Here is a 57671-nt window from a genome sequence, read left to right as displayed (position 1 = left end):
TCAGGATGTTCTGGTCGCCGAAACCAATCGCCGCCAAATGCAGCAGATCATCGCCGGCTTGTCCGACGGCGTGATCCTGCTGGATGCCGATAAAAGCCTACTGTGGGCCAACGATGCGGTGCTGTTGATGCACGGCGTCGAACGTATCAGCGACCTGGGCAGCAATGCCCGCGAGTACGCGAAACGTTTCCGCTTGCGCTATCGCAACAACCACCCGGTGGCGCTGAAAAACTACCCCATCAGTCGCGCGGCCAATGGCGAAACCTTCAGCGATGTGCTGGTGGAAGTCACGCCCACCGCCGACCTCGAACGCACCTGGGTGCACCGCGTGCGCAGCCTGGTCCTGACGGATGCGCAGGGCGCCGTGGATTCCATGGTGCTGATCTTGAGCGACGCCACCGAATGGGCCGGCGCCGAGCAACGCTTCGAAAAAACGTTCAATGCAAACCCGGCGCCTGCGGTGATCTGCCGTCTCAGCGATTTGCGTTACATCAAGGTCAATCAGGGCTTCGTCGATATGACCGGTTTCACCCGTGAGCAGATCATCGGCCGTTCGCTGTATGAACGCGATGTGCTGGAGGATGCCGAGCGCCGCGAGCTGGCGATCGAGCGTCTGAGCCAGGGCATCACCATTCCGCAGATGCAGGCTGATCTGCGGGTCGCCGATGGCAGTCGCAAACTGGTGGTGGTGGCGGGGCAACCGCTGGAGCTCAATGAAGAGCCTTGCATGTTGTTTTCCTTCGTCGACCTGGAGTTGCGACGGCGCGCTGAAACTGCCCTGCGCCATAGCGAGGAGCGCTTCGCCAAGTCGTTTCGCATGAGTCCGGTGCCGACCCTGGTGTGCAGTGCCGACACCCTGGAGATCGCCGAAATCAACGATGCGTTCATCCACACCAGCGGCTATTCGTCGGAGGAGCTGTTGGGCAGGACCCTGGCGGATATCGGCCTGACGGACAGCAAGGACGCCTCCAGCAAACTGTTCAGCGAACTGAAAAAGCACGGCCGGCTCGACAGCCTCGACCTCAAGGTCCACAGAAAAGGCGGTGAGCTGATCGATTGTGCGGTGTGGGCCGACACCGTGAGCATTCACGAGCACAGCTGTTACTTGCTGGTGCTGATGAACATCACTGAGCGCAAGCGCACCGAGACCGAGCTGGTGGTGGCCATTGAGGAAGTGATGCAGGACGCCTCCTGGTTCAGCCAGACCTTGATCGAAAAGCTCGCCAACGCCAAGAACCCGCAGCGGGCTCAGCAACCGGGGGTGACCTTCACCGAACTGACGGCCCGTGAGCGCGACGTGCTGGGGTTGATCTGCGAGGGCTTGGCTGACAAGGAAATCGCCGCGCGCCTGGGGCTGGCGCCCAATACCATCCGCAATCACGTATCCACGGTCTATTCGAAACTGGCGGTACACAGCCGCAGCGAAGCCATCGTCTGGGCGCGTGAACGCGGCTTGTTTGGCTCCGAGCATCGGGCAAAACGCCCGAAATGAAGGTGCAAATGCACTAGTGAAACCAGTGCAATTTCGGCTTCTGGTACAGGGCAGGGCTCCTTAGGCTGTCAGGGTGAGATGACGTCCGGTGGACGTCGGCATATCCCTTCCCAGCACACAGGTGCCTGCCTTGATCAGCCAAGCGCAACTGCGCAGTTACATTGAACGTGCCCTCTCGCCCCTGGCGTGCGAGTTGGCCGTGGACGGCGACGGCTCCCTGACTCTGCGGGTGTTCGAGCCCCTCAGCGGCCAGGTCAATCTGGTGGTGACCGGTATCAAGCCCGGCAAGTTGCACAATGACAGCGACCTGCAGCAAATGGTCGAAGAGTTGCGCTATGAGTTGGGCAGCAGTGGCCTGCGACGACTGTGGTCGGGTGAGTAGAGTAGGTTGAACTATCGCCGGGTGGCGCCGCTCTACTGCTCAGGCGTGCCCGGTATCGAGCCGCTTCCCACTCATCAGAATCGCAGGCCACCTCATGCACCCATTAATGAGATCTGCCCTGGCTGCACTGCTGTTGGCGTTCGCCGCCCTCGGTGGTTGCGCCAGCCCGCCGCCACCGACGGTAGTGGTTCAGGCGCCTCCGGTAAAAACCTGCAACAGCAACGAAGACACCCAAGTGTTGGGCGACGCCCGTGCCGAAGGTGAGGTGACCCGGGTCACCACGACCACCCGTTGCATCACGCAGTAGGCGCCAGCAGGCGTTGCCGGCAATCGAGGGTCAGGCGTGCGCCGCCGCGTTCGCTGACCCCGACGTCGAGGCTGAAACCATGCAACTGAACGATGGCGGCGACAATCGACAGACCGAGGCCAAAGCCGCCGTTCTGCGCGCTGTCGTCGACCCGATAGAAGCGCTGGAACACCGCTGCGCGTTTGTCGGCGGGAATTCCCGGGCCCGAGTCGGCGACCTCGATTCGCGTGCTGCCGGCCTGATCGCTGGCCCGCAGGATCACCTCGCCACCCGCCGGGGTGAACTTGATCGAGTTGCTCAACAGGTTCGACAGCGCCTCGAACAGCAGCGCGCGGTCGCCGGTTACCGGCGGCAAGCTTGAGGGCGCTTGCAGGCACAAGCTCAACTGGCCTTCCTCGGCAAGCGGCAGGTAGAAATCGTGCAGTTCCTGCAGCAGTGACAACGGGTCGAACAACACAAAGCCCGAGCGGCGCTGCTGGTCTTCCAGTTCGGAAATCCGCAGCAAGCCGCGAAAGCGCGCCATCAGGGTGTCGGTTTCGCCGATCACCTGGTCCAGTTGCGCGGCTTCGGTGGAGCCTTCCCCAGCCTGCTGCTGCATCCGGTACAACTGGGCGCGCAGGCGGGTCAGCGGGGTGCGCAGGTCATGGGCGATGTTGTCGCACACGCCCTTGACCTCGTTGACCAGGCGCTCGATGCGTTCGAGCATGGCGTTGACGATGGCGGCGAGCATGTCCAATTCGTCGCGGCGACTGGACAGCGGCAGGCGGTGATTGAGGTTGCCGGCGACTATGGCTTCGGCGCTGGCTTGCAGGGCGTGAATCCGTTGCAACGGCCGGCGGCGCAGCAGGTACCAGCCGGCGACTCCCGGAATGATGGTCAGCGATACCCCCCACAACAGCGCGTGGAGGATGATCCGCGTCACCGCAAACAGCGAGCCGTTGTCGCGCACCAGCACCAACCAGCGTCCGTCGAGGGTCGGGGTGGCCACAGCGTCGCAACTGGCATGGGCCAGCAGGCTGTCATCCGGGTCACCGCAGTTGTCGAGTTCATGCACCTGGCCGTCCAGCGGCAGGCCTTCGGGAATCTGCCGGATCAGCCCGTGCAGCGGTCGTTGCAGCGCATCGAACAGGCCATAGGCATCGACTCCGCGCTGGTCGAAGGTGCGGCTGGCGAGCAGGGCTTCATCCAGTTGTCCGCCGTGAAAGCGCGAGAACAGGTGCTGACGTTGCATCATCGAATGCCGCGCCAGGTTGTCCAGGTAGCTCGACACTTCGTAGTACATCACGCCCAGCAACAGGCAGCTCCAGACCACGAACAGCGAGCTGTACAGCGCCAACAGGCGGCTGCTGGACGAGCGCCAGCCTTTAGACGGGTTCAGCAATGACATAACCCGAGCCTCGCACGGTGCGGATCAGCGGCAGCAGGCCCGGTGGGTCGACCTTCTTGCGCAGGCGGCCGATATGGACGTCGATCAGGTTGGTGCCGGGGTCGAAGTGGTAACCCCAGACCTCTTCGAAAATCATCATCCGCGAGAGGATCTGCCCGCTGTTGCGCAGCAGGAATTCCAGCAGTTTGTATTCGGTGGGCAGCAGGGTCAGCACCTGGCCGGCGCGGGTGGCTTCGCGGCTGATCAGGTTGAGTTCGAGGTCGGCGACGCCGAGGGTGGTTTCGAAGTTCTTCACCGTGCTCTGGCGGCGCAGCAGGACTTCGACCCGGGCGGCCATTTCGTCGGTGGCAAAGGGTTTGGTCAAGTAGTCGTCGCCACCGGCACGCAGGCCACGCACTCGTTCGTCGACGTCGGACAGGGCGCTGATCATCAGGATCGGCGTCGACACGCCCATGGTGCGCAGGGTGGTGACGATGGCCAGGCCGTCGAGCTCTGGCAGCATGCGATCGAGGGTGATCAGGTCATAGTCGCCACTGACCGCCCGCGCCAGGCCTTCGCGACCATTGGCCACCCAGTCGACGTCGAGGCCATGGCTGCTCAGCTCGGCAACAATCTCCCGCGCGGTGACCGCGTCGTCTTCAATGGTCAGGATTCGGGTCATGGGGTTTGCCTGGGGTGAATGGATTACCGGGGTAGTGTGCCAAGAAATGGGCGTGGGGTTGCTAAATTAACTTTCATACAGGGTCGTAGGTGCTGGCTTGTCAGCGAAAGCGCCGGCACAGACGCCTTCGCCGGCAAGCGGGCTCCTAGTGTTTTTCGGATTCGGCACCTATTGCGTTTGACACAGTGCATTTAACCCGCCCTAAGACACAGATTGTTGCAAATTGCATGACTGCCGTTATCGAAGAATCTCATAACTAACTGAAATAAAGAGGTTTCCTCAGTTCCGCCAACTGGCACGTCCACTGCAATTCTCCAGGTGAAGCGTTTTCCCATGCCTGGAGCACCACCACTATGAATAGATCCTCCGATATGTATCCCACCGACCTGCCGGCCTCAAGTGCCGTATCAGGTGTGTCCTGGGCGGCGATTTTTGCCGGGGCGGCTGCCGCTGCGGCGTTGTCGCTGATTCTCGTGGTGCTGGGTTTCGGCCTGGGCTTTTCGGCGGTGTCGCCGTGGGCCGACAGCGGGGTCAGTGCCAAGGGCCTGGGAATATCGACCATTGTCTGGCTGGCCTTCACGCAGATCGTCGCTTCCGCACTCGGTGGTTATATCGCCGGACGCCTGCGGGTGAAATGGGAAAACATGCATGGCGACGAGGTGTATTTCCGCGACACCGCCCATGGCTTCCTCGCCTGGGCAGTCGCCACCTTGGTGACCGCCACATTGGTGGTTGGCTCCATCAGCAGTGTCATCAGTGGTGGGGTGCAAGCCAGTGCCAGTGTTGCCGGTGGGGCGGCCAGTGCCATGACTCAGGTGGCCGGCACCGCTGCCAGCCAGGGCTCCAGCAATGATTACGGCTATTTCGTCGATACGCTGTTTCGCGATGACCGTCCTGCCGCCGTCAGCGATGATGCCGCCCACGCTGCCGTTGCACGGATCTTCGTGCAGACCATGGGCAACGACGGCCAACTGACCCCGGAAGACCGTACCTACCTCGCGCAACTGGTGGCCCAACGCACCAACCTCAGCCAGGCCGACGCCGAGCGCCGGGTCGATGAGGTGTTCGCCAAGGCGCGTCAGGCGATTGAACAAGCCAAGCAAACCGCCCAAGAGGCTGCCGACACCGCCAGCACCGTTGCCGCCTGGACCGCGTTGTGGACGTTCGTCGCGCTGCTCTGCGGTGCTTTCTTCGCCAGCCTCGCGGCTACCTTCGGCGGTCGTCGCCGGGACGCCGTGGTGTACCTGGAACCGGTCGGCTATATCCCTGCCACTTCGCCAACGCCACTTCGCTAATCAGAGGAGCATTCCCATGCGCTCACTTCTATTGTTCTTCCTCGGTGTGCCGATCCCGATCATTATTCTGATCGCGCTGTTCATGCACTGATCCCTTTACCGGCTGCAACCGACCGCGCCTGCCCCGAGCAGGCGCGGTTTTTTTCAGTCCTGCTTTTGGCCGATGCACTGCCTTCGACCGTCAACCCAGGCTTGCTATAGTCCGGGGCTCTTTTCCAGCTCCAGCAAGGATTACTGCCATGCCCGAATATCAAGCCTTTCGCGTCGAACTGGCGGACAACATCGCCCATGTGCAGATCAACCGCCCGGAAAAGATCAACGCCATGAATGCCGCGTTCTGGACCGAGATCATCGAGATTTTCCAATGGATTGACGACACCGATGAAGTCCGCGCTGTGGTGATCAGCGGTGCCGGCAAGCACTTTTCCTCGGGCATCGATCTGATGATGCTGGCCTCGGTGGCCACGGAAATGGGCAAGGACGTCGGGCGTAACGCACGTCTACTGCGCCGCAAGATTTTCGCCCTGCAGGCCTCGTTCAATGCCGTCGACAAATGCCGCAAGCCAGTGCTGGCAGCCATCCAGGGTTATTGCCTGGGCGGCGCGATCGACCTGATCAGCGCCTGCGACATGCGCTACGCCGCCGCTGACGGGCAATTCTCGATCAAGGAAATCGATATCGGCATGGCCGCCGACGTCGGGACCTTGCAACGCTTGCCGCGCATCATCGGTGACGGCATGCTGCGCGAACTGGCTTACACTGGTCGCACCTTTGGTGCCGAGGAAGCTCAGGCCATCGGCCTGGTCAACCGGGTTTACCCGGACGCCGCCAGCCTGCTGGAAGGGGTAATGGGCATTGCCCGCGAGATCGCTGCCAAGTCGCCGATCGCCATCGCCGGGACCAAGGAAATGATCAGCTATATGCGTGATCACAGCATCAACGATGGCCTGGAATACATCGCCACCTGGAACGCCGCCATGTTGCAATCCAACGATCTGCGCGTGGCCATGGCCGCCCATATGAGCAAACAGAAACCCGAATTTCTGGATTGAGTGCACATGACTTCACGCTGGACCACTGCAGTACTGGACACCGATACCCCTGGCGGCTGGGCCGTGGCCCGCAGCCCCGAGGGCTTTTTATTCGATGACAACGGCGCGTTGTTTCCCCGCGAATGGCTCAAGCGCCAGGAGTTGTCGGTCCTCGCCGAACACGGCATCGGCCACCTTGACGGCGAGCCGGTGTACCTGCTTGAACTCAAAGCCGCCAGTGAGGTGCCGGGCTGCAACTGGAAGGGCTTGCGAGCGTTCATGCTCGAAGGCGATCACACCCTGTACAAGGTGCTTGGCTATGCCGCGCAAATCGGCACCTGGGCCCGCGAGCATCGCTTTTGTGGCAACTGCGGTCAGGCCATGGTCCAGGTGCCGCGTGAGCGGGCGATGTTCTGCGCGCCGTGCGAATTGCGCAGTTACCCGCGAATTTCACCGAGCATGATCGTACTGATCACCCGTGGCGACGAAATCCTGCTGGCGCGTTCGCCGCGTTTTGTCAGTGGGGTCTACAGCACGCTGGCCGGGTTTGCCGAGCCGGGGGAGTCGGCCGAGGACTGTCTGATTCGTGAGGTGCGCGAAGAGGTGCAGATCGAGGTCAGGAACATTCAGTACATGGGCAGCCAGTGCTGGCCGTTCCCGCACTCGATGATGCTGGGTTTTCACGCCGAGTACGCCAGCGGCGAGATCGTCCCGCAAGCCGACGAGATCGAAGACGCGCAGTGGTTCAACATTCACGCGCTGCCGCCGTTGCCGGCGTCGCGCTCGATTGCCCGTTACCTGATCGACGTCTACGTCGCGCGGCGCTTAGGCCACGCTGAACCAGTGCTGCCAGGCTAGGCGCACGGTCAGGCCGAGTACCACAGTGATGAACACCGGGCGAATGAACTTCGCCCCACCGCTGATGGCGGTGCGTGCGCCAAAGAAGGCGCCGACCATCACTGCCACGCCCATGCTTACGCCGATGATCCAATCCACCTGCCCGGAAAATATGAACACCGACAGCGCCGCCGCGTTGCTCACAAAGTTCATGCTGCGTGCTACGCCGCTGGCCTTGACCAGATCGATGGGGTAAAGCAGCAGGCTGCTGACCGTCCAGAACGCCCCGGTGCCCGGACCGGCCACGCCGTCATAGAAACCCAGGCTGAAGCCCTGGCTCGACTGCCATTTCTTTTTGATCGGCGCATCGCTGTCGGTCGGCGTCTTGGGCGTGCCGCCGAACAGCAGGTACAGGCCGCAGGCGAAGACAATCACCGGGAGCATCTTGTTCAGCCATTCGGCCGGCAGGTAGTGGGCGACGATCGCACCGGTCAAGGCGCCAACCAGGGTCCCGACGATGGCGTGCACCCACTGCCTTGGATGGAACAGCTTGCGCCGGTAGAAGGTCACGCTGGCAATGGCCGAGCCGAAGGTCGCGCTGAGCTTGTTGGTGCCCAGTACCAGATGGGGTGGCAGGCCGGCGGTGAGCAGGGCCGGGGTGGTCAGCAGGCCACCGCCGCCGGCAATGGCATCGATGAAACCGGCAATGAACGCGACAGCGACCAGAATGGCCAGGGTGGTGAGATCTACGCTGAGTTCGAAAGGCATGGGGTCGACTTATTCGGTGGGGCGGTGGGGGGTAAGACAGGCCGCCATCTTACCCGTAACCTTTTGTCGCCGCGACCGTCGACGGGGTGTCAGGCGCTGTTGCGGCGGAACGTCTGTGACGGCGTTTCCCCGTAGATGCGCTGATAGTCCTGGGAGAAGCGCCCAAGATGGAAGAAATTCCACTGCATGGCGGTTTCGGTGACCGTGGCCCAGCGCTGGGTCAGCAGGTCGTGCCGGGCATTCGACAGGCGCAGTGTGCGCAGGTAAGCCATGGGCGTGGTGCCGAAGGTCTCGACAAAGCCCTGGTGCAAGGTGCGCCCCGGGGTGCCGAGGGTTTGGGTCAGTTGCTGCATGGTCACTGCGGTGTGGGCGTGAGCGTGCAAATAGTCGATGGCCTGGCTGGCGACTTTGCGCCGCAGCGGCGCCTCGCGGGTCGACTCGAGCGCAGGGCTGAGGGCCTGCAGCAGCGAACTGAGCAAGGTCGCTTCCCATTGCGCACCGGTCAAGGCATCGGGCGGATGGCGCTGGTTCAGCGAGACGCTGATGGTATTCACTGCCAATTTCAGCGAGCACAGGTCCGGTGCCTGATAGCGCTGGTCGCGACGCTGCTTGAGCACGTCGACAGCACCCTGGGCTTGGCGGCACTGCTCGTAGTGTTCGAGGGTGGTGGTGACGGTGAACAGCGCTTCATCCGGCTCCCCCAGGTAGTGCACTTCTTCGCCGCTGTACAACACCATCAGCTCGTTGGGGTGCAGCCGTTGCTGGTTCCAGGTCGGCCGGCCGGTGGCCGATTGCGACAGGGCCAGGGTGACGTGGCCTTCGGGTACGCTACTGACGGCGCTGATCGAACAGCCGAGGTCGAAGCGGCTGTGGCGCAGGCGTGGGCCGCGGACGTGGCGCAGGCGCTGCACCCGTGCATCTTTTTCGATGGACGAGAAGTCGATGCGCCAGAAGTCATTGCCGACGGACAGTTGGTCCAGGGCTACGGATTCGAGGGTGAGCAGAGCGGGAGACGCAAGGGTAGTCATGCTGGACAGTGAGGGTGCCTGGAAAACGCAAAACGATGTCTGAAAGGATCAAACCGGGCGAACACGGTGCGCGCCCGGTGTGTGTATCAGAACAGTATAAAGGCAGAGGCGGTGGTTTGATTCAGATCGATGTCACCGACTTGCAGCACTTCGTACTCGGCGCGGATGCCGATGTTGCGGAACACGTCCATTTCCACCCCGGCGCCGTAGGTCAGGTCGACCCCGGTGTCGTCGTCGGTGGCATTGCCGTCGGCGTCCCAGGCGTGGGCCCCGACGCTGCCGAACAGACGGAAGCGCTGGCCCAGGGGAAAGCCGACATGGGCGGCGACTTGCGCCGAATGGCCTTCGAAGTCCAGGTTATCTTCCTTGAACTTACCCAGATCGACGATCGCGCCCTCGAACGCCAGGTAGCCATTGGCGCGGTAGCCGGCAAAGACCTTGTAGCTGTTGTCTTCATCGCTCAGGGAGCTGTTGTCGGTTTCGATCTGGGTCAGGCCCGCGCCCACATAGAAACCCTTGTCATCGGCCAATGCCGGCAACGACAGCAACGAAATCAGGGACGCGATGGCGAACTTACGAAATGGCATGTGCAGTGCAATCCTTAAACATGAAGGGGGTGAGGTGTTGAGCGGGACAATGCCCGGCAGGACGGCTTGATAAAAATCATTAATGCTTATTGGCTCAGCGCGGCACGGTTTGGGCTTCATTGGCGATGGAGAAATAGCGGCGGGCCAGGGCGGCGATCGACAGCGGCGGGGCATTGATCCGCGAGGCGCCCACTGGTTGGCGGCGACTCGAACTGCTACTGAGGCCGAACGTGATGGCCGGAGCAGGAATGCCATAGCGGGCGAGCAGCGAGTCGACCATTTCCGGAAAGTGTTGATTGAGAAGGGTCTGGGGGCTGAGTTCGAGGCGGATCGAAAAGTTTTTGCAGGCCCACAAATAGCCGCTGTAGTCCTCGGCGATCTGGCGCAGCACCGCCTCGGTGGATTCGGCTGCGCTGAGCGTGGCAGGCTTCACGATCATTCCGTCCAGACTCCAGCGTGGCAGTGCCAGGGCGCCGGTCAGCCGATCGTGGCGCCGGTCGATGATCGGCCGGTAGCTGATGTCCAGTTGCGGGGTAAAGGCGGCGTAGTGAAATTTGATTGCGCGCGACGTCATGGCGAGACCCTGATGAGTGCGAGTCGACGGTTGCAAGAGGCAGCGGGGCGGGTGATTCAGATGTCCACCAGCCAGGCCAGAGTGATCCCGCAGAGATAGGCGAACAGGCAAAGCAGGACTTTTTGTTTGAGCGGTAGGGCGTTCAAGCGACGGCTGAGCATGCGGGTCTCCTGGGTCGGGAAAAGGCAGCAGGCTCGGCGTCCGGGGCGCTTAAAGCAAATCATTGATTGTCATTTGTCGCGCTTTCAGTGGTTCATGCAGCGCAGGCGATCCATCTCGTGCTGGAAGAAACACAGGGTGTTGTCGCTGGGAGTGGCGAGGAAGCTGTAGTTGAGGGTCGAGCCTTCCTGGACCACGTACTGGCGGCGAAAAAACAGGTCCGGGGTCTTGTCGATGGCGAACAGTTCGCTGTCCTGGCTGAGTTTCGCGCGCACCACTTTGACTTCAACGGCGTTGGGGCTGGCGTGGATGATATCGGCGGTCAGGGTGGCATTGCGCAGCTGCCCGTTGAGGCTTTCGATGGTCGAGTGGGTCATGCGATGTTCGCTGACGGTGAGGAATTCCTCGGTGTTCAATTGGCTCTGATCCTCCAGCCACTGCCGGCTCAGGGTGTGGAAGTTGCTGTTGCTGTTGAACGGTACCGGCGAGTAGAACAGGGCACCCAGGCAGCCAAGGTTGATCAGGGCCAGCAACAGCCACTGCCAGGGGGTTTTGCCGCGCAGGCTCACAGGCTGACCTCCAGGCATTGCGCCAGGACGTCGGCCAGTTGTCGTTGCTGGGGGTTGAACAGCAGGTTGCGGGTGGTCTGGTCGGTGCGAATGCATGAGATCGAGTAGTTGCTCTTGGATTGGTGAATCCACACCTGTCCGGCCAGATCCCTGGGCAGGTTGTGCAGTTGTTTGTCGACGGCGGAGCCGAGGGCCTGGGCTTGATCCTGGGTAGAGCCGAGGGTGCTGAGGGTCAGGTTGCCGCGTTGGGTACTGGCAACTTCGATGCTCGGGGTCTTCGACGACAGGCTGAAATGGGCCAGGGTCGCCAGGCACATGAGCAGGGTGAAGGCATAGCCCAATCGCAGCCAGTTCGGCGGCTGTTTGATCGGGGCGGCAGGCGCCGCGGCAACCGGTGCGGTGAGCGGTTCGGGCTCGATTGCCGTCGGCGCTGCCTCGGCGTCAGCACCGTTGCGGACATACAGCGGGTTGAAGCGGTAGCCGCGCCGCGGGATGGTCATCAGGATGTCGTGGTCGCGGCTGTCGTTGAGCAGGTTGCGCAGGGAGAACACCACCTGGTTCAGGCTGCCGGAGGCGACTACCCGATCATTCCAGGTGTGTTCGATGATCTGCTCGCGGGTCTTGATCACCCCCGGCTCGGCCAGCAGCAGATCGAGCAGGCGCGATTCGGCGCGCCCGAGGGTGCTGTGCTGGACTTCGCCCAGCGGTGTGGTGATCGACAGTGTCGAGTCATCGGGGTTGAACAGCGCCCTGGAGCCGTTTTTCAAGGTGAAAGAATGGCTCATGGTCGATCCTCTGGCGGCGCTGTTGTGCGTGAAGTTTTGCTCGTCAGCCACAGTCTAGCCAACCTGGATGAGCCTGATGCAATGGGGTGGGTCAGTGGCTGCTGGCAGGCTTGGCGAAGGCCTGGTCAGCCCTTTCCCGTAGCTGTTTGGCCCAGGCATCAAGGGCCGGGTAGGTGTCCTCGATTTTGGTCACGGCCGATGGCGAGATGTTTTTGCCAGTGGTGGCGCTGACGGACTGGGCCAGCAGTTCGCGGCTCTTGGCGTCACGCATCTCGCCTTCGAAGAATATCCGTACGCTCTCGTCGCGGGTGCCGGTCAGGTGCATGGCGCCGCCGATGACGAAGCCGATCGGCAGGTATTCCGGGATCGACAGGTCACGCGGCGTACGCTCGCTGCCGGTGATAGCGGTGCGCAGCATCAAGGTGTTGGGCTCCGGGTGGCGGGTGACTTCATAACCGGCGGTGAGGAACTGATGCATCATCGCCTGGTTCAGGTATTTGAGCATCGCGCGGGTTTCGGCCGGGTTGCGCTTGAGATCCGTGTCGCTGGAGTACAGGCGTGGCGGCTCAATGTACACCCGCTTCTGATAGGACTGGCTCAGCTCGAGACCGGGCTTGACCCACACCTCGCTCTTGGGCCATTGCGGGTCCTTGGTCATGCGAGCGTAGTCGTCAAGGAAGCCGGAGTGATGGGTTTGCGCATCGGGCATGGTCGTACAACCGGTCACGGCGAGAAGCAGGACCACTGGAAGCAGGCGAGAAAGGCGTTTCACAGGATTATCCATGGGCTGTGGCGAATGGGGCCGCGCATGGTGCCGGGGGTGGGGAGGTGGCGCTATCCGAAAACTGCGAGGGGGGGGAATTGGCTGCGGCGCTGTTGACTGTGTACATATTCATTTGCGCGGTGACGGATATGTACACCGGGAAAATGCCTTCGCCACAATGCGACAGAAATGGATATCAGACGAAACGTGGCGTTCAGTCAAACCCCAATCAATCCAGCACATACTCAATGGGCAGCAACGCCGGCGGCAGCTCTTCATCCCCCAACGCCGCCAGCACCTCGCGTTCGAGGGTGCGCAGGATGGCGTTGCACGGCAAATCGTTTTCATCAAATCCAAACGGATCTTCGAGGTCGTCGCCGATTTCGTCCAGGCCGAAGAAGGTGTAGCTGACGATGGCAGTGAACACCGGCGTCAGCCAGCCCAGGGGTTCGGCCATGGCGAAGGGCAGGAGGATGCAGAACAGGTAGATGGTGCGGTGCAGCAGCAGAGTGTATGGAAAGGGCAACGGCGTGCTCTTGATCCGCTCACATGAGGCCTGCACCTGGCTCAGGCTGACCAGCCGGGTTTCCAGTTGGGTGTAGCGCCATTCGCTGATCTGGCCATCCTCGGCCAGGCGCGAGCAGCGGGCGCCGATGCGTTGCAACAGACGGTCGCTGAGGTTGGGGTGCTGCAGGTCGTGGCTGACGTCGGTCCAGGCCGCAATGGCCCGCGCTTCGTCTTCGAGGCGCAGGCGGGCGATCAGGCCATGGGCGAAGCCGCATAACTCGCGCAGCAACCCCTCGCGTTCATTCGCGTCCTTGAGTACCTGGGTTTCGCGGATCAACGAGCGCACCTCGATAATCATCTGCCCCAACTGCTTGCGCCCCTCCCACCAGCGGTCGTAGCAGGCGTTGTTGCGAAAGCTCATGAAGATCGACAGGGATAAGCCCAGCAGCGTAAAGGGTGTGGCGTTGACCTTGGAAAAGTACGCCGGGTGCAAGGTTTCAATCAGCACGATGACCGAGGCCAGCAAGGTCACCAACAGGCTGCGCAGGGCAATGCGCTTGGCAATCGAGCCCTTGAGGGAAAACAGGATGGCCAGCAGGTGCGGTTTGGGGCGGACGATCATGGGGTGGGTCTTCAGCTCATTGACTGGCGTTTGCGCAGTGATGGAAGGCTAGAAGGTGGGGGGCAGGGTGTCCAATTGTTCTGGCTGACGGGGTGATTGATGGGGTCTATGAATTGAACTCTGGTGATCAGCACCGGACCCTGTAGGAGCTAGCCTGCTAGCGATGAAGTTGATGCGGTGTCGCTGATGGCCCCATCGCCAGCAGGCTGGCTCCCACAAAAGCCTTATCTCCACTTGACACAACAAAAAAAGCCCCGCGACCGAATGAGACGCGGGGCTAAAAATTGGTTGGTTGCGGCCAACCAAAGGAGCACGGGTAAGTCTAGTTGCTGGCCACGATTTCGGGTTGCCATCCGCCACCGAGGGCTTTGTAGATGGCGACGATGCCACGATACAGATCGACCTCGGCCTGGGCCTGGGAGTCTTCTGCGGCAAGGCGTTCGCGCTGGGCGTCGAGCAGCACCAGGAAGTCCACCGTGCCTTCGCGATAGCGAATTTGCGCAAGGTCGGCGGCGGCGCGACTTGACTCGCTCTGGCGGATCAGCGAAATCAGGCGCTGCTGCCGTTTACCGTAGTCAGAGAACGCGTTTTCCGATTCCTCCAATGCCAGCAGCACTTGCTGTTCGTAGGTCGCCAGGGCGCCATCGGCGTTGGCATCCGCGGCGCGCAAGCGAGCCCTTACGCTGCCCAGGTCGAAGGCCGCCCAAGTGATGCTCGGGCCCAGCGCCCAGGCGTTCGCGGCAGATGAGCCGATCTGCGAACCCCTCCCGGCGGTGAAACCGAGGAAGCCGCTGAGGCTGACTCGAGGGAACAGGTCGGCCTTGGCTACGCCAATGCGCGCGGTGGCGGCGGCCAGTTTGCGTTCGGCGCTCTGGATGTCTGGACGGCGTTGCAGCAGTTGCCCCGGATCGCCAATCGGCAGGGCCTTGGCGATGGCCGGCAGACTCGCCGGGCTCAGGTCGACGCTGAGTTTGTCCGGGCGCTCGCCGAGCAGGGTGGCGATGCGGTTGCGTTGACGGATCTGCACTTCCTGCAATTGCGGCACGCTGGCTTCCACGGAAGCCAGGCGGGCGTCGGCGCGGACCACGTCGAGCTGATCGCCGACCCCGGCATCGCGCAGGCTGACGGTGATCTTGCTCGACTCCTGCTGGTTCTGCAGGTTGGCCAGGGCGATTTTCTCCCGCAGTTGCGCGCCACGCAGTTGCCCGTAGGCGTCCACCAGTTCGGCAATCATCGTCACCTGCAACTGATAGAGATCGGCCGCCGCCACCTGGGTGTCGGCGTCGGCCGCTTCCAGGTTGCGCTGGATCCGGCCGAACAGGTCGACCTCCCAGGCCATGTCCAGGCCCAGGTCATAGCGTTCGCTGTTGACTCGGTCGGTGGTCTGGCCGGGAATCTGCCCCTTGGCCAGGTCACTGCTGACCCGGCTGGTGATCACCGGCATGGCGTCGTTGCTGACGTCGTCGCGGAACGCCCGTGCCGCCCGCAGCCGGTCAAAGGCCACGCGCAACTCACGGTTGCCCTGCAACGAGGTGCTGACTAATTGGTTGAGGATCGGATCCTCGAATTGCTGCCACCAGATGCCTTCGAAGCGCGAACGGTCGAAGTTTTTCTGGCCATTGGCGCCGTCAGTGGCCGCCGTGATGTTGGCGGCCTCGGTGGCGGGCGTCTGATAGTCCGGGCCGACGGCGCAGGCACTCAGGGCCAGCGCCAGCAGGCTCGGCAGAAACGCTTTCAGGCTCATTGTTGCGCCTCCAGTTGCAGGGCCTTGTTGGCTTTGCGCGCTTCACCGCGCTCCACATAACGACGGATCAACAGGTAGAACACCGGCGTCAGCAGCAGGCCGAAGAAGGTCACCCCAAGCATCCCGGAGAACACCGCAACACCCATGGCATGGCGCATTTCGGCACCGGCGCCGCTGGAGAACACCAGGGGCACCACACCCATGATGAAGGCGAACGAGGTCATCAGGATCGGCCGCAGACGCAGGCGGCAGGCTTCCAGCACCGCGCTCAGCGCATCCATGCCTTCCTCTTGCTTGTCCTTGGCAAACTCGACGATCAGGATCGCGTTCTTGCACGCCAACCCCACCAGTACGATCAAGCCGATCTGCGTGAAGATGTTGTTGTCACCGCCGGACAGAATCACCCCGGTGATGGCCGACAGCAGGGTCGTCGGCACAATCAGGATCACTGCCAATGGCAGGCTCCAGCTTTCGTACTGCGCCGCGAGCACCAGGAACGCCAGCAATACGCAGAGCGGGAACACCAGCAGTGCGGTGTTGCCGGACAGAATCTGCTGGTAGGTCAGGTCGGTCCATTCGTAGGTCATGCCGTTGGGCAGTTCTTCCTTGAGTAGCTTCTCGATGGCCTTTTCCGCCTGGCCCGAGCTGTAGCCAGGTGCGGCGGCACCGTTGATTTCAGCGGTGATGAAGCCGTTGTAGTGCATCACGCGGTCCGGCCCCGAGGTGTCGCTGACCTTGATAAAGGTCGCCAGCGGGATCATCTCGCCCTTGTTGTTGCGCACTTTCAGTTGGCCGATCTGCTCCGGTTCGAGGCGGAACTGCTGCTCGGCCTGGACGTTGACCTGATAGGTGCGGCCGAAGCGGTTGAAGTCGTTGGCATACAGCGAACCCAGGTAGATCTGCAGGGTGTCGAAGATGTCGCTGACGGCCACGCCGTGGGTCTTGGCTTTTTCGCGGTCGATGGCAGCATCGACCTGCGGCACGTTCACCGTGTAGCTGGTGAACAGCCCGGCCAGTTCTGGCACGTTGTGGCTCTTGTTGATGATGTTCATGGTTTCTTTGTACAGCTCGTCGTAGCCCAGGTTGCCCCGGTCCTCGATCTGCAGGCGGAACCCGCCAATGGTGCCCAGGCCCTGTACCGGCGGCGGTGGGAAGATCGCCATGTAGGCTTCCTGAATATCCGCGAACTGGCCGTTCAAGGCACCGGCAATGGCCCCGGCGGACATGCTCGGATCCTTGCGCTCATCGAACGGCTTGAGGGTGACGAACACGATCCCGGCGTTGGGGCTGTTGGTGAAGCCGTTGATCGACAGGCCGGGGAAGGCTACGGCGCTTTCCACGCCCGGCTGTTTCAGCGCCAGGTCGGACATGCGCTTGATCACGTCTTCGGTGCGGTCCAGGCTGGCCGCGTCCGGCAGTTGGGCGAAGGCCACCAGGTACTGCTTATCCTGGCCGGGTACGAAACCGGTCGGGGTACTGGAGAAGCCGAAGAAGGTCAGCACCATCAGGCCTGCATACAGCACCAGGGCGATGCCGCTGCTGCGGATAACCCGGGCCACGGTGCTGACGTAACCATGGCTGGCGCGATCGAAGAAGCGGTTGAACGGACGGAACAGCCAGCCGCCGAACAGCTTGTCGAGGATCCGCGAGAAACGGTCCTTGGGCGCGTCATGGGGTTTGAGCAATACAGCGGCCAGGGCCGGGGACAGAGTCAGGGAGTTGAAGGCCGAGATCACGGTCGAGATGGCAATGGTCAAGGCGAACTGCTTGTAGAACTGCCCGGTCAGGCCGGAGATGAACGCCGCCGGGATAAACACCGCACAGAGCACCAGCGCCGTGGCAATGATCGGGCCGGTCACTTCGCCCATCGCCTTTTTGGTCGCATCGAAGGGGTTGAGTCCCAGTTCAATGTTCCGTTCGACGTTCTCTACCACCACGATGGCGTCGTCCACCACGATACCGATCGCCAGTACCAGGCCGAACAGCGACAGCGCGTTGAGCGAGAAGCCGAACAGGTGCATCACCGCAAACGTACCGATCAAGGATACCGGCACCGCCACCAACGGAATGATCGAGGCGCGCCAGGTCTGCAGGAACAGGATCACCACCAGCACCACCAGGATCAGCGCTTCGAACAGGGTGTGAACCACCGCTTCGATCGAGCCGCGGACGAAGATCGTCGGGTCATAGACGATGCTGAAGTCCATGCCTTCGGGGAAGTTCTGTTTCAGTTCGGCCATCTTCGCCCGGACTTCGTTGGAAATCTCGATGGCGTTGGAGCCTGGGCGCTGGAAGATCGGGATCGCCACCGCCGGCTGGTTGTTCAGTAGCGAACGCAGGGCGTACTGGCTGGAGCCCAGCTCGACCCGGGCGATGTCTTTCAGGCGAGTGATCTCACCGTTATCGCCGGAGCGAATAATGATGTTCTCGAATTCTTCCTCACTGACCAGACGGCCCTGAGTGTTGACCGACAGCTGGAAACTCTGGGCGTTGGGCGCGGGTGGCGCACCGAGGGCACCGGCAGCGACTTGGCGGTTCTGCTCACGAATCGCGTTGACCACGTCGGTAGCGGTCAGGTTGCGCGACGCGGTCTTGTTCGGATCCAGCCAGACCCGCAGCGAGTAGTCGCCCATGCCGAACAACTGCACGTCACCGACGCCGCCGAGGCGCGCCAGCTCATCCTTGATGTTGAGGATCGCGTAGTTGGACAGGTAGAGCATGTCGTAGCGTTTGTCCGGCGAGGTCAGGTGCACAACCATGGTCAGGTCGGGCGAGGCCTTGTCGACGGTGATACCGATGCGCGTCACTTCCTCGGGAAGCTTGGGCTCGGTGCGGGTCACGCGGTTTTGCACCTGCACCTGAGCGTTGTCCAGGTCGGTGCCGAGGGCGAAGGTGATGGTCAGGGTGATCTTGCCGTCGGCGGTGGACTGCGAGGACATGTACAGCATGTTCTCGACCCCGGTGATCGCCTGCTCAAGCGGCGCGGCGACGGTTTCGCCGATGACCTTGGGGTTGGCACCCGGGAAGTTGGCGCGCACCACCACGGTCGGCGGCACCACTTCCGGGTATTCGCTGATTGGCAGCTGGAATAGCGAGATCGCCCCGGCGATCAGGATCAGCAGCGACAACACCGCGGCGAAGATCGGCCGGGAAATGAAGAACTGGGAAAAATTCATTGGAGTCTGTATCCCTTAACCGCGTGGAGTCGCAGCGGCGAGCTTCACAGCCGCACCCGGCGCAACCTTGGCAGGCGCGACTTGGGGCAGGTTGCTGGCTTCGAGCGCCTGGCGTTGTTGGGCGAGGGCGGCGAGGGTTTCCTGGCTGGCCATCTGCACCACTTCAGGGGTCACCGGCGAGCCTGGACGCACCCGCTGCAAGCCCTTGACGATGATCGTGTCGTCCTTGTTCAAGCCGCTGCGCACGATGCGCAGGCCTTCGATCTTCGGCCCCAGTTCCACCGAGCGGTAAACCGAGTTGTTATTGCCGTCCATCACCAGCACGAACTTCTTGCCGAGGTCGGTGCCCACCGCTTCGTCGGTGATCAGCACCGCCGAATAGGTGCCGCTGCCCACCAGTTTCAGGCGTGCATACAGGCCCGGTGTGTATTCGCCCTTGCTGTTGTCGAACACCGCGCGACCTCGAATGGTGCCGGTCTTGGGATTGACCTGGTTGTCGAGGAAGTTCATCTGGCCCAGATGCGGGTTGCCGTCTTCGTTGGACAGACCGAGGTACACCGGGGTGCTCTGGCCGCGTTGACCCTGGCGGGCGAGCTGGCTGTACTTGAGGAACACCCGCTCATCGGCGTCGAAGTAGGCGTAGACCTTGTCGGTGGAAACCACGCTGGTCAGCGCGGTGACATCGGCGGTAACCAGGTTGCCGGCGGTGATTTCTGCACGGCTGACGCGGCCACTGATCGGCGCGGTGACCCGGGTGAAGCTCAGATTGAGCTTAGCCAGGTCCAGTTGTGCCTGAATCGCGCCGACTGCAGCCCGGGCTTCCTGGGCGGCGCTGGTGCGCGAGTCGGCCAACTCGGCGGAAATCGCATTGCTGGTACGCAGGCGCTCGCCGCGCTGGGCTTCGTTTTCACTGCGAGTGGCGTTGGCGCGACCTTGGGCCACCAGTGCTTCGAGGCGGCGGACTTCAGCCTGGAACGGCCGTGGGTCGATCTGAAACAGCAAATCACCCTTTTTCACCAGGGCGCCTTCGCTGAAGGCCACTTCATCAATCTGCCCGGAGACCCGTGGACGGATCTCCACGGTTTCCGGCGCTTCGAGGCGGCCGGTGAACTCATCCCACTCGTTGACCGGCTGCTCCAGCACCTTGGCCACACTGACCTTGGCCGGCGGCATCGAACCGGCTGTTTCCGGGGCTTTGCCGCAGGCGCTCATGACCAGCACGGCAAGGGCGGCCAAGGGCAAGCGCAAATGTTTGAGAGACTGTTCCATGGATAACTCCGCCACTGTATTGAGATGGGCGGATAATGCGTCGCGAGGCTCTATCTCACGAATCGAATGAGGCGAAGGTAACTATCATTCGGAATGATATAAGCGCGGGGGAGCCATCGCTAGCAGGCTAGCTCCCACACGGGCATAAATACATGGTCAACCCACCCTAACTAAAACCGCTCCGCCATATCCGTCACCATCAACATCTGCTCAAACCGCTCCAGAAACACCGACTCAGCCCGAGTCAGCTTCTGCTCACGGTTCCACAGCAAATACACGTTCACATCAATCACCCCCTCAGCCGGCGGCAGGCGCCAGACTTCGCCGGCCTGCACGTCATCCTCGACGATGTGCTCCGGCAGGCAACCGATGCCATAACCCGCACCCACCAAGCGGCGGATCTCGTCGAGGCTCGGGGTCGAGGCGACGATGCGTCCGGTGAACCCCTGCTGATCACGAAACACCGTCAGCGGAGACAGGTTGCCGCCAATCTGGTCGCTGGTAAAACTGACAAAATTCTCACTCTGCAAGTCCGCCAGGGTCAGGTTAGTGCGGCCAAACAAGCGGTGACGCTTGCCGCAGAAAAACGCATAGCGCTGCTGCAACAGTACCCGCTGCTCCAGTTTCGGCTGCGGCGTGCGGCACAGGCTCAGGCCGAACGAAGCGGTTTTCTGCAACAGCGCGCTGGCCACATCGGAGCTGCGCAGCACGTCCACTTCAAATTCCACCTGCGGGAACTCAAGGTGAAACTGGGCGAGGAATTCATCGTAGCAGCGCGACTGGATACGGCTGATGGTCAGCATGCGGATCTTGCCCACCACCGTCTCGGCGGGTGAATCCAGAGCCGGGCCGAGACGCGAGACCGTGCCGTACAGTTCGGCAGCGATCTGCATCACTTCTTCACCGGCCTTCGACAGGCTGATGCGCGGCCCGCGGCGCACCACCAGCGCGCTGTCCAGTTGCTCTTCGAGGCGGCGCAGGGCCTGGCTGACGGCCGGCTGGCTCAGGTGCAGGCGGGCGGCAGCGCGGCTGATGCTGCCTTCCTGGCCAATCACCAGGAAGGTGCGCAACAGGTTCCAGTCGAGGCGGTCGTTGAGAAAACGCTTGGCGTCGGGAGCACGTAACACGGGGGAAGAGGGCGTGGTCATTATTGTGCTGGCTTATACTTGAGTATTTAGATTAGAAGCTTTTCCTAGCATAGGGCTTGGCGCAAGATCCAGCAACGCACCGCCAGAGTGCGAACAACATGCCCAGGGCATGACCCGACTTTCCTCCTGCTTATAACAATGACGCCCAGGAGCCTCAGATGACGCATACCCCCTCAAGCCCGCGCCGTGCCGCGGCAGCGGCCTTTATCGGCACCACCATCGAATTCTACGACTTCTACATCTATGCCTTCGCGGCAGCGCTGGTTCTTGGCCAACTGTTCTTCCCCAGTGAAAACCCGATGCTCAGCACCATGGCGGCGTTCGGCAGCTTCGCCGTGGGCTTTATCGCCCGGCCGTTCGCCGGCATGGTCTTCGGTCACCTCGGTGATCGCCTCGGGCGCAAGAAAATGCTCCTGCTGACCATCGTCCTGATGGGCGTCGCCACTACCTGCATCGGCCTGTTGCCGACCTACGCCCAGGCCGGTATCTGGGCACCCATCGGCCTGGTGTTCCTGCGCTTGCTGCAAGGCATCTCGGTCGGTGGCGAGTGGGGCGGGGCGGTGTTGATGGCCAGCGAACACGCACCCAAGGGACGCAAAGTGTTCTTCGCCTCGTTCGCCCAGTGGGGCAGCCCGGCGGGCCTGTTGTTGGCGTTGATCGCCTTCCGTTGCATCAGCTCCATGGAGCAGGACGCGCTGATGAGTTGGGGCTGGCGGATTCCGTTCCTGATGAGCGGGGTGCTGATGATGGTCGGCCTGGCTATTCGTTTCGGCGTGCCGGAATCGCCGGAGTTCGCCGAGGTCAAGGACAGCGGCCAGACCGTCGCAAACCCAGTGCTGGAAGTGATCCGCAAGGACTGGAAAAGCATTCTGTTCGCAGCCCTGGCAGTGACCATTGGCTCCGGCGGTTTCTTCTTCACCAACACCTTCATGATCACCTACGTCACCCAGTATCAGGGCATCGCCAAGACCACCATCCTCGACTGCCTGTTCGTGGTCACCATCCTGCAGTTTCTCTCCCAACCCTGCTCGGCACTGCTCGCCGAACGCCTCGGCGAGGGGCGCTTTCTCAAGTGGGTGGCGAGCCTGTGCATCCTGGTGCCGTACCCGATGTTCCTGCTGGTGCAGACCGGCAATCTGTTCTACATGACCGCCGGCATCGCCTTGGCCGTACTGCTGTTGGCGGCGCTGTACGCGGTGATCGCCGGCTACATGGCCGAAGCCTTTCATGCCCGGGTGCGCTACTCCGGCATCTCGATCGCCTACCAGTTAGGCAGCGGCTTGACCGGTGGCCTGACCCCGCTGATCGGCACCTTCCTCGCCGGCTACTTCGCCGGGCAGTGGTGGCCGCTGGCAATTTTCTTCAGCGTGCTGGCTGTGATGTCGCTGGTTGGCGTACTCGGCCTGGCACATCTGCGTAGCGCCAATGCCAGGCCGCTGCCGCTGACTGTTTCCCAAGGAGCTGTTTAATGAGCAAGCCCACTGGCATGTCCGAGATCGAATGGCAGTCGCGCTGCGAACTGGCGGCGCTGTATCGGCTGATCGCCTACTACCGTATGACCGACCTGATCGACACCCACATCACCCTGCGGGTGCCGGGACCGCAGCGACATTTCCTGATCAATCGCTACGGCGTGGCGTTCGAGAAAATGCGTGCCAGCGACCTGGTGCTAATCGACCTGGAAGGGAAGGTGATCGACAGCCATGCCAGCGGCCACGTCAACGCAGCCGGCTTCGTCATCCATTCGGCGATCCATGAGGCGCGTCCGGACCTGCACTGCATCATCCATACCCACACCGCAGCGGGCATGGCGGTGGCGGCCCAGCGCGATGGTCTGTTGCCGCTGACCCAGCACGCGCTGAAGTTCTACGGCAACCTGGCGTACCACACCTACGAAGGCATCGCCCTGTCGATGGCCGAGCGCGAGCGACTGGTGGCGGATCTCGGTTCGCACAAGGCGATGATCCTGCGCAACCACGGCCTGCTGGCGGCCGGCGGTAGCGTGGCGGCGGCGTTCCACGAGATCTACTTCCTCGAACGTGCCTGCCAGGCACAGATCCAGGCGCTGTCCTGTGGCGTGGCGCTGAACATTCCCGATGAAGCCGTGTGTCGACACACTGCCGCGCAGTTTGGCCGTGACGGCATCGACGGGATTATCGACCTGGCCTGGCAGGCGGCGCTCAGTCTGATCGACGGGCAGCGTGCCGAGTGGTGCAGCTGACCATGGCCGCTATCGTCTTGTTATGCCAGAACCCGGCGCTGACCGATTGGCTGGCCACGCTTTTCGCCCGCCATGCGCCAGAGTTGCCGGTGTTGCGCCCTGAAGATCCCGGTGCGGACCAGGCCGAGGTTGCGCTGTGCTGGTTTCCCCCGGCGGGCAGCCTCGGCGCCCTGGGCAACCTGCGCCTGGTCTATTCGATTGGCTCGGGGGTCGATCACCTGGCCCAGGACCCGTCGCGCGATCCGTCGGTGCCGGTGTGCCGCGTGGTCGATCCGGATCACACCCTGGGCATGAGCGAGTACGTGCACTGGGGCGTGCTGCACTTTCATCGCGGCTTCGACCAGGTCATCGCCGGCCACCCCCGGCAACACTGGCAGCGCCCAGTGCAGCGCAAGGCTGAGGATTTCAGGGTCGGGGTCATGGGCCTGGGGGCGATTGGCGCGCCGGTGGCCGTGCGTCTGGCCGAGGCCGGCTACGCTGTGCGCGGTTGGGCGCGGACGCCCCGGCTGATTGACGGCGTCAGCACCTTTGACGGCGCCGCCGCGCTGCCGGCATTTCTGGAAGAGCTGGATGTGCTGGTCAACCTGCTGCCGCTGACCGCCGCCACCGAAGGCGTGCTGGGTCGCGAGGTGTTCCGGCACATGGCGCCGGGCAGCGCGCTGATCAACTGCGGTCGTGGCCAACACCTGAATCACCCGGACCTGCAGCAGGCCCTGGCCAGTGGGCAGTTGCGCGGTGCCTTGCTCGATGTGTTCGAGCAGGAACCGTTGCCCGCGGATTCGCCGCTGTGGCGCACGCCGGGGGTCTGGGTGACGCCGCACATGGCGTCCGCCGCCTCGGACCTGTGCATCGCCCGGCAGGTGAGCGACAACGTGGTGCGGCTGAGTGCAGGGCTGACATTGAACAATCTGGTCGATCCCGAACAGGGTTATTGAACGGACAACGGATTAATCACTGCGCTCGCCAGTGGGTCTGGCGCGCAGTCTGAAACGGCATGAGGTTCATCTATGAAGACGTTTTTCCACCCGGCCCAGCGCCTGCACCATCCTCGTTCCTACCTGTCGCGCGGGCAGATGCGTGAGCCGCAGGAGATCCCTCAACGCATCGATCCGCTGCTGGCGGTGGTCGAGCAACTGGGTTACCCGCTGCTGGAACCGGCCGACCACGGCCAGGCGCCGCTCGCTGCGGTGCACAGCCCGGCCTACCTGGACTACCTGAGCAGCGCCTACCAGCAGTGGCACGAAGTGCCGGAGGATTGGGGCGACGAGGTGATGTCGAACATCTATATCCGCGAAGGCAATCCACTGCGCGGAATCCTCGGCAAGACCGCGCGTTACCTGGCCGATGGCAGTTGCCCGATTGGCCGGCACACCTGGCAGGCGGCCTACTGGTCGGCGCAGAGTGCAGTGGCCGCAGCCCACGCGATTATCGAAGGCGACCAGGCGGCTTACGCCCTGTGCCGTCCACCTGGGCACCATGCCCGGGCCGAGGGCGCAGGCGGTTTCTGCTTCCTCAACAACGCGGCGATTGCCGCTCAGGTGTTGCGCGGCAAGTTTGCCAAGGTCGCGGTGCTCGACACCGACATGCACCACGGCCAGGGCATCCAGGAGATCTTCTACGAGCGCGACGATGTGCTCTACGTGTCGATCCATGGCGATCCGACCAACTTTTACCCGGTGGTGGCCGGTTTCGACGATGAGATTGGCACAGGGCGTGGCGAGGGCTTTAACCTCAATCTGCCCATGGCCCACGGCTCCAGCGAGGCGGATTTCTTCGCTTGCATGGATCAGGCAGAGACGGCACTGCGCGACTTTGCCCCGGACGTACTGGTGTTGTCCCTGGGCTTCGACATCTATGAAAACGATCCGCAGTCCAAAGTCGCTGTCACCCACGAAGGCTTCCGCATCCTCGGCCAGCGGATCAAGGCCCTCGGCCTGCCGTGCGTGGTGGTGCAGGAGGGCGGCTACGACATCGCCACCCTCGACGAAAACGCCAAGCGCTTCTTCGACGGTTTGACCGCTTCACGCTGATGGCTTTTCCCCGGGCTGCTGGCCGGCCCGGGCACTCCCTAAAACAACAAGGGTGCAACTTTCGCCTCGGCGCAAGTTAGCGGTCGGGCTTGCTGCTGCCTGATCCACAGACACCTGGTCAATAACAATAAAAATTCAACGCTGCCGTTATTCAACGTTGGCAATAAGGAACAACACCATGTGGTTCAAACTTTTTACCTTGATGGCCGGCGCCAGTGTCTGCCTGAACAGTGCAACCGTGAGCGCGGCTGAATCGGGCTTTATTGAAGACAGCAGCACTTCGGTGGGGCTGCGCAACTTCTACTGGAACGCCGATAACCGTAACGGCAGTTACCGCAACCCAGAGGGCGAGCGGCAAAGTTATCGCCAGGAGTGGGCACAAGGGGTGCTGGCCAAGTTCAACTCCGGTTTTACCCAGGGCTTGGTGGGGTTTGGCCTGGATGCGCATTACATGGGCGCCCTGAAGCTCGATGGCGGCAATGGCCGGGTCGGTGATGGCATCGGTAATGGCGGCATCGTCTCGCGGGATAACGACGGCGAGCCGAAAAGCGGCTACTCCAAGGCCGGTGGCGCGGTGAAGATGCGTGTTGGTCAGACTGAACTGGCCTACGGCGACCTGTTCCCCGATTCGCCGGTGCTCAAGTACGGTGATATTCGTCTGCTGCCACAAACCCTCAGGGGTTGGAATGCCACGGACCGCTCAATTGAAGGCTTGACCCTGAGTGGCGGGCGGTTTGTTTCCAGCAGCGATCGGGCGCAACCGAATCACGGTGGGGATCTGGGCACGGCTTACAGCGGGCGTCAGCCGGACAGTGAGTTTGTCAGTTACTACGGCGGTATTTATAGCGGGATCAATAACGTCAAGATCAAACTCTTCGGTTCCGAACTGGACGATATCTGGAATCAGCAATTTGCCTCGATTGATTATCGCCTGCCATTAAATGTCGGCGGTGTGGTTAACACCGGGGTCAATTACTACCGCACCCGTAATACCGGCGCGGCGTTGTTGGGGGATATTCGCAACGATGCCTGGAGCACCCGGGTGGGGTATGCGCTGGCCGGGCACAAGTTTGAATTGGCGTATACGCAGATCGATGGCGACCAGCCCTTTGACTATGTCTGGAACAGTTTTGATATTGAACTGGATGCAGCGTCCCAGGGCAGTGACTTCAACAGCCCCAACGAAAAGGCCTGGAGTGCCCGCTATGACCTGGATGCCGCCGTGCTCGGCGTACCCGGCCTGACCTTCACCGCCCGCTACATTCGCGGTACCGACATCGACGGCCGCGATGCCGGCGGCGCCTATTCGCGCTACCAGGCGGTGCGCGACGGTTCGCAGTGGGAGCGTGATCTGTGGGTCAAGTACGTGGTGCAGTCAGGCCCGGCGAAAAACCTTTCGCTACGCCTGATGCTCGCCTCGATGCGCACCGGCGGGGATTATGGCGCGATTGCCAATGACCTCGACCAGACGCGGATCATCCTCGATTACCCGTTGGATCTGGGGTTTCTGAAGTAAGACCCGAAACAATTCAGCCCCTGTGGGAGCGGGCCCGCGATGCAGAGTGTCAGGCGCTGCAGATGTATGAATCTGCCGGCCCCATCGCGAGCAGGCTCGCTCCCACAGGTTGCACACAAACAGCTCATCGACACTGGCCGCCGTTACAAACTCCCCACCAAATGCCCACCATCCACCGCCAGCACCGCGCCGGTCATGAAGGCGCCGGCGTCGCTGGCCAGCAGCAGGAACGGGCCTTCCAGTTCTTTCAGGTTGCCCAGGCGGTGCATCGGCACGATGTCGCGGATGTAGGTCTGGCCCTTGTCGCTGTCGAACCAGGCATCGTTCATCTCGGTCTTGAAGTAACCGGGGGCGATGGCATTCACCCGGATCCGATGGCGCGCCAGTTCCAGGGCCAGCGACTTGCTCAATTGCACCACCCCGGCCTTGGCCGCGCTGTAATGGCTGTAGCCGGTGCCCACGCGCAGGCCGAGGATCGAAGCAATGTTGATGATGCTGCCCGGGCGCTGGGCCTTGGCCAGGCGTTGTGCGGCGCATTGGGCCACGCGCCAGACACCGTCGAGGTTGGTCGAAAGCATGGCCCGCCAATCTTCCTCGCTGACCTCCAGCACACGCTGGCCATTGCCGATCCCGGCATTGTTCAGCACCACATCCACCACCCCCAACTGCGCCTCGGCGGCATCGAACGCCGTCTCGACACTGGCGCGGTCGGTGACATCCATGGCCACCGCCAACGCCACGCCGCCCTCGAAGCGAATGTCATCGGCCAATTGCTGTAGCCGCTCGACGCGCCGCGCGGCCAGCACCACCCGGGCGCCAGCGTTGCTGGCGACCCGTGCGAGGTGGGCGCCGATGCCGCTGGAGGCGCCGGTGATCAGCACGGTCTTGCCGCTCAAGGAAAACTGCTTCAACACATCCATCACAGCACCTCAATGCGGGTCTTGCCGGCTGCCACCAGACGCTCCAGCAGGGGCGCAGGTTGGAACCACATCTCACCGTACTCTCCGAGGGTTTTGCGGTAATGGGCAATACCGGCCAACACCACCTCCAGGCCAATCTGCTCGGCATAGTGCAGCGGCCCGCCGAGCCAGGCCGGGAAACCGTAGCCGTTGATCCACACAAGATCAACATCGCCACTGCGTTCGGCAATGCCTTCGTCGAGCAACTGGATGCCTTCATTGATCAACATGTACAGGCAGCGCTGATGAATTTCCTCGGTGCTGATCGACCGGCGCGGAATATCCAGTTCGCCGGCAATGCGCTCGGCCAGGGTGATCACCTCGAAGTCGTCCTTGCGCTCGCGGCCTTCATAGAGATAGGCGCCGCGTCGGGTCTTCTGGCCGAAACGCCCAAGGGCGTTCAACTCGTCGGCGATCCGGCAGTAACTCGGGTCATGGGCGATGGCATCGCGGCGCGACTCGCGGACCAGGTAGCTGACGTCGATCCCGGCCAGGTCGTGCATCGCCATGACTCCCATAGCCAGGCCGAGATCGGTCAGCACCTGATCGATCTGCGCCGGCGCCGCCCCCTCCAGCACCAGGCGATGGGCTTCGCGGGAGTAGGGTTCAAGCATGCGATTGCCGATAAAGCCGAAGCACACGCCGGACACCACCGGGATCTTGCCGATGGTCTTGCCCAATTTCAGCACGGTCGCCAACACCTCGGGCGCGGTGTGCTGGCCGCGCACCACTTCGAGCAGGCGCATGACGTTGGCCGGGCTGAAAAAGTGCAGGCCGATCACGTCCTGCGGGCGTCGGGTGACGGCGGCGATCTGGTCGACATCGAGGGTCGAGGTGTTGCTGGCGAGGATCGCCCCGGGTTTACACACCTCATCCAGGGTGCGGAACACTTGCTGTTTGATCGGCAGGCTTTCGAACACTGCTTCGATCACCAGATCGCACTGGGCAATGTCGGCGCAATCGAGGGTGCCGGTCAGCAGGGCCATGCGCCGGTCGAGCTCGGCCTCGGTCAGCTTGCCGCGCTGGACGCTGGTGGCGTAGTTGTCGCGAATCTGCCCGAGACCACGCTCCAGGGCGTCGGGCTTGAGTTCCAGCAGGGTCACCGGAATGCCGGCGTTGGCGAAGTTCATGGCAATCCCGCCGCCCATGGTGCCGGCGCCGATCACCGCGACGCTGGCCACCCGACGCAGGGCGGTGCTTGGGCTGACACCTTTGACCTTGCCGGCTTCGCGCTCGGCAAAGAACACGTGGCGCAGGGCGGTGGACTGGCTCGAGGCTTCGGCTTCCTTGAACAGTACGACCTCACGCTGCAGCCCGGCCTCCAGTGGCAGCACGCAGGCCGATTCGACTGCTGCCAGCACCAGGCGCGGCGCCAGGCGATTTTTCCAACGCGGTTCGTGGCTGGCGCGGTAGCGGCGGAAAAAGTCTTCGGGCAGGCCGGCGGCGGGGTGTGCATGGGGTTCGGCCGGACGGGCTGGCGCAGCGTTGCCGATCAACTCGCCGGCGAACTGGCGGGCTTGATCGAGTAGCTGGCTGTCGTTGTCGCCGAGCCGATCAATCAAGCCAAGCTCCAAAGCCTGGGCCGCGCTGATGGGCTGACCGGACATCATCATCTCCAGCGCTGGCTCGGCACCGATCAGCCGTGGCAGACGCTGGGTACCGCCGGCACCCGGCAACAGCCCCAGGTTGATTTCCGGCAGGCCGAGGCGACTGCCGCTTGCCGCGATGCGGTAGCCGCAGGCCAGGGCCAGCTCGAGGCCGCCACCGAGGGCGAAGCGTTCGATGCAGGCAATCAGCGGCTTGTCGATCTGGCTCAGGCGCTGCAGCGCGTCAGGCAGGGCTGGGGCGGCAAATGCGCCGGGCTGACCGAATTCGCTGATATCGGCGCCGGCACAGAACACGCCGTTGGCGCCGTGGATGATGATCGCCGATACCGCAGGGTCACCGGCGGCGCGCTCGCAGGCCTGGAGCAGGGCTGCGCGCAGGGGTTGGCCGAGGGCGTTGACCGGGGGTGCGGCCAGGCCGATCAGGGCGAGGTTGGCTTCGAGGTGGTAGGTGATCAAGGGGCTCATGGGGAATTCCTGAAATTCATAAAAAGGATCAACCGGTGACTGCGGTCCCTGTAGGAGCGAGCCTGCTCGCGAAAAGCTCAAGGGCGCCGCGATCCGTCTGAGAGCGATGCGCTATCGTTGACGCTTTTCGCTGGCAAGCCAGCTCCTACAGGGATCCCGGGTAGCCAGCACCCACACGGGGGGCAGCAAGTCCGCTCCTGCGGGGACGTGGCTCAGAACCAACTGTCGCGCATGTAATAGGCAACGTGATTCGCCTCGCTCAACAACCGCGCCTGGGCCGGCAGCGTTGCCAGCTCCCAGCTCATGAAGTAGTGCGCGGCCTGCAACTTGCCCTGGTAGAAATCCACATCGCTGCCAGCGGCGCCAGCCTCCAGCGCCGAGCTGGCGAGCAATGCCTGGCGCATCCAGATCCAGCCCACCACTACCCGGCCAAACAGGTCCAGATAGGGCGTGGCATTGACCAGGCCGAGGGTGGCATCGGCGGCGACTTGCGCCTGCAGGCTGGCGGTGACCTGTTCCAGCACGTTCAAGGCATCGGCCAGCAATGCGCCGAGTGGCGCGCAACGGCTGTCGTTGCTGGCCTCCATCAGCGTCGCGAGCACCTCGCTGACCAGCAGTCGATAACCGTCACCACCCCGTGGCCCCAACTTGCGGCCCAGCAAATCAATGGCCTGGATGCCTTCGGTGCCTTCATGGATCGGGTTCAGCCGGTTGTCGCGGTAGTACTGCTCCAGCGGGTACTCGCGGGTGTAGCCGGCGCCGCCGAGAATCTGCACGCCAATCTCCGAGGCTAGCAGGCCGTAGCGCGACGGGAAGGTCTTGACCACCGGGGTCAGCACGTCCAGCAGTTCGCCGGCATTGCATCGTTGCTCAGGGGTGGCGCCGGTATGCGCGTCCTCCACCAGACTGCTGGCGTACAGGCACAGGGCGAGGCTGCCTTCGGCATAGACTTTCTGCTGCAACAGCATCCGCCGCACATCGGCATGTTCGACGATCGGCACCTGCGGCGCAGCCGGATTCTTGTTGCCGGGCAGGCGGCCCTGGGGACGCTGGCGCGCATAGTCCAGCGCATGGATATAGCTCTGGTAGGCCAGGCTGGCGGCACCCAGACCCACGCCGATGCGCGCCTCGTTCATCATCTGGAACATGTAGCTCAAGCCCTGATGCGCTTCACCGATCAGGTAGCCGACCGCACCGTCACCCTCGCCAAAACTCAGCACGGTGGAGGTGGTGTTGCGATAGCCCATCTTGTGCAGCAGGCCGCCCAGGGCCACGTCATTGCGCGCGCCGACACGGCCGTCGACCTCCACCAGGAACTTCGGCACGAGGAACAGCGAAATGCCCTTGGTCCCGGCCGGCGCGCCGTCAATGCGCGCCAGCACCATATGGAGGATGTTCTCGGTCAACTCATGGTCGCCACCGGAAATGAACATCTTCTGCCCGAAGATCCGGTAGCTGCCGTTTTTCCCGGGGCGAGCGAGGGTGCGCAAGTCGCCCAGCGCTGAGCCCTGGCCAGGTTCGGTGAGGGCCATGGTGCCGCTGAAGCGGCCGTCGAGCATCGGCGCCAGGAAACGCTCGCGCAGGGCTGGACTGGCGAAGGCCTTGACCAGGTTGGTGGCGCCAATACTGAGGAACGAATAGGCCACGGTGGCGATGTTGGCCGCGTTGAAATACGCCATGCAAGCCCGTAGCAGTACCTCCGGCAATTGCAGGCCGCCGTCGGCGAAGTCGTGGTGGGCGGCGAGGAAACCGGCCTCGGCGAAGGCATCCCAGGCCAGTTTGGTCTCGGGGATCAAGTGCACACGCTGGCCATCGAAGGTCGGCTCGTTGGCATCGCCCTTGTGGTTGTGCGGGGCGAACAGCTCGCGGGCGATCTGCCGGGCAGTGCCGAGGGAGGCATCGAACACTTCGCGATCATGCTCGGCGTAGCGCGGGCGCTGCAGCAGCGCCTCGGTATCGAGCAACTCGTAGAGCTGGAAGCGCAACTCGCGCTCGTTGAGCAGCAGATCAGTCATGGCATCTCTCGTCAGACAGTGTCGCGTGGAGGGCTGGGAGAGGACTCGCGGCCCGTTGCAGGGGACCACCATAGGGCGTCGCTGCAGGCCGTTACCCCCTCCTTTGGAGTAGGCGCCGGGCATTGCACTTCACAGGTGCCGGGCCTACCCGCTTCGAGGGGGTAGGGCAACCGGCACGCGCCTTAAGGTGACGCAAAGGCGTTAGCCCACAGACCCCATCGCAGCCGAGGTTTTCCATGATTCCACGTACGCTCTTCGACCATGAGCATGAAGCGTTTCGCGCCACCGTCAGGCGCTTTCTCGATGAAGAGTGCGCACCTTTTCACGAGCAGTGGGAAGAGGATCACTTGGTGCCCCGGCAGATCTGGCAGCGTGCCGGCGAGCTCGGCATGCTCAACGCCACCACCCCCGAGGCCTATGGCGGCCTGGGCCTGGACCGGCGTTTTTCGATGGTCTGCGTCGAGGAAGTGGCGCGTGCCGGGCTGTCCGGCCTCAGCGGCTTCAACGTGCATGACATCTGCGCTGGCTACCTGATCAACTTCGGCACCGAAGAGCAGAAGCAGAAATGGCTGCCGAAAATGGCCAGCGGCGAAGTGATTACCGCCGTGGCCATGACCGAGCCCGACACCGGTTCCGACCTGCAGGCGGTGAAGACCCGCGCTGTGCTCGACGGAGATGACTACGTGATCAACGGCGCTAAAACCTTCATCTCCAACGGCACCAACTGCGATCTGGTGGTGGTCATCGCCAAGACCGGTAACAGCGGCAAGGGCTCGCGGGACATCTCGCTGATCCTGGTCGAAGCCGAGCGTGCCGGGCTGAGCAAATCCAAACCCCTGCGCAAGGTCGGCCTGCATGCCCAGGACACTACCATGCTGTTCTTCGAAGACGTGCGCGTGCCCAAGGCCAACGTGCTCGGCGGCGAGCCGGGGCAGGGCTTCTATCAATTGATGAAGGAGCTGGCGTGGGAGCGCCTGAGCATCGGCATCCTCGGGATTGCCGCGAGCCAGGCGGTGCTGGAGCAGACCATTGCTTATACCCGCGATCGCAAGGTGTTCGGCGCGCCGATCATCGAGTTCCAGAATTCGCGCTTCAAGCTGGCCGACCTGAAAACCGAAATTGTCATCGGCCAGGCCTACACCGACCGCTGCATGGAGTTGATCCTGCAACACCAACTGAGCCCCGAGGCCGCCGCAGCCGCCAAGCTCTGGTGCACCGAGTTGTATTCCAAAGTGGTCGATCAGTGCCTGCAACTGCACGGCGGCAACGGCTACATGCTGGAATACCCGGTGGCCCGGCATTACCTCGACAGCCGGGTCAACCGAATCTACGGCGGTGCCAACGACATCATGCGCGAACTGGTTGCGCGCAGCCTTTGAGTGACACCCGCCACCCCCTCGATTGTGGGGGGTGGCCTTGCGGCAATCCCGGCCACCATCGGCGCCAGAATGCAGCCAGGGTTGCTTTGCCTGGCTCGCGACACTGACACGTGCTGACTTTGGCGGCATTCGGGTCAATACTCCGAACACCGCCAGAACGTGGCCACACCTTGCAGATCCGCTTCGTACAGCGTTCGACCCGCTGTTTCACTGGATCCGGCAGGATCGGAGACCCGCCAGGACATGCATACCGACAAGCTGCTCGTATCGACCAAATTTGCTCCGCCGCGCATCGGCACCCAGACCATCCTGCGTGAACGCCTGCTGGAGGAACTGCGCGGCATCAGCCAGTGCCGCGTGGGCCTGATTACCGGCAGCCCGGGATTCGGCAAGTCCACGCTGTTGGCCCAGTGGCGCCAGGCGATGATGCGCAGCGGCGCCGAGGTGGCCTGGCTGGCACTGAGCGCCGATGACCGCCACGTGCCGATTTTCTTCGCCTACCTGCGTGGCGCCCTGCAACGCCTGGGCATTGCCCTGGACAGTGGCATCCCGTTGGAAGGCGCGCGCCCGGAGTTTATCGACGAGGTGGTGGCGGCCATCGTCGAAGGGGCTTCGTCGATCAACAAGGAACTGTTCCTGGTGATCGACGACTACCAGCACGTCAGCGATCCACGCTCCCATCAATTGATGCAGAAGCTGCTGGACCACAGCCCGGAGAACCTGCATTTCGTCATCTCCTCGCGGGTCGGACCGCCGCTGAGTTTCAGTCGCCTGCGCCTGAGCGGGCAGTTACTGGAACTGGATTGCGCGGCGTTGCCGTTCGATCTGGCCGAGTCGCGGGCCTTCCTCGAACAGAGCCTGGCGGCGCTGAAGCTGACCCCGGAAGAAGTGCACCAGATCCATGAGCTCACCAGCGGTTGGCCGGCGACTCTGCAACTGGTGATCATCCTCCTGCGCAGCGACCCACAGTCCCGCGGCGCCCTGCGTGACATGGGCTGGCGCTCGGACGACCTGCAGAGCTATCTGGCCGAAGACGTCATGGCCCATCTGTCGCCGGAACTGGCGTCGTTCATGGAAAGCATGAGCATCTGTCGCCGTTTCAACGCTTCGCTGGCGCAGGCAATCACCGCCGACAGCAACGCGCCGGCCATGCTCAAGCGCCTCGATGAAGACAACCTGCTGATCTTTCGTGTCGAGGCCGATGACCGCCAACCCTGGTATCGCTTTCACGCATTGTTCGGTGATTTTCTCGCCACGCGCCTGGCCCGTCGTGACCCGGCCGTGCAGACCGAGTTGCACACCCGGGCCGCCGCCTGGTTCGCCGAGCGCAAGCTGCTGGCCGAAGCGGTGCGGCACGCCACACTGGCAGGGGACTTGAATTACGCCGCCGAGTTGATCGAACGCGCCGCGCCGGCGACCTGGAGCCTGAGCCAACTAAGCCCGTTGTTGCGCCTGCTCGACCGCTTGCCACAAGAGGTGCTGTTCTCCCGGCCACGCCTGTTTTTCCTCGGCTGCCTGGCTTATGCCCTGACGGCGCGCCCGGCCAAGGCCGAGGTCTGGCTGGAGCAGTTCCAGCGCAGCGGTGCCGCGCAGCAGGCCGACGTCGCCAATCGCCTGCCGCTGGTGCAGGCCGCCATTGAGGTGCAGCGCGACCGCACCGAGCCGATCATCGTCTTGCTTGAAGGGTTTGAGGCGTTGCCCGATGACTATTCGGTGACGCGCTTTGGTGCGCCGGCGCTGTTGGCCATCGCCTACCTGGCGAGCGGGCGGATCGACGAGGCCTTGCAGTGCCTGGATGAAAAGCCGATTCCCGAGGCCGAGCGCGACGGTGAGATGGCCTTGATCGCGGAGGGCGCAAGGACCCTGTGTTACTTGCAGGCCGGGCAAATGCACGAAGCCGAGCGCATCGGTTCTGCCCAATTGGCGCGCGCGGTGAACGTGCATGGTCACCGCGCCGCCAGTGCCTATATCGGTGCCGCGACCCTCGCCGAGGTCTATCGCGAACTGGACCGTACCGACGAAGCGCGGGAAATTCTCGCCAATCGCAATGGCCTGCTGCAGTGGGCGATGCCCGACACCATGCTGCGCGCCACCCTCTGCCGCGCGCGCCTGGACCTGCTGCAAGACAGCGCCGCAGTGGCCATGGCCTTCCTCGAACGTCAGGAGCGTCACTTCCGTACCCTCGGCCTGGACCGGCCCCTGGCCCATTGCCTGGCCGAACAGGTGGCGATTGCCTTGTCCGAGCACGACCAGACACTGGCCCGTGACCGTGTCGCCAAGCTGCAGGTCTTGGCCGATAAGCACTGCGAATCACCGGGCTTCCAGGCCGATATCCCGGCAGTAGCGGCGCTGGCGCGTGCGCGGTTGATGCTGGCGACCCATTATCCGAGCAAAGCCCTCGAAGACCTGGCGATCCTCAGCGCCTATGCGAAAAAATTCGGTCGCGGCCAGTTGCTGGTCACCGGCCAGTTGCTCGAAGCCTGTGCCAAGGCCGATCTGCTGCAACCGGAACAGGCTCAGGGGCATTTGCTTGAAGCCTTGGCCCTGGGTCGGCGTCTGGGCTTGGTGCGGACCTTTATCGATGAGGGCGAGGTGCTGCGCAAGCTGTTCGGCACCTTGAGCAACGCGGCGTTAAACAGTGAGGACCAAGCTTATCTGGGGCGCCTGCTGGAGCGCTTCGGCCCGGGCGATGTCGGGCGCAGCAGCGAGTCTTCGGCCAATGGCCCAGCGTCGATGCTCACGCCTCGGGAGTTGGCGATCCTTGAATTGATCAGCCAGGCCATGGCCAACAAACGCGTGGCCCTGACCCTGAACATTTCCCTGGAAACGGTGAAGTGGAACCTGAAGAACATCTACGCCAAGCTCGGCGTTTCCAGCCGCTATGACGCGGTGTCCTGGGCGCGCAAACAGGGCCTGATCGAGTAACCGCGAGACACCGGCAGAACGAAGGGCAGGCACGTTGCGTGGACGTGGCCTGCCCTTCGTCTGCCGGTCTCCCGACGTGGCCAGTCTAGAGCTCGCGTCCGCTTGCCTGCCAACCCCGGAAGGGGGGCGCAGTCGACTGCCGTCAACCTCCGCCAATCCCCCCCACCCAGAGGGGGCGGCTCGGCCAACCCTGCTCCTATGATCGATCCATAGCCCCCGTAGAGGTGCAGTGCCGTGCATTGCTCCAGAGGTGGCAGAACGAAGACCTCAGGAGAGCAGCAGCCGATGATTGCGCGTAGCCTTTTTCAACATGAGCACGAGGAGTTTCGCAGCAGTGTGCGGCGCTTCCTGGCCGAGGAATGTGCGCCTTGCCTGGAGCAGTGGGAGGAAGACCATCGGGTCCCACGCTCGATCTGGGAACGTGCCGGTGCCCTCGGCATGCTCAACGCCACCACCCCGCAAGCCTACGGCGGAATGGGTCTGGACCGGCTGTTCTCGATGATCGCCACCGAGGAAATCTACCGCGCCGGCCAGGCGTCCGGGCTGATCGGCTTCGGCGTGCACGACATCGTCGCCGGTTACCTGGTGAACTTCGGCAGCGAGCAGCAAAAGCATGCCTGGCTGCCACGCATGGCCGTCGGTGAGGCCATTGGCGCGGTGGCAATGACCGAGCCGGACACCGGTTCCGACCTGCAGGCGGTCAAGACCCGCGCCGTGCTTGATGGCGACGATTACGTGATCAATGGCTCCAAGACCTTTATCTCCAACGGCAGCAACTGCGACGTCGTGGTGGTGGTCTGCAAGACCGGCAACAGCGGCAAGGGCGCCCAAGACATCTCGCTGATTCTGGTGGAAGCCGATCGTCCCGGTTTCAGCCGTTCTAAGCCGCTGCGCAAAGTCGGCCTGCACGCCCAGGACACCACCATGCTGTTCTTCGAGGACGTGCGGGTGCCCAGGGACAACCTGCTCGGCGGTGTGCCCGGCAAGGGCTTTATCCAGTTAATGAAGGAGCTGGCGTGGGAGCGTCTGTCGATCGCCATCAGCAGCGTCGCCGGGGCCAAGGCCGTGCTGGAAAGCACCCTGGACTACACCAAGGGCCGCACGGTGTTCGGCAAGCCGATCTTCGCCTTCCAGAACACCCGCTTCAAATTGGCCGACCTGCACATGCAGTTGGCGGTGTCGCAGAACTACGTCGACCAGTGCATGCAGGAGTGCCTGGCCCACCGCCTCAGCCCCGAGGCCGCCGCGGCCGCCAAGCTCTGGTGCTCGGACCTCTACACCAAGGTGGTCGACGAGTGCGTGCAGCTGCACGGCGGCAACGGCTACATGCTCGAGTATCCGGTGGCCCGGCACTACCTCGATCACCGCGTCCTGCGCATCGCCGGCGGCGCCAACGACATCATGAAAGATCTGGTCGGGCGCACGCTCTGAACCCGGCTGCAGAGGACTACCCAATGGAATATTTGATCCCCCGTACATTGTTCAGCGGCGAGCACGATGAGTTTCGCCGCGCCTGCCGGCGCTTCATGGAGCAGGAAGTCGCGCCGTTCCACGCCCAATGGGAAAAAGACAAATGCGTGCCCCGCGAGGTCTGGCGCAAGGCCGGCGAGCTGGGCATGTTGCTGCCGTCGATGCCCGAGGAATACGGCGGACCGGGCGCCGACCGGCTGTTCGACATGGTGTTCGCCGAGGAATTCATGCGCGTCGGCGCCTCCGGCCTGATCGGCTTCGGCGTCCACGGCCTGGTGGCGTTCTACATCCTCAACTACGGCACCGAGGCGCAGAAGCAAACCTGGTTGCCGGGAATGATTGCCGGCGAGATCGTCGGCGCCATCGCCATGACCGAGCCCAATACCGGCTCCGACCTGCAAGCGGTGCGCACCCGCGCCAGCCTCGAGGGCGGCGAGTACGTGCTCAACGGCTCGAAGACATTCATCTCCAACGGTGCGTCCTGCGACATCGCCATCGTGGTGTGCAAGACCGGCACCAGCGGCAAGGGCGCCCAGGACATCTCGCTGGTGATTGTCGAGAAGGAGCGCGAGGGTTTCGCCCGTTCACAGCCCCTGGAAAAGATCGGCCTGCATGCCCAGGACACCAGCATGTTGTTCTTCGACGATTGCCGGGTGCCTGCGGAAAACGTGCTCGGTGGCGCGCCGGGGCAGGGCTTCTACCAACTGATGCACGACCTGGCCTGGGAGCGGATTATCGGCGCCGTGGGCTTCCAGGCACAGGCCGAGGCGGCCCTGGACCACACCATCGATTACACCCGCACACGCATGGTGTTCGGCCAGCCGGTGCTGGATTTCCAGAACTCGCGTTTCACCCTCGCGCAACTCAAGACCGAAGTGCAGATCGGCCGTTCCTGGGTCGACGAGTGCATGGCCTTGCTGCTGCGCGGTGAACTGACGGCCGAGACGGCGGCGGTGGCCAAGTACTGGACCGCCGAGCTCAGCAGCCGGGTGGTGGACGCCTGCCTGCAACTGCACGGCGGCAACGGCTACATGACCGAATACCCGATCGCGCGGCTGTACCTCGATACCCGGGGCAACCGGATCTGGGGCGGCACCAACGAAATCATGAAAGAAATCATCGCTCGCACCTTGTGAGCACGACCATTGGGAGAACACACGTGTCTGAAGAAATTCGCTTCGACGGCAAAGTCGCCATCGTTACCGGCGCCGGCAACGGCCTGGGTCGCGCCCACGCCTTGCTGCTGGGTTCGCGCGGCGCCAAAGTGGTGGTCAATGACCTCGGGGTCAGCACCGAAGGCCTGGGTACTTCCAGCTCGGCGGCCGATGCGGTGGTCGCCGAAATCATCGCCCTGGGCGGCGAGGCGGTGGCCGACTATCACTCGGTGACCGAGGGTGAGAAGATCGTCGCCACGGCGCTGGAGGTGTTCGGCACCGTCGACATCCTGATCAACAACGCCGGCGTTTTGCGCGACAGTTCGTTCCACAAAATGACCGAAGAACAGTGGGACCTGATCCAAGAGGTCCACGTCAAGGGCGCCTTCCGCCTGACCCACGCCGTGTGGCCGATCATGCGCGACAAGGGCTACGGGCGCATCGTCATGACCGCCTCGGGCGCCGGCATCTATGGCAACTTCGGCCAGTGCAACTATTCCACCGCCAAGTCCGGGCTGATCGGCCTGGCCAACTCGCTGGCCATCGAAGGCGCGAGCAAGAACATCCGGGTCAACACCATTGCTCCGGTCGCCGCCTCGCGCATGGTCATCGCCAGCGGCCTGTTCCCGCAGGAATTGCACGACAAGGTCAAGGTCGAGGACTGCGCGCCGCTGGTGGGCTGGCTGTGCAGTGAAGCCTGCCTGGACACCGGCGGCCTGTTCGAGGTCGGTGGTGGCTTCCATGCCAAGTACCGTTGGGAGCGTTCCCATGGGCGCTTCTTGCATACCGAGACCCTCAGCCCGGAGCTGGTGCGGGATAACTGGTCGCGCATCACTCAGTTCGATGAGCACAGCGTGCATCACGTCGATGGCGGCGAAGGCTTGAAAGAACTGTTCACCCGCATGGAATCGCCGGCCAAGGGTGGCAACGCCTTCGTTGATATGGAAGTGGCGGCCAACGCCGTGTCGCTGCTGGAAACCGAGTACGACCAGAACGACGCCGCGCTCTACGCCCTGGCCGTTGGCGCCGCCAAGGACCCGCTGGACCGCGATGAGCTGAAGTACGTCAACGAGTTCCTCGGCGACGACTTCCGCGTGCTGCCGACCATGGCTGTTTTGCCCGCCACCGAAGTGTTCCTGCGTGCCGCCAAGTCCGGGGAACCCCAGCTCGAAGGCCTCAATGTGCCCTTCGCCAAGGGTCTGCACGGCGAGCAGTACACCGTGATGTACCGACCGTTGCCGCCCAAGGCCAAGCTCAAGCACAGCATGCGTCTGAAGTCGGCCATCGACAAAGGCAAGAGCACCGTCACCGTGCTGGCGATCGAGACCACCGACGAGCACGGCACGCCGTTGTTCTACAACGAGGTCACCGGTTTCTACCCGGGCGTACCGGGCGCCGGCTTGCAGCGAGTGCCCAGCGAAGAGCTCAACGTCGCGCCGGACCGTGCGCCTGACGCGGTGCTGGCGGACAAGACCGAGATCAACCAGGCGCTGCTGTATCGCCTGTGTGGTGACTGGAACCCGATGCACGTCGACCCGGACTACGCCGCCAAGGCAGGCTATGAGAAGCCTTTCCTGCACGGCCTGTGCACTTTCGGTTACCTCGGCCGCCATGTGATCAAGGCGTTCTGTGGCAACGACTCGCGGCTGTTCAAGAGCGTGCGTGCGCGCTTCGCTGCCATCGTGATGCCCGGTGACACCCTGGAAACCCGCATGTGGCGCGAGTCGCCGACGCGCATCCTGGTCGAGATGCGTGCCGTCGAGCGTGACGTGGTGGTGTTGAAAAATGGCGCGGTCGAACTGTTCGAGTCCGTGCCGGCCTCATAGCCGGGCACCTGCCGCTGCCAAGCATGGCCAGCGGCAGTTTTCTATTTCAGGAGAGCACCATGCAGCGTAGCGTCCATGTGATTGGTGTGGGAATGTCGCCTTTCAGTCCGGCCGTGCTGGGTCCTGATCCGGCGACCCTGATAGCGTCGACGATCGGCCAGGCGCTGATCGATGCCGGCTTGTCGGCGAGTGCCATCGGCGCAGTGCATGCGCTGTCGGACAGCGCCGATGGCGCGACGTTGCGCGGTGCCTTGCGCCGTACCGGGCTTGGGCAAGTGGCCTTGGCGCATTTTTCCGTGGGCAGTGGCGAGGCCAGTCGGCTGTTCGCCAATGCCTGCCAGGCCATCAGCCAGGGGCAGGTGCAAAGCATCCTGCTGCTGGGTGTGCAGGGCGCGCCCGCACAGGCCGCAGCGGCGGCCAGCGTCGAACAACTGGGGGCCGTCGCCCGTGCCTACATGGCGCGTTATCAAGCGCGGCGCGAGACTTTCGCGATGATCGCGGTGAAGGCCCGCCAGCATGCCGCGCACAATTCCCTGGCGGCCTTCAACCAGCTGCTGAGCCTGGAGCAGGTGCTGGATGCCGGAGTGATCGCCGCGCCTTTGACCCGTCCGCAAATTGCCCTGTCGTGTTCGGGGGCGGCGGCGTTGCTGATGTGTTCCAGCGAATTTGCCCAACGCCACTGCGCCGTCCCGCGGATTCGCATCGCGGCCCAGGCCTGTGTTGCGCCGCAGCAACTGACGGCTGCCGAGCAGGGGATGGGGTTTGGCTGTCTGGGCTATGACGTCAACGTCGCCGCCGCCCGCGAGCTGTATGAGCAGGCGGGCAGGGGGCCGCAGGAGGTCACCGTGTGCGAACTGCACGACAGCAGCAGCGTCAGCGAATTGCTACTCTACGAGGCATTGGGATTCTGCCTGGAAGGCAGTGCCGAGAAGATGGTCGAGGATGGCGACAACACCTATAGCGGCAACCTGGTGGTCAACCCGTGCGGCGGCCTGCTTGCCCAGGGCCACGCCGCAGCGGCCAGCGCCCTGGCGCAATCGATCGAGCTGGTGCGGCACTTGCGCGGCAGCGCCGGACGCCGTCAGGTGGTCGATGCACGGCTGGCGCTGCAACACCAGGCCGGCGACGACGGGACGGTGACTGCCACACTTTTTGAACGCGATTGAGACGGGCAACCAATAGAATAATTTCAATGGGTGGAACACCACCCACCGATGCAGGAACTGCGATGAACAACAACAATAAGCACGCCACACTGTTGCAGCGCTTCCTAGACTGGGAGCACAGCACCCCCGATTCCATTTATCTGACCCAGCCCTTGCTCGATGGCAGCGTCGAGGACTTCAGCTGGCGCCAGGTCGGTGACCAGGCGCGGCGCATGGCCGGGTATCTGCAGAGCCTGGACTTCCCGGCCAAGTCGACGATCGGGATTTTCGGCAAGAACAGCGCGCACTGGATCATTGCCGACCTGGCGATCTGGATGGCCGGCCACGTCAGCGTGCCGCTTTACGCGACGGCCAGCGTCGACACCGTGAAGTACGTGACGGAGCATGCCGAACTGCGGCTGATTTTCGTCGGTCGACTGGATGGCGATGCTGCCGGTTGGCACGCCGCCCGTGAGGGTGTGCCGGCTGACCTGCCGTTGATTGCGCTGCCGATGTCACCCTGTGACGAGGTGCCGGCCTGGGACTCGGTCATTGCCAACCAGGCGCCGTTGCAGGCCGTGTCGGTGGCCCGCCCGGGTGAGCTGGCGACGATCATCTACACCTCCGGCAGTACCGGCAATCCCAAGGGCGTGATGCATAGCTTCGGCGCGATGTTCGACGCGGTCGACGCGTCGGGTTGCCTATACAACGGCGGCCAGGGCACCCGTGCAAGCGACCGCTTGCTGTCGTACCTGCCGCTGGCGCACACCGCCGAGCGTGCGGTGGTCGAGTCGATTTCGCTGTACAGCGGTTGCCGGGTGTTCTTCAACCTGGGGCTGGAAACCTTCGCCGAAGACCTGCGCCGTGCGCGACCGACGATCTTTCTTTCGGTGCCGAGGTTGTGGAGCAAGTTTTACCAGAGCATCAATGAGCGGATTCCTGCGGCGGTCCAGGCGGCTGCGTTTGCCGATCCGCTGCAGGCACCGGCGATGAAAGCGCAGATCCTCGGCGCGTTGGGGCTGGATCAGGCGCATACCGGCTTGTCCGGCTCGGCGCCGTTGCCGGTGGCGGTGCTGGAGTGGTATCGCCAGCTCGGCCTGGAACTGCTCGAAGGCTATGGCATGTCGGAGAACTTCGGCATCTCCCATTTCAGCGTCGCCAGTCTGGTGCGCGTGGGGTATGTCGGCGCGAGCATGCCGGGCGTCGAGTGCCGTATTGGCGACAACAACGAGATCCTGGTGAAGAGCCCGGCGCAGATGCTCGGCTATTTCAAACAACCCGAACTGACCGCCGAGAGTTACACCGCCGATGGCCTGTTCCACACCGGCGATCGGGGTGAGCTCGACGAATGCGGGCGGCTGCGCATCACCGGGCGGGTCAAGGAGTTGTTCAAGACCGCCAAGGGCAAATACATCGCCCCGGTGCCGATCGAAGCGCTGCTCGGCAATCACCCTGGCATCGAGGCTTCCTGCATCACCGGCGTGGGCCTGCCGCAGCCGTTCGCGCTGCTCAGTGTGACGCCTGATCTACGCGCCACATTGGCTAGCGCCGAAGGCCGGGCAGCGGTTAGCGACTCGTTGGCGCAGTTGCTGGACCAGGTCAACCTGCAGCTCGAACCCCACGAGCGACTGGCTTGCCTGGTGGTAGTCGACGAACCCTGGAGTATTGGCAACGGCCTGCTGACCCCAACCCTGAAAATCCGCCGCAACCCGATTGAAGAGCGGCACCTGGATGGTGCCGAGGGCTGGGTGGGGAGTGGCAGCAAGGTGATTTTCCAGTAGGGTATCGAGGCAAAGAAAAAGGCCGATCCGGAGTGGGGATCGGCCTTTTTTTTGACTTGAAAAAGTCCCGAGGAGGCTGGACGCGGAATCTGTGCCTGGCCCAAGGGTCCTGTGGGAGCGGGCTTGCCCGCGATGGTTGTCAACGATGACGCGTGCTGTCTGAATGCACGCGGCGGCCTCGGGTATTTTGTCGGAACGCCGCCCGGAGCCAGCCCGCTCCCACAGCTTGTTTTGTGCTTACAGGCTGGATGCAAAACGCCCCGCAAGGCGGGGCGTTTGTGTGTTGCCGGGGCGAGACTCAGCGAATGCCGGCGTTACGCAGGGCGCTCGGGATGAATTCGCTGATGGCGAATTTCTGTCCGTACTGGGTGCCTTGTTTCGACTCGTTGATCAGGCCCAGCACCACGTAGCGGCCGGCGACCAGGTCATACAGGGTTTGCGCCGCGTAGCTGGCCACGCCGTTCTGGTAGTCGTTGGCCAGGTGACCTTCGGCGACGCGCCACAGTTGCCCGCGGCTGTCGTAGTGATCGACCTCTACCAGCGCCCAGCTGTCTTCATCAAAGTACATGTGGCGCTTGGCGTAGAGGTGGCGCTCGGTTGGCTTGAGCGTGCCTTCGACTTCCCACACCCGGTGCAGCTCGTAGCGGGTCAGGTCCTGGTTGATGTGCCCCGGCTTGATCATGTCGGCGTACTTCACCGACGGCGACCACAGGCGATAGCTGTTGTACGGGATGTACATGTCCTTCTTGCCCACCAGCTTCCAGGTGTAGCGATCCGGCGAGCCGTTGTAGATATCGGTGTTGTCGGTGGTGCGCATGCCGTCGGCGGCGGTGCCCGGGCCGTCGTAGGCGATTTCCGGGGCGCGGCGGACGCGGCGCTGACCGGCGTTGTAGGTCCAGGCCTGGCGCGGTTCCTTGAGCTGGTCGATGGTCTCGTAGGCGAGGTTGACGGTGCCGGTCAAACGGGCCGGGGCGATGATTTCCTGCTTGAAGTAATAAAGGATGTTCTCGGTTTTCGCCGGGTCGTTGTCGGTGATGTTCTGCGGGGTGGCGAAGGTCTCGTTGAAGGCGACCATGGTGTACGCGCCGTTGACCTGCGGTACGGCCTGGGCCGAGGTGCGGTAGTAATTAGTGCCGCGGTAACGGGTCTCGTGGTTCCAGATCAGCTCGACGCCGGTCTTGGGGATCGGGAAGGCGTAGTAGCGCGCACTGAAGTTCGCCAGGCTGGAACCATCGTTGGTCAGTTGGGTGGTGGTCGCGCTTTTTTTCACCGCGTCATACACCGCCTGCGGTGCACTGAAGGTGCGGTGGCTCGGGTAGACCGGGATCCGGTAGCTGTTCGGGTAACGCTTGAACAGTGCCAATTGCCCTGGCGACAGCTTGTCCTTGTACTGCTCGGCATTGCTCGCAGTGATCACGAACAGCGGTTTCTCGGCGGCAAACGGATCGCCGAGGAAACCGTTCTGCACCGGCGCCGCGTCGGTTTTCAGGCCACCGGTCCAGGCCGGGATGCTGCCATCGGCGTTGCCGGCTTTTTGCGCGCCCATTGGCGTGAGTGTGGTGCCGAGCTGGTCGGCTTCCTGTTGCGAGACGGCGGCCATGACGCTGGAAGCGAGCAGGCTGAGGCTGAGCACCGCGGATTTGATCAGAATTGAAGTTTTCATGGGCAGATTCCTGGGTCAGAAGTTCACGCCGAAGCTGAGAGAGACGAAGTCCCGATCGGTCGCGGTGTTGAAACGCCCGCCAAAGAAGTCGGTGTAGGCCAGGCTGGCGGTGTAGGTGTTGCGGTAGTCGGCCCCGAGGCCGAGGCTGACGGCTTTGACGCCTTCTTCGAAGGTCGGTCCGAAGCCGTTGACGTCGTGGGAGAAGGCCATGTTGGGCGACAGATTCACCCCGGCGATGGCGTTCGGGTAGTCGAGTTGGCCACGCAGGCGATAGCCCCAGGAGCTGGTGGTATAGAAGCCGTTGTTGTTGCACTGCTGCTGCGGGTTACTCGCGCCCGGGGTGCCGACGCCGGTGCCGATGCAACTGGCATTCGCCGCGCCAGGCAGTTCGCCGCCGCCAAACACCGGGTTGCGACCAAAGCGCAGGTCGGTGCCGTCGGCCGGGCCAATGCCGCTGATGTGGTCGTAGCCGACTTCGCCGACCAGGGTCAGGCGGTCAGCACCGAGGACCTGGTTGAACAACTTGGTGGCGGTGACTTGGGCCTGGGTGAACGGCATGCGTTTGTAGCCGTTGATGATTGCGCCCGGGCTGACGCTTTCAGTGCCGCTGACGAAGATCGGCGAGACGCGGTTGCCGGAGGCCGCCGACGTCAGGTCAGGGGTGTTGATCTGCAAGGGCATGTTCGGCCGGTAGCTGATCTCACCGTTAAGCGACAGGCCGGAAATGTTGGTGGCAAAGCTCAGGCCGTACAGGCGGATATCTTCCGGGTAGTCGAGGAAGTAATTGGCGCCACGGATCGCCGCGAACTGCGCCTGGGCCGCGTTGACCGCAGGCGGCAAACCGGCAATCGGGGTGTAGCGGCCGATGGTCTGGGTTTCGCTGATGTACGGGCCGCGACTGTGATAGTTCATCGCGTAGGCGCCCAGCTCGGTGTCGTTGAAATCGGGCAGGAACCAGCGCAGCGCCAGGCCGAACTGGCCGCTGTCACGGGCATCCCGGCTGCTGCCACGCGGCAGGTAGACGTCGTCGCGGCCGGTGGCGACGGCAGCGGCACCACCGGTGTTCTGCGCCACGCCGGGCGCCAGGTCGCGACCGGCCACCACGTTGCGATCGTCACAGCCGGTGGCCGCCGAGTCGCTGCCGAAGAAGGTCCCGCAGTTGTCGACCACCGTCGGCTTCCACTCCAGTTGGTAGAAACCCTCGGCGGTCAGGTTGTCGGTCAGTCCTTGGGACAGGTACAGCATCGGCACCGGCACCAGTGCTTCTTTTACTTCCGAACCGGGGCTGCGCAAGGCACTGACATCCACCGGGTTGATGGTGTTGATGCCGTTGGGGATGAAAGTACTTTCGCCCCAGCTCACCACCTGTTTGCCCAGGCGCACGTTACCCGGCAGGTCGGCGACGGTGTAGTTGTGATAGACGAAGGCGTCGAGGATCTGCCCGCCGCTGGCGCTGGCGGCCTGGTCGCGGCCCTGGTCGCTGATGTCGTAGAAATGCTGGCTGCCGTCCTTCTGCTCGAAGTCGTACCAGTACTTGCCGCGCACGAACGCACCGCTGTCGCCGTATTTCAGTTCCAGGTCATGGAGGCCCTTGAACACCGTGGAAAAATTCTCACCCGCACGAAAGTTCTGCCGACCGTCATCGATGACCCGCGCCGAGCCCTTGCCGACCACCCCGGTGCCGCTGTTGTTGGAAATGAAATTCTTGTCGGGGTTGCGCGTCGACCAACTGCCGCCGATAGACAGGGTCGAGTCGAACTTGCCCTGGATTTCTCCCAGCTCGAAATCAACCGCGCCGGCTTGCGTGGCCACGCCCAGGGCGACGGCGGCGGCGAGCAGGTGGGGTTGGAATACTCCGGTTTTTCTTATTGTCATTCGGTGCTCCAAAGGGTGTTAGCGGGATGTTCGGGTTGGCAACGCGCCCGGCCGATGCCAGATCGGCGGGTACACCTTCTCTCCGCCCGGGTCATTGCTCCCCCCTCGCGTGAGGGGGGGCAGATGGGGGGGGAAGGAGCCGGCAGCACTGGCCTGCGGGTGGCGGGGTGAGGGGGTGGGAAATTCCCCTCGAAAAGAGGGGGGGTCAACCTGCGCGATTGCCCGACTATCGATGCCAAGGCTGTACCGGGGCGCCATGCCCCCGATCTCGTCACATCACCTTGGAGAACAAAAGATGTCGCAGAAAGTCTACGTAGCCGGTGTCGGCATGATCCCGTTTGCCAAACCAGGGCAGAGCGGTAGCTACATCGAGATGGGCGCCCAGGCGATTCGCCTGGCCCTGCAGGATGCCGGCCTGGACTACCGCAAGGTGCAGCAGGCCTACGCCGGCTATGTCTACGGCGACTCCACCAGCGGCCAGTCGGCGCTCTATGAAGTCGGCCTGACCGGGATCCCGGTGATCAACGTCAACAACAACTGCGGCAGCGGCTCCACCGCTCTTTACCTGGCACGCCAGGCCGTCGAGAGCGGCGCGGTGGACTGCGCCCTGGCCTTCGGTTTCGAGCAGATGCAGCCGGGCGCCTTGAAATCTCATTGGCTCGACCGTCCAATCACTTACGGCAAGGGCCAGGACGTGTCCAACGCGATTTTCCCGGAAGGCCGCGACATGCCGGATGCGCTGAAATTGTTCGGTGGTGCCGGTCTGGAACACATGCAAAAGTACGGCACCAAGATGGAAACTTTCGCCGCGATTCGCGCCAAGGCCAGCCGTCATGCAGCCAACAACCCGCTGTCGGTGTTCAAGAAGGTGATCACCACCGAAGAAGTTATGGCCGACCAGGTGATCTTTCCCGGCGTCATGACCCGTCTGATGGCTTGCCCGCCGACCTGCGGCGGCGCCGCGACCATCGTGGTTTCCGAGCGCTTCGCCAAGCAGCACGGCCTGCGTACCGATGTGTGCATTCTCGCCCAGGCGCTGGTCACCGATCAGCCGGATGCCTTCGATCCACCGTCGCTGATCAGCATCGTTGGCGTCGGCATGACCCGTCAGGCGGCCACCGAGGTCTACGAGAAAGCCGGGGTCGGCCCGGAAGACATCCGCGTCTGCGAACTGCACGACTGTTTCGCCCATAACGAACTGCTGACCTACGAAGGCCTGGGCTTCTGCCCGGAAGGCGGCGCCGAGAAGTTCGTGCTCGATGGCGACAACACCTACGGCGGCCAGGTGGTGGTCAATCCGTCGGGCGGCCTGTTGTCCAAGGGCCACCCGCTGGGTGCCACCGGTCTCGCGCAGTGCTACGAGCTGACCCATCAGCTGCGTGGCACGGCCGACAAGCGCCAGGTCGAAGGTCTGCAGCATGCCTTGCAGCACAACCTGGGTCTGGGCGGCGCCGGCATCGTGACTCTGTTCGGGCGCGGCTGATGCGTGGGCGCGTCCACTGCCGGCGCGCCTTTTCCAAGACTGAGAGGATTGCCTGAGATGCCTGACAAAAGTCTGATCGGCCGCTCGCTGGGGGTGACCCAGTGTGAAGTAGAGAAGGGCCGCCTGCGCTTCTTCGCCAAGGCCATCGGTGAAACCGACCCGATCTACACCGATGAAACTGCTGCCCGTGAGGCCGGCCATCACTCCTTGCCAGTGCCGCCGAGTTTTCTCACCTGCCTGGAAGCCGAGGGCCGCGACAGCGATCACATCGTCCAGCAGGTGTTTGGTTTCGACCTCGGACGCATCCTGCATGCCGAGCAGGGTTTCGAGTACCACGCCCTGGCCTATGCCGGCGATGTGCTGACCTTCGATACCCGGGTGGTCGACGTCTATGAAAAGAAGGGCGGGGCCTTGACCTTCGTGGTCCAGCAGACCCGCGTCACCAATCAGCTGGGGCAGCACATCGCGGATATCCGCTGCTCGCTGGTGCAGCGTTGAGGAAGGCCTGATGAACCTATTCGAGTCCCGTGACCTACAGGTCGGCCATGAATTGCCGCCACTGCTGTTGCCTGCGGTCAATCGCACCACCCTGGCGCTGTACGCTGGTGCCTCGGGCGATCACAACCAGGTGCACATCGACCTGGATTTCGCGCGCAAGACCCGCCAGCCCGATGTATTTGCCCACGGCATGTTGTCGCTGGCCTACCTCGGGCGCCTGCTCACCGGCTGGGTGCCGCAGCAACAGATTCGCAGCCTGGCGGTGCGTTTTACCGGAATCACCCAGTTGGGCCACATTCCCACCTGCCACGGCAGGGTGATCGAGCTGTTCGAGGTCGATGGCGAGCGCCGTGCGCGCCTGGCGATCCGCTGCATCAATCAATACGGCGACGAGAAACTGGTCGGTGAGGCCAGCGTCGCGCTGATCTGAACTCAATAAAAACAAGGAATAACCCGATGAAAAAACTCGAAGGCAAAGTTGCCCTGGTCACTGGTTCCGGGCGTGGCATTGGCCGCAGCGTGGCGTTGAAGCTGGCGTCTGACGGTGCGCGTGTGGTGGTCAACGACCTGGATGCCGGGCCGGCCGAAGAAGTGGTGGCCGAGATTCGTGCCCTCGGTGGCGACGCCGTGGCCTGCGTCGGTAGCGTCACTGCGGTGGATTTCGCCGAGCGGTTCGTCAAGACCGCGGTCGACAACTACGGCGGCATCGACATCATCGTCAACAACGCCGGCTACACCTGGGACAACGTGATCCAGAAGATGAGCGACGAGCAGTGGTACGCGATCATCGATTGCCACATCACCGCGCCGTTCCGCATCCTGCGCGCCGCGCAGCCGATCATCAGCGCCATGGCCAAGCAGGAGGCTGCGGAAGGCCGGGTGGTCAATCGCAAAGTGGTGAACATTGCGTCGACCTCGGCGGGCGGCAACCCGGGGCAAGTCAACTATTCCACGGCCAAGGCCGGGGTATTGGGCATGACCAAGTGTCTGGCCAAGGAGTGGGGGCGGATGAAGGTCAACGTCAACGCGGTGGCCTTCGGTCATATCGAAACCCGCCAGACCCAGCCGGTGGAAGGCGATCCACGCTTCATCAACATTGAGGGCCGGGAGATCAAGGTCGGCATCAGCCCGGCAATTGTCGAGCAGTCGAAGAACATGATCCCGCTGGGGCGCCCGGGCAACACCGAGGAAGCGGCGGGCGCGGTGTACCTGTTCTGCATCCCGGAATCTGACTACGTCAGCGGCCAGGTGCTGGTCTGCGGTGGCGGTATGGGTAACGTCTGAGTTTATGCCGGGGCTTGCCGCCCCGGCTTCTTCCTTTATCACGACAAGGAATCAGCGGTGAAAGACACTTTCAAACGAATCGTCCTGATCATGCTTGTGGCGTTCACAAGCCAGGCGCAACTGTCGCTGGCCGAAGCGCTGACGCCGGAGCAGGCGCGGGTGATTGCCAAGGACGCCTACATCTACGGTTTCCCGCTGGTGGATCACTACCGCGTTCAGTACACCTATTTCCAGGATCGCCAGCACCCGGAATACAAGGCACCCTGGAATACCCTGCACAACAGCGCCCGCATCTACACCCCGGACGACAAGGCCTTTCCGTCGCCCAACACCGACACCCCGTATTCGCAACTGGGCGCCGACCTGCGTGCAGAACCGCTGGTGCTGACCATGCCGGCGGTGGAGGAGGGGCGCTATTATTCGGCGCAGTTCGTCGATGCCTACACCTATAATTTCGGCTACGTCGGCAGCCGTGCCACCGGCAATGGTCCCGGCACCTACCTGCTGGTTGGGCCCGACTGGCAGGGTACGGTGCCGCCGGGTATCGACAAGGTCTTGCGCTCAGAAACCCAGTTCGCCTTTGTGTTCTATCGCACCCAACTGCAGGGCCCGGATGACCTGGATAACGTCAAGCGCGTCCAGACGGGCTACAAGGTCCAGCCGCTGTCCGCCTGGCTCGGGCAAGCGGCACCACCAGCAGCCGCGCCGATCAACTTCCTGACCCCACTGAGTGCGGAAGCCGAGCGCAGTAGCCTGGATTTCTTCAAACAGTTGAATTTTGTTCTTGGCTTCTGCCCGGTACATCCGTCGGAAGTCGAGCTGATGAAAGCGTTTGCCAAGCTCGGCATTGTTCCCGGCCAGACCTTCGATGAGCAGCAATTGCCCGAGGACATTCGCCAGGCGATCAAGGCCGGCATGGCCGACGCCTGGAAGGATTTCGACGCCCTCGGCCAGCAGGTCGCCCGGGGTGAAATCTCGACTTCACGATTTCTCGGCAGCCGCGAGTACCTCGGCAAGAACTACCTCTATCGCATGCGTGCGACGGTCACCGGGCTCTATGGCAATGACCGCGAAGAAACCCTCTATCCGCCGTTCTACCTGGACGCCGACGGCCAGCGCCTCGACGCCTCGCAACATCGCTACCGCCTGCGTTTCGCCCCCGGGCAGTTGCCGCCGGTGAATGCCTTCTGGTCGTTGACCCTGTACAACGCCCAGCGTTTCCTGGTGGCCAACCCGCTGAATCGCTACCTGATCAACTCGCCGATGCTGAGCAATCTCAAGCGCGACGACGATGGCGGCATCACCCTGTACATTCAGCACCAGCAACCGGACCAGGCGCAGCAAGCCAACTGGCTGCCGGCACCGGATGGGCCGTTCTACATTGCCGGCCGTCTGTATTGGCCAAAACCCGAAGCCCTCGACGGCCGCTGGCAAGCCCCTAAAGTCCAACGCATCGATTGAACAGGAGTCTAATCATGAAGAGTTTCAAGGCGCCGTTATTGGCTCTGGTGTTGCTTGCCCCGGCGTGTTTTGCAGTCGATAGCCCGGCGCCCGCCACTCAGGTCACGGCGGACACTTTCGTTCGCGCCGAGTCCGACCGCTTCTTCAGCCTGGTGGTGGCCCGCGGCGGCTTCGGCAAGTTCGTGCACAACCGTGAACTGGTGCCGGTGGACAGCCAGGTGGTGATCCGGCCCAACCGCGACACCCTGTATTCCTCGGCGGTGTTCGACCTCGATGCCGGGCCGGTGACGGTGACGCTGCCGGATTCGGGCCAACGTTATTTTTCGTTGATCGCTATCAACCAGGACCAGTACACCCAACCGCTGATGTACAAGGCAGGGGAGTATCGCTTCAGCCGCGAGGAGATCGGCAGCCGTTATGTGCTGCTGGGGGTGCGTACCCTGGTGGACCCGGCGTCGGCTGACGACATGCAGCAGGGGCGTGACCTGCAGGCGCAGATCAAGGTGCAGCAGCCAGGCGGTGTCGGCCAATTCAGCGTGCCGGCATGGGACAAGACCAGCCTGAATGCGCTGCGTACATCACTGCTGTCGCTGGCAGCGACCATCCCGGATTCCAAGGCCATGTACGGCAAGCAAGGGGAGGTCGACCCGGTGCGGCATTTCATCGGCAGCGCGTCGGCCTGGGGCGGTAACCCTGCGCAGGACGCCTATTACCTGACGGTGACGCCGAGCCAGAATGATGGTTCGGCGAGCTATCGGCTGACGGTCAAGGACGTGCCGGTCGACGCCTTCTGGTCGATCAGCGTGTACAACGCCGCCGGCTATTTCCAGGCCAATCCGCAGAACGCCTATACCCTCAATAACCTGGGCGCCAAACGCGAAGCCGACGGCAGCATCGTGGTGCAGTTCGGCGGCTGCGATAGCGGCGCGAGCAATTGCCTGCCGGTGACGGCGGGCTGGAATTATATGGTGCGGTTGTACAAACCGCAGGCGAGGGTGCTGGACGGCAGCTGGCAATTTCCCCTGGCCGTGCCGGCGGGGTGAAGTTTTCGCTATCCCGAGAACACCGCAAAACCACTGTAGGAGCGAGCCTGCTCGCGATGAGGCCGGTACAGTCAACATTGATATTGGATGTGCCTGTCTCGTCGCTAGCAAGTTAGCTCCCACAGGTTTTGCATGCGCCCCAGGACCCTGTGGGAGTTGGCTTCCTCACGCACTTTCCCGCTCTATCACCTCGCACTGCAGCAGATTCAATCGCTGCAACTCGTCTTCAACCGGCAACACCCCCAGGCTCTGCAGAACCCGTGTCGCCGCCAGCACACCGATCTCCAGGGCAGGCGGGCGGATGCTGCTCAGGCTCGGCAGGAGCATTTCGGCGAAGGGGTAGTCGCCGAAGCCGAGCACTGCGCAGTCTTCGGGGATCTTCAGTCCGGCGCGTTGTCCAGCCAGCAAGCCACCGGCGGCGAGGTTGTCATTGGCAAAGATGATGGCGTCGGGTGGTGCCGCACTGTTCATCAACGCCTCCATGGCCTGTTTGCCCGCGTCGAACGGCGGCCGTCCGGCATCCGGTGCGAACACCCAGGGCTGCAGACCCAGCTCTGCAAGGCAGGCGGCATAGCCGTCGCGCCGCTCCAGCGCGCTGAAGTCGCCGGCGGCGCTGTTCTGCACAAAGGCGATGCGCCGAAAACCCTTGCCATGCAAATAACGCGCGGCGCTGACACCGACTTCATAGTGGGAGAAACCGATCTGCAGCGGCTCGCGCTCGGGTTGGTAGTCCCAGGTTTCGATCACCGGAATGTCGGCCTCGCTGATCATCTTCTCGGTGCCGGCGCTGTGGAAGTGGCTGGTCAGCACCAGGGCCGCCGGCGACCAGCCGAGAAAGGCCCGTACCGCGCTCTCTTCCTGCTCGGCGCTGAAATAACTCGAGGCCAGCAGCAACTGGTAGCCGTGCTGGCTGAGGGTGTCGCTGAAACCCTGGATGGTGTTGGCGAAAATCGGTCCGGAGATGTTCGGAATCACCATGCCGACGATCTTGCCCCGCGCCGAGGCCAAGCCGCCGGCCACCAGGTTGGGCACATAACCCAATTGCGCCACGACCGCGGCGATCCGCTCCCGGCGCTCAGGGGATACCTGCTCCGGCTGATTGAAGTAGCGCGAAACAGTGATCGCCGAGACACCGGCCTGGCGGGCCACGGTATCGAGCGTGACGCGTCCGGCGCCACGGCGCTTGCGGGGTTTGTCCTGATCCAAGGCGTGCATCCTCGATAAAACTAAAAGGCATATAAAGCTAATTTATAAGTATTTGACGATCTATGAGCGGGTTGTCGATACTTGTGATGGTAGCGCTAACAAAGCGCGTTGTCTGCTACTCGCTCGAGCGAATGTCCAAGACATATTCAAGGCGCTGTCGTCGTCGAACGACAGCGGATCAGGGCACATTTTCGAGTGGTCAGACCATGCACAAATTTCCTCGCCAACCCAAGCGCCTGGCGCAATCGATTCGCGCCGCCAGTTGGTTGTTTGCCGGCCTGGCAGCCTTGCCTGCACCCGCTGCATTCGCGGCAGGCACTGGCGAGCAGGAGGCCACGCTGCAAGCTGTGACGGTCACGGCCACCCGCCGCGAAGAGTCGCTGCAGAAAGTCCCGGTAGCGGTCTCGGTGATCGATGGCGAGCAACTGGAACGCGACAGCCGCAACAGTGTGGCGACGATCGTCCAGCAAGTGCCGTCGTTGAATTTCCGCACCGGTGCCTCAAACAAGGACACCTCATTGTTTGTCCGTGGCGTGGGCACCATTTCCACGTCGCCAGGGGTCGAGCCGACCGTGGCGACGGTGATCGATGGCGTGGTTTATGCCCGTCCCGGGCAGGCCACCCTCGACCTGATGGACCTGCAGCGGGTCGAAGTTCTGCGGGGTCCGCAGGGCACGTTGTTCGGCAAGAACGCCTCGGCCGGGGTGTTGAACATCACCAGCAAGGCGCCGACCGCCGAAACTCACGGTTACGTCGATCAGTCGTATTTCAGTGGCAACGAAAGCCGCACCCGCTTCGGCCTCGGCGGCAGCCTGATTCCAGAGATCCTGAAAGGCTCGATCACCACGCTGTTCGGCAGCTACGACGGCAACGTCGATAACCTGTACAACGGCCAGGAAGTTAACGGCTATAACCGCAAGGGCGCACGGGGCAAACTCGAATTCACACCTAACGATGAGCTGACGTTCACCTTCATCGCCGACTACATGCAGTCCCACGACGATGCGCCCAACGGGGTGGTCAGCCAGGCGCTGACTCCGGCCTTTGCCAGTGCCTTGAACCCGGTGCGGGCCAGCAGTGATAACCGCAAGATCAACACCAATACCCGCACCCACGTCGAGGACGTCAACAAGGGCCTGTCCGGCCAACTCGACTGGCAACTCGGCGACTACACCCTGACCTCGATCACCGCCTGGCGTGGCTGGGACAACACCCAGTACCAGGATGGCGACCGCCTGGGCACCATCACTGCCGCGTTCCCCGGCACCGCGGACAAAGGCGACCTGGCGTTCGATCAATACTCCCAGGAGCTGCGCCTGGCCTCGCCGAAAGGTGAGTTTCTCGAGTACGTTGGCGGCCTGTTCTATATGCACGGCAAGGACGACGAGACCTACCAGCGCACCCTGACCACACCCACCAGCAGCAACCGTGGGATTGCCGATTACAGCACCAGCAACGACAGTTATGCGGTATTTGGCGAAAGCACCCTGAACTTCAGGTCGGACTTTCGCGGGATCGCCGGCCTGCGCTTTACCCATGATGACCTGGAATACGATCACCGCCGGGTCTCGACTTCAGCCACCACCGTCAGCGGCATCCAGCCGGCCACCAGCAGTTCCGGTTCGGTGGACGAGGACGGGTGGTCCGGGCGCCTGGGCCTGCAGTACGACCTGAGCGATTCGGTCACCAGCTACCTGACCTACTCACGTGGCTACAAGGGACCGGCCTACAACGTGTTTTTCAACATGCAGCCGCGCGACACCGAAGCGCTCAAGCCGGAAACTTCCAATACCTGGGAGGCGGGGATCAAGGCCACGACCTGGAACAATCGCCTGACCACCAACCTGGCGGTGTTCCACAGTGAATACGACAACTACCAGGCGAACTTCTTCGATACCGTTGCCGGGCAAGTGGTCACGCGTCTGATCAACGCCGGCAGTGTCAGCACCGAAGGGGTAGAACTCGATTACGCCCTGCAGGCAACCCGCCAATTGAAGCTCTCCGGGGCGCTGGCCTACACCCATGCGCGCATCGATCAGTTCGCCTGCCCGGCGGGTGCGGCGGCCTCTTGCAATGTCGATGGCAAGCCACTGCCTTACACCCCGGACTGGAAGAGCTATGTACGGGCCGACTACAACATCCCGCTGGACAATGGCCTGGATATCGAACTGGGCACCGACTACAGCTGGCAGAGCGAAGTGCAGTACGACATCAGCCAGAACCCCGACACCAAACAGGGCGCCTACGGCCTATGGAATGCCAGTGTTGCCCTGGCCGATTACACCGACGGCTGGCGCGTCGCGCTGCTGGCGAAGAACCTCACCGACAAGTCGTACTCGCCGTTGCTCGCCAGCGGTGGCAGCTACATTTACCGCGCCGTACCCCGTGACGACGAGCGCTACTTCGGCGTGCAATTGCGCAAGGATTTCTAAGCATGAGTCGACAACTGAAACTGGGCGCCTTCCTCATGGCCACCGGGCACCACGTCGCGGCCTGGCGCCATCGCGATGTTCCGGCCAATGCCGGGCTGGATTTCGCCCATTACAAACGCCTGGCGCAACTGGCCGAGGCAGCAAAATTCGATGCCCTGTTCGTCGCCGACAGTGTGGCGGCGCCGACCCAGGACATCGCCAGTCGCATGGCCCGCTCCGATCACTTCGAACCGCTGACGCTGCTGTCGGCATTGAGCGCGGTGACCGAGCGCATCGGCCTGATTGCCACGGCCACCACCAGCTACAACGAGCCGTACCACGTGGCGCGCAAGTTTGCTTCGCTGGATCACTTGTCCGGTGGGCGGGCAGGGTGGAACCTGGTGACTTCGGACAATGCCGCCGAAGCGCTGAATTTTGGCCGCGATGAACACATAGGGCACGCTGAGCGCTACAGCCGTGCCCGGGAATTCCAGCACGTGGTGACAGGGTTGTGGGACAGTTGGGAAGACGATGCGTTTGTCCGCGACAAGGCCAGCGGCAGCTATTACCACCCGGACAAGTTGCACGTACTCAATCACGTCGGTGAGCACTTTCGCGTCAAGGGGCCGCTGAACGTGGCGCGCTCGCCACAAGGGCGACCGGTGATTGTCCAGGCCGGTTCCTCGCAAATCGGCCGCGAACTGGCGGCGCAAACCGCTGAGGTGGTCTTTACCGCGCAGACCTCACTTGCCAACGCACAGGCGTTTTATGCCGATCTCAAGGGACGCTTGAGCACATACGGGCGCAGCGCCGATGCGCTGAAGATCATGCCCGGGGTGTTTGTCGTGGTCGGGGCCAGCGAAGCGCAGGCGCAGGAGAAGTTCCAGAGCTTCCAGCAATTGGTCGAACCGGAAGTCGGCGTCGCGCTATTGGGACGCATGCTCGGCAACTTCGACCTGTCGGGCTATCCGTTGGACGGGCCGCTGCCCGACTTGCCGCTGACGGACAGTGGTCAGCAAAGTCGGCAGAAACTGCTCACCGAGCTGGCCGGTCGCGATAACCTCAGCCTCGCCGAACTGGGGCGCAGGATTGCCGGCGGTCGCGGGCATTACAGTCTGGTGGGCACTGCCGAGCAGATTGCCGATCGATTGCAGGAGTGGTTC

46 protein-coding genes and 1 pseudogene (2 of these 47 running past the window's edge) are annotated in these 57671 nt (G+C 63.0%); 27 read left to right on the top strand and 20 right to left on the bottom strand.

Annotated features, from left to right (window positions below; translation table 11 throughout):
- The 3 genes from NR126_RS02470 to NR126_RS02460 all read left to right on the top strand — a co-directional run.
- A protein-coding gene (locus NR126_RS02470) for a helix-turn-helix transcriptional regulator (protein ID WP_105756042.1) crosses the window boundary here: on the top strand, positions 1-1492 show its 3' portion. 5 nt of this gene lie to the left of the window's left edge; the window shows 1492 of its 1497 coding nt (coding positions 6-1497); its start codon lies off the left edge, out of view; it ends in the stop codon at positions 1490-1492.
- 121 nt (positions 1493-1613) lie between these two features.
- Positions 1614-1874, top strand: coding sequence for a DUF1652 domain-containing protein (locus NR126_RS02465; RefSeq protein WP_081786426.1), 261 nt, complete (start codon positions 1614-1616; stop codon positions 1872-1874).
- Between the two features lie 106 nt (positions 1875-1980).
- Positions 1981-2181, top strand: a complete 201-nt coding sequence (locus tag NR126_RS02460; protein ID WP_027620764.1) for a hypothetical protein — start codon at positions 1981-1983, stop codon at positions 2179-2181.
- On the opposite strand, the gene NR126_RS02455 is transcribed toward NR126_RS02460, so the two are convergent.
- Together NR126_RS02455 and NR126_RS02450 are read right to left on the bottom strand one after the other, a co-directional pair.
- Positions 2171-3568: a HAMP domain-containing sensor histidine kinase gene (locus NR126_RS02455; RefSeq protein ID WP_256829619.1), complete on the bottom strand. Its 1398-nt coding sequence runs from the start codon at positions 3566-3568 to the stop codon at positions 2171-2173. The two genes, NR126_RS02460 and NR126_RS02455, sit on opposite strands and share 11 nt — an antisense overlap.
- Positions 3546-4229, bottom strand: a complete 684-nt coding sequence (locus NR126_RS02450) for a response regulator transcription factor (protein ID WP_027620766.1) — start codon at positions 4227-4229, stop codon at positions 3546-3548. The genes NR126_RS02455 and NR126_RS02450 overlap by 23 nt, the downstream gene beginning before the upstream one ends.
- A gap of 353 nt (positions 4230-4582) precedes the next feature.
- Between NR126_RS02450 and NR126_RS02445 the strand changes: the two genes are divergently transcribed.
- From NR126_RS02445 to nudC, 3 genes are all read left to right on the top strand, one after another.
- Positions 4583-5524, top strand: a complete 942-nt coding sequence (locus NR126_RS02445; protein ID WP_105756040.1) for a hypothetical protein — start codon at positions 4583-4585, stop codon at positions 5522-5524.
- A gap of 239 nt (positions 5525-5763) precedes the next feature.
- Entirely contained in the window at positions 5764-6576 is an 813-nt protein-coding gene (locus NR126_RS02440) for a crotonase/enoyl-CoA hydratase family protein (protein WP_027620768.1), read from the top strand.
- A gap of 6 nt (positions 6577-6582) precedes the next feature.
- Positions 6583-7413 (top strand): NAD(+) diphosphatase, encoded by an 831-nt coding sequence (gene nudC, locus NR126_RS02435; protein ID WP_256829618.1) that lies wholly within the window; start codon positions 6583-6585, stop codon positions 7411-7413.
- Here nudC and NR126_RS02430 read toward each other — a convergent pair.
- The 12 genes from NR126_RS02430 to NR126_RS02375 all read right to left on the bottom strand — a co-directional run bounded on the left by NR126_RS02430 (position 7381) and on the right by NR126_RS02375 (position 21091).
- Positions 7381-8160, bottom strand: coding sequence for a TSUP family transporter (locus NR126_RS02430; RefSeq protein WP_027620770.1), 780 nt, complete (start codon positions 8158-8160; stop codon positions 7381-7383). The two genes, nudC and NR126_RS02430, sit on opposite strands and share 33 nt — an antisense overlap.
- 89 nt (positions 8161-8249) lie before the next feature.
- Positions 8250-9188, bottom strand: coding sequence for a helix-turn-helix domain-containing protein (locus tag NR126_RS02425; RefSeq protein WP_105756039.1), 939 nt, complete (start codon positions 9186-9188; stop codon positions 8250-8252).
- A gap of 86 nt (positions 9189-9274) precedes the next feature.
- Positions 9275-9775 (bottom strand): outer membrane beta-barrel protein, encoded by a 501-nt coding sequence (locus NR126_RS02420; protein ID WP_027620772.1) that lies wholly within the window; start codon positions 9773-9775, stop codon positions 9275-9277.
- A gap of 94 nt (positions 9776-9869) precedes the next feature.
- A complete protein-coding gene (locus NR126_RS02415) occupies positions 9870-10349 on the bottom strand; it encodes an EAL domain-containing protein (RefSeq protein WP_256829617.1) in 480 nt (159 codons plus the stop codon).
- A gap of 245 nt (positions 10350-10594) precedes the next feature.
- Positions 10595-11077, bottom strand: coding sequence for a hypothetical protein (locus NR126_RS02410; RefSeq protein WP_256829616.1), 483 nt, complete (start codon positions 11075-11077; stop codon positions 10595-10597).
- Positions 11074-11862 (bottom strand): helix-turn-helix domain-containing protein, encoded by a 789-nt coding sequence (locus NR126_RS02405; protein ID WP_256829615.1) that lies wholly within the window; start codon positions 11860-11862, stop codon positions 11074-11076. The genes NR126_RS02410 and NR126_RS02405 overlap by 4 nt, the downstream gene beginning before the upstream one ends.
- 91 nt (positions 11863-11953) lie before the next feature.
- On the bottom strand, positions 11954-12634 hold the full coding sequence (locus NR126_RS02400) for a DUF3313 domain-containing protein (protein ID WP_051550601.1): 681 nt from the start codon (positions 12632-12634) through the stop codon (positions 11954-11956).
- Between the two features lie 220 nt (positions 12635-12854).
- Positions 12855-13754, bottom strand: a complete 900-nt coding sequence (locus NR126_RS02395) for a bestrophin family protein (RefSeq protein ID WP_027620777.1) — start codon at positions 13752-13754, stop codon at positions 12855-12857.
- Between the two features lie 322 nt (positions 13755-14076).
- Positions 14077-15498 carry an efflux transporter outer membrane subunit gene (locus NR126_RS02390; protein ID WP_027620778.1) on the bottom strand — a complete coding sequence of 474 codons (1422 nt, stop codon included), beginning with the start codon at positions 15496-15498 and terminating at the stop codon, positions 14077-14079.
- Positions 15495-18674: an efflux RND transporter permease subunit gene (locus NR126_RS02385; protein WP_256829614.1), complete on the bottom strand. Its 3180-nt coding sequence runs from the start codon at positions 18672-18674 to the stop codon at positions 15495-15497. Before NR126_RS02385 ends, NR126_RS02390 begins: the two co-directional genes overlap by 4 nt.
- Before the next feature lie 15 nt (positions 18675-18689).
- Positions 18690-19943, bottom strand: a complete 1254-nt coding sequence (gene mexE, locus NR126_RS02380; protein ID WP_027620780.1) for a multidrug efflux RND transporter periplasmic adaptor subunit MexE — start codon at positions 19941-19943, stop codon at positions 18690-18692.
- Positions 19944-20113: 170 nt separating this feature from the next.
- Positions 20114-21091 (bottom strand): LysR family transcriptional regulator, encoded by a 978-nt coding sequence (locus NR126_RS02375; protein ID WP_027620781.1) that lies wholly within the window; start codon positions 21089-21091, stop codon positions 20114-20116.
- A gap of 158 nt (positions 21092-21249) precedes the next feature.
- Between NR126_RS02375 and NR126_RS02370 the strand changes: the two genes are divergently transcribed.
- The 5 genes from NR126_RS02370 to NR126_RS02350 all read left to right on the top strand — a co-directional run bounded on the left by NR126_RS02370 (position 21250) and on the right by NR126_RS02350 (position 26858).
- Complete coding sequence (locus NR126_RS02370) at positions 21250-22560, top strand: MFS transporter (RefSeq protein WP_027620782.1); 1311 nt, start codon at positions 21250-21252, stop codon at positions 22558-22560.
- Entirely contained in the window at positions 22560-23312 is a 753-nt protein-coding gene (locus NR126_RS02365) for a class II aldolase/adducin family protein (protein WP_256829613.1), read from the top strand. The genes NR126_RS02370 and NR126_RS02365 overlap by 1 nt, the downstream gene beginning before the upstream one ends.
- 2 nt (positions 23313-23314) lie before the next feature.
- Positions 23315-24247 carry a glyoxylate/hydroxypyruvate reductase A gene (locus NR126_RS02360; RefSeq protein WP_256829612.1) on the top strand — a complete coding sequence of 311 codons (933 nt, stop codon included), beginning with the start codon at positions 23315-23317 and terminating at the stop codon, positions 24245-24247.
- 72 nt (positions 24248-24319) lie between these two features.
- Positions 24320-25342, top strand: a complete 1023-nt coding sequence (locus NR126_RS02355; protein WP_027620785.1) for a histone deacetylase family protein — start codon at positions 24320-24322, stop codon at positions 25340-25342.
- A gap of 178 nt (positions 25343-25520) precedes the next feature.
- On the top strand, positions 25521-26858 hold the full coding sequence (locus NR126_RS02350) for an OprD family porin (protein WP_051550602.1): 1338 nt from the start codon (positions 25521-25523) through the stop codon (positions 26856-26858).
- 143 nt (positions 26859-27001) lie between these two features.
- Here NR126_RS02350 and NR126_RS02345 read toward each other — a convergent pair whose 3' ends face one another.
- From NR126_RS02345 to NR126_RS02335, 3 genes are all read right to left on the bottom strand, one after another.
- Positions 27002-27778: an SDR family NAD(P)-dependent oxidoreductase gene (locus tag NR126_RS02345; protein WP_256829611.1), complete on the bottom strand. Its 777-nt coding sequence runs from the start codon at positions 27776-27778 to the stop codon at positions 27002-27004.
- The gene (locus tag NR126_RS02340; protein ID WP_256829610.1) at positions 27778-29889 is read right to left on the bottom strand and encodes a 3-hydroxyacyl-CoA dehydrogenase NAD-binding domain-containing protein; all 2112 of its coding nucleotides are present in this window, start codon (positions 29887-29889) and stop codon (positions 27778-27780) included. The genes NR126_RS02345 and NR126_RS02340 overlap by 1 nt, the downstream gene beginning before the upstream one ends.
- Positions 29890-30101: 212 nt before the next feature.
- Positions 30102-31904, bottom strand: coding sequence for an acyl-CoA dehydrogenase (locus NR126_RS02335; protein WP_256829609.1), 1803 nt, complete (start codon positions 31902-31904; stop codon positions 30102-30104).
- Between the two features lie 236 nt (positions 31905-32140).
- Between NR126_RS02335 and NR126_RS02330 the strand changes: the two genes are divergently transcribed.
- From NR126_RS02330 to NR126_RS02300, 8 genes and pseudogenes are all read left to right on the top strand, one after another.
- On the top strand, positions 32141-33283 hold the full coding sequence (locus NR126_RS02330; protein ID WP_256829608.1) for an acyl-CoA dehydrogenase family protein: 1143 nt from the start codon (positions 32141-32143) through the stop codon (positions 33281-33283).
- Between the two features lie 243 nt (positions 33284-33526).
- Complete coding sequence (locus NR126_RS02325) at positions 33527-36208, top strand: LuxR C-terminal-related transcriptional regulator (RefSeq protein ID WP_256829607.1); 2682 nt, start codon at positions 33527-33529, stop codon at positions 36206-36208.
- Positions 36209-36493: 285 nt separating this feature from the next.
- Positions 36494-37639, top strand: coding sequence for an acyl-CoA dehydrogenase family protein (locus NR126_RS02320; RefSeq protein ID WP_256829606.1), 1146 nt, complete (start codon positions 36494-36496; stop codon positions 37637-37639).
- Positions 37640-37671: 32 nt separating this feature from the next.
- Positions 37672-38814, top strand: coding sequence for an acyl-CoA dehydrogenase family protein (locus NR126_RS02315; RefSeq protein ID WP_256829644.1), 1143 nt, complete (start codon positions 37672-37674; stop codon positions 38812-38814).
- 23 nt (positions 38815-38837) lie between these two features.
- A pseudogene (locus NR126_RS28730) lies at positions 38838-39740 on the top strand (SDR family oxidoreductase); the annotation flags it as partial.
- On the top strand, positions 39735-40658 hold the full coding sequence (locus tag NR126_RS28725; RefSeq protein ID WP_306218662.1) for a MaoC/PaaZ C-terminal domain-containing protein: 924 nt from the start codon (positions 39735-39737) through the stop codon (positions 40656-40658). The pseudogene NR126_RS28730 and the gene NR126_RS28725, both read left to right, overlap by 6 nt.
- A gap of 59 nt (positions 40659-40717) precedes the next feature.
- Positions 40718-41824 carry a lipid-transfer protein gene (locus NR126_RS02305; RefSeq protein WP_256829604.1) on the top strand — a complete coding sequence of 369 codons (1107 nt, stop codon included), beginning with the start codon at positions 40718-40720 and terminating at the stop codon, positions 41822-41824.
- Between the two features lie 62 nt (positions 41825-41886).
- On the top strand, positions 41887-43584 hold the full coding sequence (locus tag NR126_RS02300; RefSeq protein ID WP_256829603.1) for an AMP-binding protein: 1698 nt from the start codon (positions 41887-41889) through the stop codon (positions 43582-43584).
- Positions 43585-43882: 298 nt separating this feature from the next.
- On the opposite strand, the gene NR126_RS02295 is transcribed toward NR126_RS02300, so the two are convergent.
- Complete coding sequence (locus NR126_RS02295) at positions 43883-45247, bottom strand: DUF1329 domain-containing protein (protein ID WP_256829602.1); 1365 nt, start codon at positions 45245-45247, stop codon at positions 43883-43885.
- Between the two features lie 15 nt (positions 45248-45262).
- Entirely contained in the window at positions 45263-47122 is a 1860-nt protein-coding gene (locus NR126_RS02290; protein ID WP_256829601.1) for a DUF1302 domain-containing protein, read from the bottom strand.
- A 295-nt stretch (positions 47123-47417) separates the two neighbouring features.
- Between NR126_RS02290 and NR126_RS02285 the strand changes: the two genes are divergently transcribed.
- The 6 genes from NR126_RS02285 to NR126_RS02260 are packed head-to-tail and all read left to right on the top strand — an operon-like array spanning position 47418 to position 52891.
- Positions 47418-48605: a lipid-transfer protein gene (locus tag NR126_RS02285; protein WP_256829600.1), complete on the top strand. Its 1188-nt coding sequence runs from the start codon at positions 47418-47420 to the stop codon at positions 48603-48605.
- A gap of 57 nt (positions 48606-48662) precedes the next feature.
- Positions 48663-49103 (top strand): MaoC family dehydratase N-terminal domain-containing protein, encoded by a 441-nt coding sequence (locus NR126_RS02280; RefSeq protein ID WP_256829599.1) that lies wholly within the window; start codon positions 48663-48665, stop codon positions 49101-49103.
- Between the two features lie 10 nt (positions 49104-49113).
- Positions 49114-49533 carry a MaoC family dehydratase gene (locus NR126_RS02275; RefSeq protein ID WP_256829598.1) on the top strand — a complete coding sequence of 140 codons (420 nt, stop codon included), beginning with the start codon at positions 49114-49116 and terminating at the stop codon, positions 49531-49533.
- A gap of 26 nt (positions 49534-49559) precedes the next feature.
- Positions 49560-50387, top strand: coding sequence for an SDR family NAD(P)-dependent oxidoreductase (locus NR126_RS02270; RefSeq protein ID WP_256829597.1), 828 nt, complete (start codon positions 49560-49562; stop codon positions 50385-50387).
- A 57-nt stretch (positions 50388-50444) separates the two neighbouring features.
- On the top strand, positions 50445-51848 hold the full coding sequence (locus tag NR126_RS02265; protein ID WP_256829596.1) for a DUF1254 domain-containing protein: 1404 nt from the start codon (positions 50445-50447) through the stop codon (positions 51846-51848).
- A gap of 14 nt (positions 51849-51862) precedes the next feature.
- The gene (locus NR126_RS02260) at positions 51863-52891 is read left to right on the top strand and encodes a DUF1214 domain-containing protein (RefSeq protein WP_256829595.1); all 1029 of its coding nucleotides are present in this window, start codon (positions 51863-51865) and stop codon (positions 52889-52891) included.
- A 165-nt stretch (positions 52892-53056) separates the two neighbouring features.
- On the opposite strand, the gene NR126_RS02255 is transcribed toward NR126_RS02260, so the two are convergent.
- Positions 53057-54097 carry a LacI family DNA-binding transcriptional regulator gene (locus tag NR126_RS02255; RefSeq protein ID WP_256829594.1) on the bottom strand — a complete coding sequence of 347 codons (1041 nt, stop codon included), beginning with the start codon at positions 54095-54097 and terminating at the stop codon, positions 53057-53059.
- Between the two features lie 206 nt (positions 54098-54303).
- Between NR126_RS02255 and NR126_RS02250 the strand changes: the two genes are divergently transcribed.
- Both NR126_RS02250 and NR126_RS02245 read left to right on the top strand, forming a co-directional pair.
- Positions 54304-56529: a TonB-dependent receptor gene (locus NR126_RS02250; protein ID WP_256829593.1), complete on the top strand. Its 2226-nt coding sequence runs from the start codon at positions 54304-54306 to the stop codon at positions 56527-56529.
- A gap of 2 nt (positions 56530-56531) precedes the next feature.
- Positions 56532-57671 carry the 5' portion of an LLM class flavin-dependent oxidoreductase gene (locus NR126_RS02245; RefSeq protein ID WP_256829592.1) on the top strand. The gene runs 192 nt beyond the window's last position, so only the first 1140 of its 1332 coding nucleotides appear in the window; its start codon is at positions 56532-56534; its stop codon lies off the right edge, out of view.

It is taken from the genome of Pseudomonas sp. Pse1 (genome assembly GCF_024519635.1).
GTDB lineage: Bacteria > Pseudomonadota > Gammaproteobacteria > Pseudomonadales > Pseudomonadaceae > Aquipseudomonas.
Note: the sequence above shows the minus strand (reverse complement) of the source record. Positions and strands in the feature narration are given on the sequence as shown.

Excerpts from the sequence above, each read along its gene's own strand:
- NR126_RS02460 (WP_027620764.1), top strand. The coding sequence starts at position 1,981 with ATGAGATCTGCCCTGGCTGCACTGCTGTTGGCGTTCGCCGCCCTCGGT.
- NR126_RS02455 (WP_256829619.1), bottom strand. The coding sequence starts at position 3,568 with ATGTCATTGCTGAACCCGTCTAAAGGCTGGCGCTCGTCCAGCAGCCGC.
- NR126_RS02450 (WP_027620766.1), bottom strand. The coding sequence starts at position 4,229 with ATGACCCGAATCCTGACCATTGAAGACGACGCGGTCACCGCGCGGGAG.
- NR126_RS02445 (WP_105756040.1), top strand. The coding sequence starts at position 4,583 with ATGAATAGATCCTCCGATATGTATCCCACCGACCTGCCGGCCTCAAGT.
- NR126_RS02440 (WP_027620768.1), top strand. The coding sequence starts at position 5,764 with ATGCCCGAATATCAAGCCTTTCGCGTCGAACTGGCGGACAACATCGCC.
- nudC (WP_256829618.1), top strand. The coding sequence starts at position 6,583 with ATGACTTCACGCTGGACCACTGCAGTACTGGACACCGATACCCCTGGC.
- NR126_RS02430 (WP_027620770.1), bottom strand. The coding sequence starts at position 8,160 with ATGCCTTTCGAACTCAGCGTAGATCTCACCACCCTGGCCATTCTGGTC.
- NR126_RS02425 (WP_105756039.1), bottom strand. The coding sequence starts at position 9,188 with ATGACTACCCTTGCGTCTCCCGCTCTGCTCACCCTCGAATCCGTAGCC.
- NR126_RS02420 (WP_027620772.1), bottom strand. The coding sequence starts at position 9,775 with ATGCCATTTCGTAAGTTCGCCATCGCGTCCCTGATTTCGTTGCTGTCG.
- NR126_RS02415 (WP_256829617.1), bottom strand. The coding sequence starts at position 10,349 with ATGACGTCGCGCGCAATCAAATTTCACTACGCCGCCTTTACCCCGCAA.
- NR126_RS02405 (WP_256829615.1), bottom strand. The coding sequence starts at position 11,862 with ATGAGCCATTCTTTCACCTTGAAAAACGGCTCCAGGGCGCTGTTCAAC.
- NR126_RS02395 (WP_027620777.1), bottom strand. The coding sequence starts at position 13,754 with ATGATCGTCCGCCCCAAACCGCACCTGCTGGCCATCCTGTTTTCCCTC.
- NR126_RS02390 (WP_027620778.1), bottom strand. The coding sequence starts at position 15,498 with ATGAGCCTGAAAGCGTTTCTGCCGAGCCTGCTGGCGCTGGCCCTGAGT.
- NR126_RS02385 (WP_256829614.1), bottom strand. The coding sequence starts at position 18,674 with ATGAATTTTTCCCAGTTCTTCATTTCCCGGCCGATCTTCGCCGCGGTG.
- mexE (WP_027620780.1), bottom strand. The coding sequence starts at position 19,943 with ATGGAACAGTCTCTCAAACATTTGCGCTTGCCCTTGGCCGCCCTTGCC.
- NR126_RS02375 (WP_027620781.1), bottom strand. The coding sequence starts at position 21,091 with ATGACCACGCCCTCTTCCCCCGTGTTACGTGCTCCCGACGCCAAGCGT.
- NR126_RS02370 (WP_027620782.1), top strand. The coding sequence starts at position 21,250 with ATGACGCATACCCCCTCAAGCCCGCGCCGTGCCGCGGCAGCGGCCTTT.
- NR126_RS02365 (WP_256829613.1), top strand. The coding sequence starts at position 22,560 with ATGAGCAAGCCCACTGGCATGTCCGAGATCGAATGGCAGTCGCGCTGC.
- NR126_RS02360 (WP_256829612.1), top strand. The coding sequence starts at position 23,315 with ATGGCCGCTATCGTCTTGTTATGCCAGAACCCGGCGCTGACCGATTGG.
- NR126_RS02355 (WP_027620785.1), top strand. The coding sequence starts at position 24,320 with ATGAAGACGTTTTTCCACCCGGCCCAGCGCCTGCACCATCCTCGTTCC.
- NR126_RS02350 (WP_051550602.1), top strand. The coding sequence starts at position 25,521 with ATGTGGTTCAAACTTTTTACCTTGATGGCCGGCGCCAGTGTCTGCCTG.
- NR126_RS02345 (WP_256829611.1), bottom strand. The coding sequence starts at position 27,778 with ATGGATGTGTTGAAGCAGTTTTCCTTGAGCGGCAAGACCGTGCTGATC.
- NR126_RS02340 (WP_256829610.1), bottom strand. The coding sequence starts at position 29,889 with ATGAGCCCCTTGATCACCTACCACCTCGAAGCCAACCTCGCCCTGATC.
- NR126_RS02335 (WP_256829609.1), bottom strand. The coding sequence starts at position 31,904 with ATGACTGATCTGCTGCTCAACGAGCGCGAGTTGCGCTTCCAGCTCTAC.
- NR126_RS02330 (WP_256829608.1), top strand. The coding sequence starts at position 32,141 with ATGATTCCACGTACGCTCTTCGACCATGAGCATGAAGCGTTTCGCGCC.
- NR126_RS02325 (WP_256829607.1), top strand. The coding sequence starts at position 33,527 with ATGCATACCGACAAGCTGCTCGTATCGACCAAATTTGCTCCGCCGCGC.
- NR126_RS02320 (WP_256829606.1), top strand. The coding sequence starts at position 36,494 with ATGATTGCGCGTAGCCTTTTTCAACATGAGCACGAGGAGTTTCGCAGC.
- NR126_RS28725 (WP_306218662.1), top strand. The coding sequence starts at position 39,735 with ATGGAATCGCCGGCCAAGGGTGGCAACGCCTTCGTTGATATGGAAGTG.
- NR126_RS02305 (WP_256829604.1), top strand. The coding sequence starts at position 40,718 with ATGCAGCGTAGCGTCCATGTGATTGGTGTGGGAATGTCGCCTTTCAGT.
- NR126_RS02300 (WP_256829603.1), top strand. The coding sequence starts at position 41,887 with ATGAACAACAACAATAAGCACGCCACACTGTTGCAGCGCTTCCTAGAC.
- NR126_RS02295 (WP_256829602.1), bottom strand. The coding sequence starts at position 45,247 with ATGAAAACTTCAATTCTGATCAAATCCGCGGTGCTCAGCCTCAGCCTG.
- NR126_RS02290 (WP_256829601.1), bottom strand. The coding sequence starts at position 47,122 with ATGACAATAAGAAAAACCGGAGTATTCCAACCCCACCTGCTCGCCGCC.
- NR126_RS02285 (WP_256829600.1), top strand. The coding sequence starts at position 47,418 with ATGTCGCAGAAAGTCTACGTAGCCGGTGTCGGCATGATCCCGTTTGCC.
- NR126_RS02280 (WP_256829599.1), top strand. The coding sequence starts at position 48,663 with ATGCCTGACAAAAGTCTGATCGGCCGCTCGCTGGGGGTGACCCAGTGT.
- NR126_RS02275 (WP_256829598.1), top strand. The coding sequence starts at position 49,114 with ATGAACCTATTCGAGTCCCGTGACCTACAGGTCGGCCATGAATTGCCG.
- NR126_RS02270 (WP_256829597.1), top strand. The coding sequence starts at position 49,560 with ATGAAAAAACTCGAAGGCAAAGTTGCCCTGGTCACTGGTTCCGGGCGT.
- NR126_RS02260 (WP_256829595.1), top strand. The coding sequence starts at position 51,863 with ATGAAGAGTTTCAAGGCGCCGTTATTGGCTCTGGTGTTGCTTGCCCCG.
- NR126_RS02250 (WP_256829593.1), top strand. The coding sequence starts at position 54,304 with ATGCACAAATTTCCTCGCCAACCCAAGCGCCTGGCGCAATCGATTCGC.